This window comes from Paenibacillus xylanivorans (assembly GCF_001280595.1).
GTDB classification, from domain to species: domain Bacteria; phylum Bacillota; class Bacilli; order Paenibacillales; family Paenibacillaceae; genus Paenibacillus; species Paenibacillus xylanivorans.
Genome location: NZ_LITU01000059.1, coordinates 100,321 through 157,991, shown reverse-complemented (window position 1 = coordinate 157,991; position 57,671 = coordinate 100,321). Strand labels below are relative to the sequence as shown.

Genomic DNA, 57,671 nt, shown 5'->3' with positions numbered 1-57,671 from the left:
AGGAATAATAGATGCCCAGCAGGGCGGGAGCGACAATGAACAGCACATACAGCACAATCGCTCCGGAGGAGAAATACCAGGGATATATCTTATTTACATTCATAAACTGTTACACCTGTCCTTCCTGCCAAAATGCATGAGTGCATGGTGCCTCACCTCGCTGCATGTAATGGTGGTCAGCCACATGCCTCATGTGTTCATCCAGAATATGCGTTGTTATTGCCACGCCTCATCCTTCAGCACTTTGGCTTGTTCAGCCCGGCGTTTATCAATATTTTGCAGAATCTGATCCGGGGTCATCGCTCCGGCGAACATGCCGGAAAGATCCTTGCCGATATCCATCCATTGCGGATCAATGTACTTCACAGCAGCCTGCATGACCGTGCCTTTCTCATGATTTTTCTCATAATCGATATAGTCCTGTGTCAGCTTCGGTTCGATTTCGGGCCAGCAGATGGTCAGATTGCCTTCACCACCATCGAATACACGCTGCAGATGATCATGCTCCGTAATCCACCGAAAAAACTTCAGTACCTCTTCCGTGTGCTTGCTGTTTTTGTTGCCAAACATCGCAGCCGAACCACCGGGATTCACACCAATCGTCTGATTATCGCCCCATGGCATCACGAAAAATCCCATATTGTCCTTCATGTCTGGATAAGCCTCAGACACTTCCTTTTCGGTGCCCGGGACCCGAAGCAGCATTGCTGCCTTCTCCTGACCAAAGGCTTCAATTCCAGCCTCGACCGTGTTAGACAGAAAATCTTTGCCGAAGTAACCAAGATCCGCAAATTCCTTTAACTGCTCAATGACCGTTTTGAGCTGCGTCAAATCCGCGACTTTCATCTCATTGGTGTTCAGCTTCTCGTACGTTCCCGGCGTAGATTGCTCATAGTTCGGACCGGTTTCGAACAAAGGCAGCACCTGATACCATCCGCTGGCAGGCGCCTGATAGAACGGAATGATGTCCTTGTCCTTGATTTTCTGGCTGATCGCCTTGAATTCGGCGTAGGATGTTGGCGGCTGGATGCCGAGCTCATCAAAGATGCGTTTGTTATAGTACACATACCATATTTTCGATGGTGCAAAAGAAACCCCGTACACCTTGTCGTTATGGCTAACCGTTGGTAAAATCTCTTCGGACATGCGTCCTGTAAATTCCTCATTGGTCAAATCAATTGCATTTTCCTCAGGTCTGACGTTGGCAGGCATGCTCAGAGGGTCCACATCAACATTGAAAATATCGGGTGCTTCGCCGGAAGCAAGCTTTACCTTAATCAGGTCACGCCACTGGGCGTCAGGGACCACCTGAAAGTCAATTTTCACACCCGTTTCCTGCTCATACTCCTTCGCCATCGTCTGCATGATTCCCGTACGTGGAATGCCGCTCTGGCTTGTTCCGAACGTTAGCGTTACTTTGCCTGAACTTTCGGAAGAGTCACCGGAATTGCACCCGGCAAGAAGCAGGCTGGACAGCAACAGCGCACCTACAAGGGATAATAGAAATCGTTTTCTCATCAATGAACCTCCCAAGGAATAAAGAATAATAGCTCTTGCCGAAACGCTTCATGTAAGCGTATTCTTATGTGGATAACTTTACGCGGAACGAAGAATGCGCTCAATAGACAAAAGCGTCCTATTGGGTGGACATTTTCGAGTAAGTTGCAAGACATCATCCGATAATGAGGTGTGAGATGGTTAAGTACCGATTCAGGACGCTTCAGCAAAGTCTGTTCGCCTACTACTCTGCGGTATTCATTGTTTTTTCATTGATTGTGGCCAGCCTCTTGTATGTCTTTCTTGCCAATGATATTCGTAATCGCAGTGCCGAACAGCAAAAACAGTTGGGGAACTCGATGGTGGGCAATCTGGATCAGGAGATCGTCAAAATGAACAATTTCTCCATGAACATCGTATATTCTAACCTCGTTAAGGAGCACTTCAGTCACTATTTATCTCCAGCGGAAGACAATGAACAGACGCTGGCCAATGACCCGGCATTTTACAAGGATACAACGACACTGATTGACGTCATTCTAGCGATCATTAGCAGTTCCAACACAGCGAAACAAGCCAATATCTATGATGTGAACGGTAACATGCTGGGTGCTGGCTCGTTCAATGGACAGCTGTCCGTAGATCTAACCCAAAGACCGTGGTATAAGGAAACGTGGGGGCGCAATGGCTGGCGTGTCATTAGCTTACTGGATGGTGGGGCTTTACCGATGCCAACAGGGCAGGGGGAATCAGGCAAACAATATCTCTCCCTTACCCGTGTGTATAAGGATGGAAATTATGTCTCGCAAGGAGTAGTTGAAATTTTGCAGGATGCCGAAACCCTGTTCCAGCACTTGAATGATGTGCAAGTGGGGAACAAAGAACTGAGCGTTTATGTATTGAATGAACGAAATGAGCTTTTATATCCTTTTTTGTCCCATGAACATCCGTTAACATTAATCAATTCCGACATGGTTAACTTGATTCGAAACGATCAATATCCCCCAGGAAAGATGCAAGAAGTGGTAGATTCCAATGGGAATTCGAAGCAAATGATGACCTACACCACCTCGCAGGAGACCGGATGGACGGTTATCGTGATGCAGTCCGAACAATCCCTGTTTGCGAATCTGAATCGCATGGCTCTTCTGTTCATGGGGGCTACTTTAGCTACCTTGATTCTTATTTTGCTCCTCTCATACCTGATCTCCAAACGTGTCACTTTACCGCTCCATCGTTTGCAGCGCATAATTCAGAAAACAGGCGTCCACGATCTGACCACGGGTCAGGACTCTGGTCAGTTGTTCAAGTTGGAATATCCAGGGTCCATCCGTGAGATGGATGAGCTGAATGATACGTTTATTCAATTGAATAAACAGCTTGTGCAGTCCTTTCAGGACATGCTGGCGATCAAATCCCAAGAAACGGATGCCAGGTTGCTGGCGTTGCAGTCTCAGATGAATCCTCACTTTCTGTATAACAACATTACGAACATCAGCATCATGGCGGAGGAGGGCATGAATGAACAGATCGTTGCGTTCTGTGGTCACATCGCATCCATGCTGCGTTACATCTCGGCTCCGAACAAAAGCGGTGTTCCATTGGAAAAAGAAATCGACTACTGTGAGCGATATTTGGAGTGTATGAAAATCCGGTTCGAAGATGATCTGCTTTATGAATTCCATGTTCCTGACTCGATGAAAAATCTTCAGGTCCCCATGTTACTGATTCAGCCTTTGCTGGAAAATGTTATGAAATATGGACTACGTGATACACCACCCTGGAAGCTGCATATCATTGGAGAGCTGGACACCGAGCAGGAGACCTGGCTAATCACAGTCGAAGATAACGGACCTGGCATGGAACCCGAGGCGCTTACGCTCATCCAGCAGTACATACAACAATCACAGGAATGGGAGCGTATGCCTGAACTTGAGATCAACGGGATGGGATTGAAAAACATCTGGATCAGACTCAAATTATGGTATGGTTCAGCGGCACATATGCATATTTCGAATAAACCATCTGGCGGCGTCAGCATTACGATTGGCGGTTCCATTCGAAAGGAGCACAGTTAAACTCATGGCGATGACATATAGGACCATTATTGTGGAGGATGAGGCGTTAATTCGCCGCAACGTATCCCGGAAATTCAGCGAGCTGGGCACACGGTTTGAGGTTATAGGTGAGGCTAGGAATGGACAGGAAGCATTGGAGTTGATTGAACATACGGTGCCTGATCTAGTCGTTACCGATATCCAGATGCCCGTCATGAATGGGTTGGAACTGGCGAAACATCTGTATTTTGCCTATCCGCATGTCAAGATCGTGATCCTAAGCGGGCATCATGAGTTTGAGTATGCACGTCAGGCGATCAGTTACAAGGTGGAGGATTATCTGCTTAAACCCCTCACGGAAGAACAGCTTCGATCGCTGCTGGATGCGATGGAATTAAAGCTCGGCAGTGCAGGGGATTCGCTGGCACATGTCAGTGCAATGCTGGATGAACAGGTGAAGCCGGAGGATATTGCAGAGGCAGTCAAGCTCTATCTGAAACAGAACTATATGCATGAGATTACTTTGCAAGACATGGCAGGACAGATGCATTTTAGCGTGGATTACCTGGGGAAGTGTTTCAAAAAGGTGATGGGCGAAACCCCGCTCAAATACATGACAGGGCTTCGAATCAACGAAGCAAAGCGCATGCTTGCGGTATTTGAAGATATGGATATCAAGACAGTAGGTAAGGCAGTGGGATATAATGATTCCCATTATTTTAGCCGTATTTTTAAAAACAAGACAGGATTGTATCCCAGCGAGTATCGCCAAAGGTTACAATAACGAAAAAAAGCCCTGTCCATGGCTCTGGAAGAACCACGATGACTGGAGCTAATTATTGTGACAAAGCATCTTCCGTAATTTGGCGAATATCAAATGGGGAGCGGTTGCCTTCCTCAATGATGTCGGGGAGAATATGTTCAAGGAAATAGTGTACACAGTGGAGGTCAATATTTTTGATTTTGATCAGGGCATAACGGTACATCACGATAAATTCCTTTTCAGTATTACCACGTTGCAGTTCAGCAAACGCTTCGTACACCTGATCCATTTTATCGGCAACTTCCAAGATGAGTCCTTCAACCGAGTTGTCTTTGCCTTCACGCAGCTGTCTGCGGAAAATGGGCTGGAATTCTTCAGGAATATTTTCATTAATAAAATGCTCAACCATGCCTTCTTCCACCTGTTGCAGCATTGAACGAAGTTCTAGTGAATAATGTTTGACTGGTGTTTTGATATCACCGATGAAGATTTCGCCATAATCATGACTGCTGGTGATTTCGTATAGTTTCTTCCAATCAATAGTGACCCCATGTTGTTCCTCAATATCGGCAAGTGTTTTGGCATATTGCACGACTTTCCAGGAGTGGGCGGACACGCTGTGTTCCTCGAACTTGAATTTTCCCGGGGTACGAATAATGCGTTCGAGATCGTTGAGTGATCTAAAGTACGTATGAATTCCCATGTGTGCGATCATCCTTTTTAGTTAAGTATGCACTAATTATAACTTAGTTATGTCAACTCCGGATTAACCCTGATGAAGTCTGAGGTAAAGTAGAATTCGAATCGCTAGACAGCAAAAAAACCATCCTGTCCTCCTAATTGTAGAATCAGAGAGCGGATGGTCTTTTGCGTTTATTCACTTCCGTTTATTTAAGATCTTGCGGGTGTGACAAGGATGGGAATTAGGCTAGCCTTTCTTCCTCACGGGCGAAACAAACCAGTATGCCATACCTACAAACAGCGCACCGCCGATAATATTACCGAGCGTGACCGGAATCATGTTATGCATCCAGCCTGCCAGAGTAATTGTATCCGGGTGGTTTGGCAACAACCAGGACAAGGATAGCAAGGTCATATTGGCGACGCTGTGCTCATATCCACTCGCGATAAAGGCGTACAGACACCACCAGATGAGGACGAGTTTGGCAATATCTTCTTTTGAACGGGCCGCCATCCAGATCGCCAGACAGACCAACCAGTTACAAAGAATGCCTCGAAAGAACAGTTCGCTAACGGGAGCGGCCATCTTTTTGGCAGAGACGACAAACAGCAGATGTTCCGGTGTAGCCGTTTTGAGGAGGCCGCTGCCCACAATGAGCAGGCTGAGCAGAACGGCACCGATCAGATTGCCTAGGAAGACGAGCCCCCAGTTTTTGAGGGTATCCCGAACAGTAGTCCGACCTGCCAAGGTGCTCATTGTGAAGAACATGTTGTTACCTGTAAACAGCTCCGATCCGGCAAAGATGACGAGTGTGAGGGCAAGTCCAAAAGACATGCCCATCAGCATCATTTGCAGTGGGGACTGAGCAGCAAGCAGTGGGGCACCGATACTGAATATCAGAATGATGCCAAGGCCTACATATGCGCCAGCCATCAAAGCTGCAACCATGTAACGTGGCAGGCTTGCGTTCATTTGATCTCGTTTTTTAACCGCAGCTTCAATAATTCCTTCAACATTTGACGTATACATGACGATTTCCCCCATTATGGTGCATCTTTAGTTGACAGTGAAAATCTTACAAACTATAAAGCGATCCAGATCTGCCCGTTCTCGATCTTCACGGGATACATCTGCACTTGTCCCTGATCGGGGGCCTGAACAAGACCTGTGTTTAAGTCGATTTTCCAATCATACAGCGGATCGTACAGATAATACCCGGAGACAATCCCTTCCGCCAGTGGTCCGCCCTTGGGATGAGGATTTTTATTTTCTGCAGCGAAGATGCTATCATCCGAGGTGCGAAATACAGCCAGTTGATGGCCTTCAATATCAACCACTCTGCCAATCTGCGGCAGGAATTCTTCGATCTCTCCGGCAGGATAGTAGATGGCAGATTGCTGTGTTGTCATATGAACATCTCCTTCATTTTCAGATTACGTTAGAGGCTCAATATCTATTATAATGGCCGAGACAGGGTACTATGGTCGAGCAGAAACTTCTATGCCATGGAATAATTTGTTCTGGCCTTCCTCATTACGCAGTGCTTTTTTCCAAGGATCTTCCACTTGCTCAAGAGCGAATTCGATTCGTTCCATAAGCGCCTTACGCTCTTTTACGTCATCGACAACAACGGCTCGAATCTGCTCCAGACCTATGCGTTCCACCCATTCGGAAGTCCGCTCCAGGTAGTTGGCTGTCTCCCGATAGTGCTGCATAATCGCTCCACAAAGCTCAACTAATTCTTCATCGGTCTTCACCTTGCACAAGGAGTCGGCCAGTCTGGCCTTGATGCCGCCGTTGCCTCCAATAAATATTTCCCAGCCGCCGTCGTTGCCCACGATACCAATATCTTTCGTACACGACTCCGCACAGTTACGAGGGCAACCGTTTACGGCATATTTAAACTTGGCAGGCAAATCCAGACGTTCAAACTTGCGCTCTAGCAGAGCGCCCATCGCCATGGAATCCTGCGTGCCAAAGCGGCAAAATTGTGAGCCGACACATGTTTTGACTGTACGCAGCGATTTGGCGTATGCATACCCAGAAGGCATATCCAATTCAGCCCAGACTTTGGGCAGATCTTCTTTTTTGACTCCAATCAGATCCAGCCGCTGACCTCCAGTTACTTTGACAGCTTTTACATCGTATTTGACCGAAATGTCGGCAATGCGTTTCAGGTCTTCCGGAGTTGTGACTCCGCCATACATGCGCGGTACAACCGTATACGTGCCGTCTTTTTGAATATTGGCATTCATGCGTTCGTTGACAAAACGGGATTCCTTTTCATCCACATGGGTATCTGGTGCAATCATGCCAAGGTAATAGTTAATGGCCGGGCGGCATTTGGAACACCCTTCGGGTTGACTCCATCCCAGAACTTGCATGACCTCTTTGGTCGTTTGCAGTCCTTTCTGTCTGATCTTGGCTACGATCTCATCCCGGCTGAGGGAGGTACAGCCACAGATTCCCTGTTTGGTACCCGCTGTAAAGTTGTCTCCAAGCACATATTGCAAAATCTGTTCAACAACCGGTTTGCAGCCACCGCAGGAGCGGGTTGCACCCGTACAGGCTTTGATTTCGTCTACGCTGGTCAATCCCTCATTCGTAATGGCATCGACAATGGTTCCTTTGGTTACCCCGTTACATCCACAGACGATTTCGTCTTCTGCCATGGTTTCCACGGATGCGGCTTTTTTGTGCCCACCGCAGCCTGTGCTCATCACTGAAGCATACAGTTCATCTGTCATCTCAGCCTGTTGTTTGATCAATTTCTGTAATTCGGCAGAATCCGTAATATCACCAAAGAGTACAGCGCCAACCATGATATTATCCCGAAGCAGAATTTTTTTGTATGTGCGTTTCCAGTCGTCCTTATGTGCAATGACCGTATGTTCGGGACTGTCAATAAATTCACCGGTCGAAAAGACGTCTACGCCCGAAATTTTCAATTTCGTGGATACCACAGAACCTTCATAATGGGCTGTCTCAACGCCGCATATATGTTTGGCCAGAATCATGCCCTGTTCAAATAGTGGGGCAACAAGGCCGTAGCATACACCACGATGTTCGGTACATTCTCCGACGGAATACACATTATCCAGTGACGTCTGCATATAGTCATCCACTACAATGCCCCGGTTAACTTCTATGCCACTATCCCGAGCTACACCCGTATTGGGTTTGATGCCTACGGCCATGACAACAAAATCGATGTTCAGCACGGAATCGTCGGCAAAACGAATACCTTCTACCCGTTCACCCCCGAGAAGCTCTGCGGTTTGTGCACCCATCTTGAATCGGATGCCCTGTCGCTCAAGTTCGGCCTTTAACATCGTGGACGCCTGAGGGTCAAGCTGGCGTTCCATCAGATCCTCCATCAGATGCACGACAGTGACTTCCATGCCGAGTTGTACCAAGCCTTTGGCAGCTTCGAGGCCGAGAAGACCTCCTCCAATGACAGCGGCTTTTTTATATTGTTTCGCGGCTTCCAGCATGACGTTACAATCCGCGATATCCCTGAAGCCGACGACTCCTTGTTTGTCATGACCCGGTACGGGAAGAATGAAGGAGCTGGAGCCGGTTGCGATGATGGCTTTGTCGTAAGGGAAACGTGCGCCTTCCGCAGTTACGACTTCATGGCTCTTGGAATCAATCCGTGTTACAGTTGTACCCGTATGGAGGGTGATACCATAATCTTCATACCAATGCAGATCATTGAGCACAATATCATCAACTGTTTTGCTGCCTTCCAATACATAGGACAGCATAATCCGGTTGTAATTGGGATAGGGCTCTGTGCCAAAGACGGTAATGTCGAACCGGGAACTCAATTTTAAAATTTGTTCAACTGTACTGATGCCTGCCATGCCGTTTCCGACGATAACCAGTTTTTCCTTATTTCCGTTCATGTGTGTATGCCTCCTTTAATGGACACTTTACATTACAATCATTTTTAGTGGTTTATATTTGAATCATAACGTTCAATGCTGACATTAAATGTGATTAATTTCACTAATAACTCATAGAGGCATCACAAATTCAAAGTGTGATGCCTGTGACGGAAGCTTTTTTCTAATTTTTTTATGAGTATCAATGCATATAAGAATGGATACAGGGTAAAAGTTAAATGAAATGAGAAATGCGAACTATTGTTCTTATATTGTTTTCGTTGTAATATCTGGAGTGGGCCGTTTATGTTCCCTATTTCTTCGAAAGGAAGTTTTTGCACCATGATGGGAAGATCCCACCTGATTATTGGGACGACTGTATCCCTCTCTGTTTTGCAATTGGCCGGCATGCCCGTGACTGCACCGGCGGTTACTGTGGCCCTGATCGGTTCGCTGCTGCCGGACATCGATGAACCGAATTCGCTTTTGGTATCCAAAGCATTGCCGAACAGCCTAATTCGGCTGTTACAGACCATCCTGCTGCCTGTTGCCGTATTTGTGTACTTCTATGTTAAGGCGAAACCATGGAATCTGCTGCTCGCCATTCTGATTGCGATGGTATCTTTCCTGCCGTCCCGTTCGCTGCGCAAAGTGTTGATGTTTGCCATAGGATTGGGGCTCGTATTTTATGGCCATGCATTTGCACCATGGAATCTGATCGCGGGCAGTCTGTTAATGCTGTGCACGACGCTAACTCACAGGGGGTTGACGCATACTCTGTATGGAACCGCCGTATGGGCTGGATTGCTCTACAGTACGACTCATTTGCAAGGTCCAGAGATCTGGGTAGCTGGAGGTACGGCATATGCCATGCATCTGTTGGCTGATTCGTTGACGAACCGCGGTATTCGTCCATTGCCACCACTCAAGTGGCGTATACGGGTCAATCTCATGAGTACAGGAACGAAACATGGGGCCGTTGTGGAAAATGTCTGCATTGTGCTGGCTCTTATTTTGGCCTGGATTGCATTCTCCCCTTTATTTCTGTAAACCAAAACATGCCAGTTTCTGCTGATGCAGAGGCTGGCATTTTACAATCCATTTCTATCTCTCAACATTACCTTACCATTGAGCCGAATTTACGTGTTCTGAACATATAACATAAAAAAAGATGCCCTGAAAATCAGGACATCTCTTAATAGTAGTTACGCGTTTTCGATAATCGTGTTCAGTGTTGTCTGATCCAGACCCTTCACCAGCTTCACGAGCAATTCTTTTGCAGCATCATAGTCATCTGTATGAATGATGGAAGAAGAGGTATGAATGTAACGGGCGCAGATGCCAATTACCGTTGAAGGTACACCAATACCACTCAAATGAACCGCTCCGGCATCCGTACCACCAGGGGAGATGAAATATTGCATTTTGATCTGATTAGATGATGCTGTGTCCTGAACATATTCAACAATACCACGATGGGTGAACATGCCCGGGTCGAAGATGCGCAGCAGGGCGCCCTGTCCAATATGTCCGAATGACTGTTTGTCTCCCGTCATATCATTCGCGGCACTGCAGTCTAGTGCAAAGAAAATATCCGGCTCAATCAGATTGGCAGCTGTGCGTGCACCACGGAGTCCCAATTCTTCTTGAACTGTTGCACCGCAGTAGAGTGTGTTTGGCAATTTTTCCTTATGCAATGCTTCAATCAGTTCAAGTGCAAGCCCTACCCCGTAACGGTTATCCCAGGCTTTCGCCATAATTTTCTTCGGATTGGCCATTGGTGTGAACTCACAGATCGGCACGATCTGCATGCCCGGATGAATGCCCCAAGACTCTGCTTCTGCGCGGTTATCCGCACCAATATCCAAGTACATATGGTTAAGGTCAACCGGTTTATTGCGTTGGGATTCATCCAGCAAGTGCGTAGGTGTTGAACCGACAACCCCTGTAATCCGGCGATCCGGAGTGATGAGTTCCAGACGTTGGGACAGCACAGCCTGACTCCACCATCCACCGAGTGGACGGAACTTGATCATGCCTGTTTCCGTAATTCCTGTGGTCATGAAGCCAACTTCGTCGAAGTGACCTGCAACCATGACTTTGGGTCCGGACTCCTCTCCGCGCAATACGCCAAAAAGGCTGCCCAGGCGATCCTGGACAAATTCATCCGTATAAGGAGACATTTGTTCCTTCATCCAACCGCGAAGCTCGCGTTCAAACCCGGAAACGGAAGGGAATTCCGTTAACGTGCGAAACATTTCCATCGTTTTTTGATTCATGTGTCGACAACTCCTCTGCTTGTATGTATACCTGGTCTCAGCAGAACGGCTGCTGGACTGTTGTCCTTCGGAAGAGAAGAACGTTTTATTTAACCACTGGTCACAGTACAGTATGAACCTTGCGCAAGTAATTGTCCATGGTTATGTCACGTATCTCAGGCATGAATGGTTGCTCGTTTGATGATTCATCAGGCCATTAAATCCGCACCAAACACAGTCGCCAAGCGGCTGCATTGAATATGCATATAGTGAGGAACTGTTTGCGTACCCTGACTCTGGATTCCATAAGCTTCTCATTTCAATTGCTTGACAACAGGAAGGAGCTGGGACAATAGATGATTCCACCCGATGAAGGCAATGAAACCATCCTTTGTATCGTCCTTTTTATTTTGCTCGTGATCATTCTGCTTTATTTATAAATTTCATCAGATCTCTGATCCGGCGCTGAGCGACTCATCTAATTCGGCTGTTTCATCGTGCTGGAAACAAATGCTGTCTTTCGCCGGATACATAACTTTCCCAACCTTAACAAACAATGAATACAGGATTACACACAGTACATGCAGTCACATCTGTTGACTCATTTTCATTAAGGGAGGTTCTGTATCTTGCCAGCTCAAACTAAGGGTAGTGGACCAAAATCATCATCATCCCTGTCCATCAGTGAACAGGAATATAAAAAAGTCGCCAAAAAACATGAGCCCGCCCGTCCAATCTGGACGAACTGTATTAAAGCATTCTTCGTCGGCGGCTTCATCTGCGTCATTGGACAGGCTATCCAGGAAGCTTTTATGGCCGGGTTTGACATGACATCGAAGGAAGCTGCAAGTCCTACCGTTGCGGTCATGATTCTCATTTCAGTCATCCTGACTTGTCTCGGTGTCTACGATAAAATGGCGCAATGGGCAGGTGCCGGGACGGCTGTCCCTGTCACCGGGTTTGCCAACTCCATGTGCTCGGCAGCACTGGAGCATCGTGCCGAAGGGCTGGTGCTTGGTGTCGGTGCCAACATGTTCAAGCTGGCCGGATCGGTCATTGTGTTTGGTGTCGTTGCTGCCTTCATCGTAGGGATCGTATACGCCATTCTCGGCTTTGGAGGTGGACATTTATGAAACGCTTGGGCCAACAAACCTGGCAATTTGAGAACCGTCCACGCATTATCGGCAGGTCGGCAGTCGTAGGGCCGGATGAAGGCCAAGGGCCTCTGGCATCTGATTTTGATTATGTATATGACAATTTGGAGATTGGGGAGAAAACCTGGGAAAAGGCAGAACGCAAGCTCCTTGAACAGGCCTCCCAAATGGCGTTGATCAATGCCAATATCACGAAGGAAGAGCTTCAATTCTTTGTTGGCGGGGATCTGATGAACCAGATTATCAGCAGTTCTTTTTCTGCCCGCAAGTTGGGTGTACCTTATCTGGGGGTATTCGGTGCCTGTTCAACCTCAATGGAGACGTTGGCTCTTGCCTCGCTCATTGTGGATTCAGGTGCAGGGGATTACGTATTAGCGGGTACGGTGAGTCACAACTGTACGGTAGAAAAGCAATTTCGTTATCCAACAGAGTATGGTTCCCAGAAGCCGCCATATGCGCAGTATACCGTTACGGGTTCGGGGTGTAGTGTGATATCCCGTACGGGTCAGGGCCCGGTAGTCACCAAAGCGACAATTGGCCGAATTATGGATATGGGCATTAAAGATCCGTTTAACATGGGGGCTGCAATGGCTCCTGCGGCAGCAGATACCATTGTTTCGCATTTCCGGGATACAGGCCTTGAACCCGGTTATTATGATCTGATCGTTACAGGTGATCTTGCTTCGGTTGGATTGCCCATCGTTAAGGAGCTTTTGCATAAAGAGGGTGTTCCGATGGAACAAACGGTTTTCAATGATTGTGGACTGATGATATATAACCTGGAAAAGCAGCCTCAGGTTGTGGCTGGGGGAAGCGGCTGCGGATGTTCAGCGACCGTGACCTACGGTCACATTTTGAACCGGATGCAAAAGGGTGAACTCAATAAGGTATTGGTGGTCGCTACCGGTGCATTGTTGTCTCCACTTTCATACCAGCAGGGCGAGAGTATTCCTTGTATTGCGCATGCCGTAGCCATAGAAAAGGAGGGATAAAGGATGCAGTTTTTATGGGCATTTATTGTTGGTGGGTTGATCTGTGTTGTGGGACAGCTTCTGATGGATGGTGTCAAGCTGACTCCTGCACATACGATGAGTACACTTGTTGTGGCCGGTGCGGTTGCGGATGCGTTTGGACTATATGATCCACTCGTCAAATTCGCAGGGGCGGGAGCCTCCATTCCCATTACCAGTTTTGGTAACTCCCTCGTGCACGGCGCTTTGACGGAGCTGGAGAAAGAGGGATGGATTGGTGTCATTACGGGGATATTCGATTTGACCGCGGCGGGTATTTCCTCAGCGATTATCTTTTCTTTTCTCGCGGCATTGGTGGTTCGACCCAAAGGATAACAAACAAAGCAACAAAGCTAGACACTATATATGAATTCAGCAGAGGCTTCGGATAACTTCTATCCGAGCCTCTTTTTGTCGTAATCATGCGATAACTGCGGTGAATCTGACGGCTGGAAACAAATTATGAGTTCCTTCGAGTGTACTCGCGCCCTAGGATCATGTACAATAAAAGGAAATCTGTATGCTTTTTTAGGAGGTTAGACCACATGCCTGTGCGCAAAGAGTCGATCCAAATCATATCAGCAGTTCGTTCTAATCTGGAATCATGCATAATGGGGAAATCCTTTGAAATTCAACTTTTGCTCACAGCTTTGCTTGCAGGCGGACACGTTCTAATTGAAGATGTACCGGGAACAGGCAAAACGCAGTTGGTTAAAGCGTTATCGAAATCCATGCGCGGAGAGTACCGCCGCATTCAATGTAATCCTGATATTTTGCCAAGTGACATCACGGGGGTATCCGTTTTCCATCCGCGGGATGAGCGCTTTTACTTCCGCCCGGGTCCGGTCATGACCAACATCTTGCTGGCAGATGAGATTAACCGGGCAACAACGAAAACACAGTCCGCTCTGCTGGAAGTCATGGAGGAGCGCAGTGTAACGGTAGATGGCGATACATATGATCTGCCGCATCCATTTATGCTCTGTGCAACCCAGAATCCAATCGATTTTGAAGGAACGTACACATTGCCGGAAGCGCAACTTGACCGGTTTATGTTGAAAATAAGTCTGGGTTATCCCGACAAGGATATCGAGAAAACGTTACTGAAACAGCATCAGTCGGGTCAGCCTGTTGATCGGCTTGAATCCGTAACCCATATGGATCAGATATCTGCCATTCAACAGGAAATCAAGGAAGTATTCATCGGTGATCCGGTCATGGATTATCTGCTTGATGTGGTTCGTAAAACTCGCTCCCACCCATCTGTATTGCTGGGCGCAAGCCCGAGGGCAGCCATTTCATTTATGATGGCCGTGAAGGCTTTTGCCTTTTTGCAGGAACGTGACTATGTGCTTCCGGATGACGTGAAAACGATGGCACCATACGTGATTTCCCATCGGATCGTGCTGCGTCCCGAATCGAGACTGGATAGCATGAGCTCCGAAGCTGTATTAAATTCCGTACTTCAGCAGGTTCGTGTGCCCGTCTCCATGGGGCAATAATTGATGAAGCCGCTTTTGAGTACAGTCAGAAGGGGAATGCGCCACCCCCGCGTATGGAGCATCGCGGCGGTGTGGATGTGCTGTTTGGCTTATGTTTTGTTCCAGGGCGGGAAGACCTCTCTGATGTTGCTGTCGATGGTAACTCTGCTTTGTCTTTACCTTGCGGTTGCTGGTTTTAGCGGTGTTAAGCGTACTCAAGGCGTGCGTAAGCTCTCTTCCGGCCAGGATCATGAAGAGCTGCTGCATGCCGGTGACCAGGTACAGGTGCAGTTAAGTCTGAATATCCCGGGATTTTTGCCACTTCCTTATGTTGTTGTGCGTGAAATGCTGCATCGGCATAACGGCGAATCCTGGTCTTTCAAAGAAAGTCTCATTCCGAGCATGCGGGGGTATGGTGAATTGTCATTTCAGACCCCACCGCTGGAACGAGGAAAGTATGGCTTTTCAGAAACGGAATGTGCCAGCGAGGACATCTTTGGGTTGATTGAGCATCGTGGGACGTTCAAAGCCAAAGGAGAATTCCGGGTGTTGCCGCGGACGGTATTTATTCCGTACTGGCAGCTGTATGACCGCAAATCACGGTTATCGGGGCCACAGACGGCTTTGACCCGTTCACGCAGGGAAACCACTCAGATTAACGGCGTGCGTGACTACGTTTATGGAGACCGTCTTTCCCGTATTCACTGGAATGCAACGGCTAAGACGGGCGCGTGGAAATCCAAGGAATTTGAACATGAGTCGGTACCGAAAACGATTCTGGTGCTCGATGCGCTGTCAGTCAGCTATGAACATGGTGAGGCCTTTGAACTGGCTGTGTCCACGGCGGCCTCTTTGCTGGAGTATGGTACAAGAGAACGGATGGGTATGGGACTGCTGACACTGTCGGAGAAGACAGCATTTTTTGCTCCCAGTGAAAGTCCGCTGGAACGGCAGAAGATGATTCATCATTTGGTGGATATCCAATATAACGGCCAGGATAATCGGCTGCTGCCTGGTGTCGAGAAGATGGCGCGTCAGTTTCCTCAAGGTGCTTATTTTGTAGTGATTTCTCCCCAGAAAGATGAAAAAGTTCTGGAACTGCTCCGATGGGCAGACACACGGGGTATGACTCCTTGTCATATTCTAATTGAACCCATCGATTCCCGCCGGAGTTCCGAGTGGAATGCGATGCTGCGTGGAAGAGGCACAAGATCCTTCACCGTTTCCCATCTGCAGGAGCTTCCAACGGTTATGGGGGGAGGTAGTGTATGAGTACTAAAGGCAAAGAGCTGGCAGCGGGAAGAAGATCCTGGTATCATGCAGCTTCGTTGCTCTGGATTTTCCTGATTGGGATGCAGTGGATATCATTTACACAGGAATCCTGGTATACCGAGACAACTTCATTGGTGCTGTGGACGCTCGCAGCGGTCAGTATCCTGGAAGTGATTTTGCCTTTCAAAATCATGGTTCGAACTATAATCAAGGCAGCAGTCCTTGTATATATTTTGCATAAGACATTAATTGATTATACGGTTTATATACCTTACGGCACGTTAACGGAGCGTACAGAGCAATTTATACTGCACCTGACGCCTTACATCTGGTTTTCACTGTGCGCATGGGTGATGCTTGAAGCTGCTCTTCGCCTAGTGAACACCACACGACGAATTCTCGTTTTTCTGGGCATCAACATTATCTCGATGGGGATTCTTGACTCCTTCACCCAGATTCCACTCTGGATTGAGATCGCCTGGGTGATGTTTGCGGGCATGGGATGGCTAGTGTGCCAGCACTTCCGTAATTTTCAACTGCAATATCCTCAAGGCTGGAAACGAATCATCCGGTATCCCTATAAAATTTTGGCGAACATTGCAATCATATTTTCTTTAATTATCGTAGCCAGTGTGAACATGCCGGAAGTACCTCCTACCTTAACGGACCCGTATACCGCGTGGCGTAACTATACCGGAAGTTCGGCGAGTCAGACAGGGAACGGAACACTGGACATTCCGGCAGCAACTGAGTCGGGATACAGCAGAGAAGACAACCAGCTCGGCGGAGGATTTAACTTCGACTATACACCTGTCATGTCCGTCACCACCAATGAGCGCAGTTACTGGCGTGGGGAGACACGTGCTGAGTATACGGGAACAGGCTGGGATGATCGCGGACGAAGTGCGACAGAGGATGTTGAGGCGGGACAGGCTCTGGAGAATGACGAACCTGGAAATGTGAGCACCAAACAAGTCACTCAGAAAGTGACGATGTTGAATGACAACGTGTATCCGATCCTCTTCGGGGCCTATTCTATTTCGGAAGTAACATCTGTCAATGGGGAGGCTAATTCGGATCGTATGTTATGGAATCCGGAGCAGGCAGAACTGCATGTCGTTACAGACCGCCAGCAACCGCAATATCCGAAGACGTATACGATTGTATCCGAAGCGCCAGTTATTGTGGAAGATGAACTTCGCACCAAATCGTTTGATGATCTGTATACGAGCAATCCGACAGATGATATGTACCTGCAGCTACCATCCCGATTCCCGGATCGGGTGACGGATCTGGCTGCTGAAATTACAGCATCGGCAAATACGCCGTATGAAAAAGTGGCATTACTGCAAAACTATTTACAACAAAATTTTGATTACACAAACAATCCGGATTTATCCCGAAAAGTAAGCAGTGACTTTGTTGAAGGATTTTTGTTTGACATTCGTGAAGGGTATTGTGATTACTTTTCGACTGCGCTGGTCATGATGGCGCGCTCCGAGGGCATTCCCGCTCGTTGGGTGAAAGGGTACGCGCCTGGACAGCTGTCGCTGAATTCAGACATGCAGGCTCCGCGACAACCTGGGGCTGAGATCGAGACGACCTACACTGTAACGAATGCAGATGCGCATTCTTGGGCTGAAGTTTATTTTGGTGAGTATGGCTGGATTCCGGTTGAAGCAACGCCGGGCTTTGACATGCCGTTACTCACTGAACAACCGAATGTACAGCCTGTAGATGAGCCTGAAGAACAACCTGAAGAGGAACCTGTAAAAGAGGAAGAGAAGACCCCTGCACCTGAACAGGCTTCATCCAGCATCCCGGCTTTTGTAATCTGGGCTGCGGGGGCCATCATCGTATTATGGGTGGCTTATATGTTCTGGCGAAATCGCCTCTCACTTCGATTCTTCGTGCTTCGTTTGCGAACAGGTGGACCGCTTACGCCTGAACAAAAGGTAGTGGCAGAGACCGAACGCTGGATTCGTTATGCGAAGCGCAAAGGATTGACCCGGAGCGGGGACGAGACACTTCGTGAATCGGTAACCCGCTGGAGTCAGGCGAAACCAGCTGCAGCAGCGACATTGCATGAACTTCTAGCGAAGTTTGAACAGACTCGCTATAGTCCAGCGTCTGTAACTGCAGACGACTGGAAGGCCGTCTATCAGACCGCCTCGAAGCTGCGTAAGGAACTTAAAGCGGAACGGGCGTAATGTCGCCCGTCCCGTTTTTCCTTTTTCCTATGTCATCAGGCTCTGTATGCATTTTCAGGAAAGACGGATTTGTGATATAGTGTGTCGTATGAAACTGAGGTGACTTCTTTGTTTGAAATGTTAATGCCCAAGCTGCGTGTAGACACGGTTTTTGACATTAATCTGGAAGAGCTATACGCTCAAGGCTACCGTGGAATTATAACTGATCTGGACAATACACTCGTTGGGGCCAAAGCTCCTGACGCCACGCCCGAACTGATCGAGTGGTTTGCACGTGTGAAAGAGGCTGGTTTCCAGCTCATGATTGTGTCCAATAACAATTTGAATCGTGTATCCCTGTTTGCGACACCACTGGATATCCAGTTTGTGCATAGTGCACGCAAACCATCGAATGTTCCGTTTCGTAGAGCAATGAAGATGATGGAGTTAACTCCAGAAAAAACGATTGTGGTAGGAGATCAGATGCTTACGGATGTCTATGGAGGTAATCGACTGGGACTCCATACGGTTCTGGTGTTGCCGATCTCCATTGGAGATGAAGGCTTTATGACCCGCTTCAATCGGCGCGTGGAACGGATTGCTCTAACGAGTTTGCGCAAGAAAGGCTTATGGCTTGAGGAGGAAAAGAAGAAATGACAGAACCGCATAACGGCAATATTGCCGTAAGGTGCAGCGGATGCGGAGTGCATCTGCAAACGGAAAACCCGGAATTACCAGGATTTATCCCCGAAAAAGCGTTGGATCGTGAACCAGTTATTTGCCAGCGTTGTTTCCGCATAAAAAATTACAACGAATCATCATCCGTTACAGTGGATCAGGACGAGTTTCTGGCCCTGCTGAGCAAAATCGGGGATAAGGATGCACTTGTCATCCATATCGTTGATCTGTTTGACTTTGATGGAAGTATCATCTCTGGTTTACAGCGTTTTGTAGGCAACAATCCGGTATTGCTTGCCGTGAACAAAACGGACTTGCTTCCAAAAGTAACCAACTGGAACAAGGTACGCAACTGGGTGCAGAAGCAGGCCAAAGAACAAGGTTTGCGTACCGTGGATGTTGTTCTGTGCAGTGCGAAACAAAATCAGGGCTTCGACCGACTGCTTGAGCTCGTCGGAACGTATCGCGAAGATCGTGACGTATATGTGGTTGGTGGTACCAATGTGGGCAAATCCACACTGATTAACCGTCTGATTCGTGACTACAGTGATCTCGAGCAGGAACTCACAACGTCCCGCTATCCGGGAACGACGCTGGACATGGTTAATATTCCACTGGACGATGGAAAAGCTATTATTGATACGCCGGGAATTGTGTACCCTTGGCGTTTCAGTGAGATTGTATCCCGTAAGGATCTGGCTGCCATTATGCCTGAAAAACCGCTTAAACCTGCTGTTTATCAATTAAATTCTGGTCAAACGCTGTTCTTTGGCGGCATGGCTCGTTTTGACTTTGTGGAGGGGGATCGTCAGTCCTTCACTTGTTTTATCAGCACTGCGCTTGATATTCACCGGACGAAGCTGGAACGTGCAGACGACTTGTACCGTGACCATCTGGGTGAATTGCTGTCTCCACCGACGCGTGAAGATGCAGCTGATATGCCTGAGTGGACCAGACATGAATTCCGTATCAAACGTGGCAGTCAGTCGGATGTATTCATTTCCGGCTTGGGCTGGATTAAGGTTAACGGTGAGAATGGGGCGCTTGTTGCGGTTCATGCTCCAAAAGGTATTCGTGTACTGATCCGTCCATCCTTGATCTAATGTAATAGCAGCAGGATTTTCATCAGATCGGAGGCGGATGTATGTCAGAACAAAAGAATTCCACTCCCTCACTCCCTGTCTTGTTAGGTGTAATGGGCGATCCCATTGCTCATTCCAAATCGCCTGCCATGCATAATGCGGCTCTTCAGGCTGCAGGAGCGAACGGAATATATATGCCATTGCATGTTCGTCCCGAGCAGCTGGAATCAGCCATTCGTGGTATAGTGGCGCTGGGGTACCGTGGTGTGAATGTAACCATTCCCCACAAAGAACAGGTGATGCAGTATCTGGATGTGATTGATGAAAGTGCACGTCTGATTGGTGCGGTGAACACCATTGTCAATGAAGAAGGCAAGCTGATCGGGTATAATACGGATGGCATCGGTTATGTGCGTTCATTGAAGGAAGAAGCGGTTCCGGAACTGGCAGGTAAACGTATCGTTGTTCTGGGGGCTGGAGGAGCAGCAAGGGGTGTGATCTATGCCCTCGCTTTGGAGAAGCCTGAACGGATTAGTATTCTTAACCGTACAGCCGATAGAGCCGTTGCCCTTGCTTCCGATCTGCGGGCTCATGGACTGGGTGATATCACAGGTGGCGGAATGGAAGAGGCCGCTGCGGTGCTGGCTTCGGCCGATATTGTGATCAACACAACAGCCGCAGGCATGCATCCGCATGTAGATGACGTGCCTGTTGATCCTGCACTCATTCGAGCAGGCGCAGCAGTAAGTGACCTCATCTACAATCCGCTGGAAACTCGCCTGCTTCGCGAGGCAAAGCAGCGTGGATGTATCGTGCACGGTGGTCTTGGCATGTTTATATATCAGGGCGCGGTAGCATTCGAGCATTGGCTTGGCATCCCGGCTCCTGTGGAGACGATGCGACGAGCTGTGTTAGATAGTTTTTGATATGCAAAAAATATAATTGAACGGTCAAGCCTCGGACAGACATTGTACTGTTACTGAGGTTTGCTCACCATAAGGAGTATGGAGTATTTATGTTAAACGGTAAACAAAAGCGCTTTTTGCGTTCACAAGCACATCATCTGACCCCTGTGTTTCAAATTGGTAAAGGGGGAACGAATGAGCACTTGTTCCGTCATATCGCAGATGCGATTGAGAAGCGCGAATTGATGAAAGTACAAGTACTGAACAATAATCTGGATGACAAAAATGAAATTGCGGAAGAAGTTGCCCGTGAAACGGGAAGCGAACTGGTGCAAATCATCGGTAGTACCATCATTCTGTACAAAGAATCACGTGACAACAAACAAATCGAACTACCTAGGTAAGGGAGAGTGAAGCGGGTGAAGATCGGCATCATGGGTGGTACGTTTGATCCGATCCACATGGGGCACCTGCTGGCAGCCGAAGCGGCCATGGATTCACATGAACTGGACGAGATCTGGTTCATGCCTTCTCATGTTCCTCCTCACAAACGCGAAGCCGGAGCGTCGGGACAGCAACGTCTCGAAATGACGGAAGCGGCTGTGAAAGAAGTACAGCATTATGAGGTGCTGGGCATCGAGATGGAGCTTGGCGGCGTGTCTTATACCATCGATACGATGAAGGAACTTTGGCGCCGCTACCCGCAGCATGAATTCTACTTCATTGTTGGAGCGGATATGGTGAACTATCTTCCCAAATGGGAACAGATCGAAGAACTCGCCGAACGATTAACTTTTATCGGTGTGGGACGGCCGGGATTCCAGTTACATCTGGATGACCTGCCAGAGGCGCTACAGGATCGGGTACTGTTGGCTGAGATGCCCTTGGTGGACATATCATCCACAGCAGTACGCAGACGTTTTGCCAAAGGGCATTCCGTACGCTTTATGATTCCTGATGCGGTCCATCAATACATTGTAAGGAGCGGTTTATATGGAACTAAGCCGTGACGAACTGATCCGCGCTGTTTCCAGTCAAATGCCGGAGAAGCGTTGGAAGCACACGCTGGGTGTCATGGAGTCGGCAGTCTTGTTGGCTGGAAAATATGGCGCTGATCCTGTAAAAGCGGATTTGGCGGCTATATTGCATGATGTGGCCAAATATTGGCCTGTATCGGAGATGGAAGCGGTCATCCGTGACAATGGATTGAACGAAGAACTTTTGCAGCATGACAAGCAGCTCTGGCACTCCGAAGTGGGCGCCTTGGTTGCAGAGCGTGACTACGGCATTGATGATGCCGAAATTATCAATGCCATCCGCTGGCATACCTCGGGCCGGGTGGGCATGAGTCTGCTGGATAAAGTGGTATGTCTGGCGGATTATATTGAACCTGGGAGAGACTTCCCGGGAGTGGATCATATTCGCGAACAGGCTGAGCATAGTCTGGAAGAAGGTTTAATTGCCGGTTTTGACTCGACGATCAGCTTGCTGATCTCTCAGCGCCGTGTTATTTATCCTTTGACCATGTTGTCGCGAAATGACTTGATTGCACATTTATAGATTAGATTATGGAGGTTGGTTCATGACAGTATCATCGAAAGAACTTATGAATATGGCGGTTGCTGCCGCTGACGATAAAAAGGCATCCAACATTGTAGCGCTGGATCTGATTAACATCTCGCTGGTAGCGGATTATTTTGTTATCTGTCACGGGAATTCGGATACACAGGTACAGGCGATTGCAACAGAGATTCGCAAACAGGCGCATGCAGCCGGAGTGAACATCAAAGGCATCGAAGGCATGGATTCTGCGCGTTGGGTACTGATGGACATGGGCGATGTGGTTGTTCATATCTTCCATCGCGACGAGCGTGAGTATTACAACATTGAACGACTGTGGTCTGATGCCAAAGTGGTGGAAACGGTATGAGTTTGATCGCAGGAACAGTCGTCAATTTGCCGGTTTCACGTGAAGTGTCTCCGTTTGGCTACTTTTTGACGACAGGATCGGAAGATGTATTGCTTCACTATACGGAGCTCACACGGGACGTTAAAATTGGAGAAACGCTGGAGGTCTTTCTGTTCTTTGATACGGAAGATCGTCTGGCGGCAACCATGAAAAAACCATATCTCACACTCGGTGAAATGGGACGACTGGTTGTGGCAGACATTCATCCACGCCTCGGCTGTTTCCTCGAAATGGGGCTTGGGCGGCAATTGCTGCTTCCGATTCGTGAATTGCCTGAATTGGAAGAATTACGTCCTCATGTGGGTGATGAAGTTTTTGTTCTTATGGAGCATGACAAGCAAGGACGTTTGCGGGGGAAATTGGCTGGGGAACGTGAGCTTGCGCCATTGTCTTTCCATGCGCCAACATCTTGGGTGAACGAATGGGTTGAAGCAACAGTGTACAAGCCACTTCAGATGGGTACTTTTGTACTTGTTGACGGTGGTGTGCTGGGCTTTGGTGCGATCGGCATGATTCATTCCTCGGAACGAAACCGTATGCTGCGCCTTGGTGAAAAGGTGAAATGCCGGGTAACCATGGTACGTGAAGACGGACGTGTCAATCTGGCGATGTCTCCTCTCAAAGAGGTTGGTCGTAATGAAGATGCAGACAAACTGCTCGCTTTCTTGAAAGAGCGCCCTACGGGCGGCATGCCGTATTCGGATGCAACCCCCCCGGACATCATCAAGGAGCGTTTTGGTATCAGTAAATCCGCCTTCAAGCGTGCCTTGGGCAAACTGATGAAGGACGGTCTGGTAACACAAAAGGAAAACTGGACCTATCTGACAGAGTCTGTACCTCAGGATCAGAGCGAGGACAAGTAAGCAAACGGCTATCACGGATCAAGAATGTACTTGAATCCACAAGTAAAGGCAGGGCAAGGCTGGGTGAACTCCGGATGCCCCTGCTTTTTCTTTTGTTCAAATGAGCTTCGAAAATGAAATTGAAAGTGCGGTGCCTGACATGTCTTACCGGAAATTTGCCTATGTGTACGATGAATTAATGGAGGATATGCCTTATCCGGACTGGATAAGGTTTGCGAGAACGGCTTGGGAACGGCATGGCATGCCGAAAAGTGTGGCTGAACTAGGCTGCGGAACGGGCTCAATTACGATCCCACTGGTTAACTCCGGCTTCGAAGTTACAGGCATTGACCTGTCAGCGGACATGTTGTCTGTTGCACGCAGTAAAATGGAGGCCACTCCTCAAGGTCACCGCTTATATCGGGAAGGCAGCGTCCGCTGGGTGCAGCAGGATATGCGGGACTGGAGAGTTCCGGAGCCTGTGGACTCGGTGATATCGTTCTGTGATTGCGTGAATTATTTGCTTGAAAAAGAGGATGTTGTTCGTACCTTTCAGCGTACTTACGAGATGCTGAAGCCGGAGGGAACGTTCCTGTTCGATGTACATCATCCAAATACCCTTATTCGGTATGAAGAGGAGCAGCCTTTTGTGTTGGACGAACGCTCCGTTTCGTATATTTGGACCTGTGATATGGATCATGATCGGTGTGAGATTGAGCATCATCTGAGTATCTTTTCGCGTGCGGCTGAAAGCGGCAAGGATATGTACCAGCGGTTTGAAGAGGTTCATGTTCAGCGTGCGTACGATCCGGACTGGATGAAGCTGGAGCTGACAAAGGCTGGTTTCAGAGATGTCCGTGTATATGCTGATTTTGAGTGGAAAGAAGCGGGAGAAGACGCACAGCGTCTGTTCTATGTAGCCGTGAAATAAGATTAACTAAAGAACTGTCCTTATGTTGATAAGGGCAGTTCTTATATTTTATGGACGTTTGTTATATGTAATAAAAGCTATTGCCAGTTGGTTTAAAGAAAGCCATAATGGTTGGATAGAAAACGTTTTCCAGCAAGATTAACCCGAAAATCCAAAAGTCCAGGCGAGGTGCAAAATGGAAAGTACATACAAAACAAGATTAACTTCCGAACAGTTAGATAGCATTGTGCAGCAGCATTTTAACACAGGTATCCAAGAATACAAGGAGATGACCGACGGCTGGGCAAACCATGCTTACTTTATCACTAAAAACGACGGACAGATGGTTGTACTCAAAATAGCTCCTTCTAATGGGATTAAGTTGATGCGTTGTGAACAGCATGTCATGGTTGCTGAGGTTGAGGCATTACGACTCGCGGCAGAGCTTCAGGGTGTACCTGTTCCCCGGGTATTGGCTTATGATCCATCGCTCACCCAGGTTCCGGCAGAATATTTTATTATGGAATACATGCCTGGAGCGCCTTATAACAAAGTTAAGGATCAATACAGTGTGGAAGAGCAGCAATCCATTGAGCAACAATTGGGTGTGTACAATCGCCGGATTAATGAGATTAAAGGAGAGAGATTTGGTTATTTTTCAGAAAAGAAACCAAAGTATACCACATGGAAAGAAGCTTTCCTGAGCCTGATGGATGATATGCTTGCAGATAGCAAAGCAGCGGGTGTGGAATTTTCAATCCGTTATGAGGAACTGGAGCGTTTAATTCAGCAGAAATCAGATGTACTGGATGATGTCAAAGAGCCTGTGCTTGTGCATTGGGATTTGTGGGATGGGAATGTATTTGTGGAGGCAGGTAAAATCACGGCTATTATCGATTTCGAACGGTCCCTCTGGGCAGATCCGTTAATGGAGCACTATTTCAGTCATTTTAATAATACATCAGGATTTCTCAAAGGATATGGAAGAGCAGTTACAACAGAAAGCGAACGGAAAAGAAGAAGTTTATATGATCTGTACTTTGATCTGGCGCTGAGAATCGAGTGTCCATATCGTCAATACGATAACAAGGAACACATTCAGTGGACGATTGATAATCTGGAAGAAGGAATCAAGCGATTCCAGTCGTCTTGATGTGTATACTCATGAATAGCATTGTTTATAGTCAACAGACAGTGTAATATTGACTTTAATGCTTCTTTTTTATATAATGTTCCCGATCATATCGTATACATATTTCGATGATAAGGATCAGTAGTGAGTCCTGTACATGACAGAGAGCCGGCGGTTGGTGCAAGTCGGTTGACAGTATTTCACGAACTCGCCTTGGAGAAATGCGGTGATTACACCATCTTACAACCGAGTGAAGTAACACTCGGGTTCAGGAATGGAAATCCGCATCGGTTAACCGCCGTTACAGGTCCAAAGGGAGTGGATGACGAAGCACGATCATCCGCTAACTAGGGTGGTACCACGGGAATTCAACCTCTCGTCCCTAGCGCTGCAAACGCTACGGGATGCTGAGGTTTTTTTGTTGCAATAAATGCGAATAACCAGAGGAGGAACAATAGATGAGCGAGAATCAACAGCCGAAACACGGCTATAAGCCACAGGTTATGGAGAAAAGTTGGCAGCAATACTGGGATGACAATAAAACGTTTAAAACGGGTGAGGACCCGGCTAAACCGAAGTTTTATGCACTGGATATGTTTCCGTATCCATCCGGTTCAGGCCTGCACGTAGGTCACCCGGAAGGATACACGGCAACGGATATCGTGTCCCGTTTCAAACGTATGCGCGGTTTCAATGTATTGCATCCAATGGGTTGGGACGCTTTCGGCCTGCCTGCCGAGCAGCATGCATTGGATACCGGTGAGCATCCGCGGCATATTACATTTCGTAATATCGACAATTTCCGTCGCCAGATCAAATCACTTGGTTTCTCCTATGACTGGGATCGGGAGATCAGCACAACAGACCCTGACTACTACAAATGGACGCAATGGATCTTCATCCAGTTGTACAACAAAGGCCTGGCTTATGTAGACGAAGTACCTGTGAACTGGTGCGAAGCTTTGGGTACGGTACTGGCGAACGAAGAGGTTATTGACGGCAAGAGTGAGCGTGGTGGACATCCGGTCGTTCGTAAACCGATGCGCCAATGGGTATTGAGAATTACGGAATATGCTGAGCGCTTGCTGGAAGACCTGGAAGAGCTGGACTGGTCGGAGAGCATCAAGGATATGCAGCGCAACTGGATCGGCAAATCGACCGGAGCGGAAGTTACTTTTGCCATTGAGGGTCATGAAGAAGTTATCAAGGTGTTTACCACACGTGCAGATACGTTGTTTGGTGCAAGTTATGCTGTACTGGCACCTGAGCATGAGCTGGTGGAAGTCATTACAACGGCAGAACAGCGTGAAGCAATCAAGGCATATCAGGAACAGGCTGCACGCAAGAGCGATTTGGAACGCACCGATTTGGCTAAAGACAAATCAGGTGTGTTCACAGGAACTTATGCAATCAACCCGGTAAACGGAGCGAAGGTGCCAATCTGGATTGCCGATTATGTTCTGGCGGGATACGGAACAGGGGCGATTATGGCCGTTCCGGGTCATGACACTCGTGACTGGGAGTTTGCGAAGCAGTTTGGTCTGGACATCATCGAGGTTGTACAGGGTGGCGACGTGACACAAGAAGCGTATTCCGGAGACGGACCGCATGTGAACTCCGAATTCCTGAACGGATTGAACAACGAAGAAGCGATTGCGAAGATGATTGCCTGGTTGGAAGAGAACGGTAAAGGACAAGGCAAAACGACCTATCGTCTGCGTGACTGGTTGTTCAGCCGTCAGCGTTACTGGGGTGAGCCAATCCCGATTCTGCATCTGGAAGACGGAACGATGAAGACGGTACCGGAAGATCAACTGCCTTTGCTGCTGCCGGATATTGACCAGATCAAACCTTCGGGCACTGGAGAATCACCACTGGCGAATGTTACGGAATGGGTTAACACCGTAGATCCGGAAACGGGAATGAAAGCGCGTCGCGAGACGAACACGATGCCACAATGGGCGGGCAGCTGCTGGTATTATCTGCGCTTTATCGATCCGCACAATGACAAGGAACTGATCTCTCAGGAGAAGCAGCAGCAGTGGCTGCCGGTTGATCTGTACATCGGGGGAGCCGAGCACGCGGTGCTTCACTTGCTGTACGCTCGTTTCTGGCATAAAGTGCTGTATGATCTGGGCGTGGTGCATACCAAAGAGCCATTCCACAAACTGGTCAACCAAGGCATGATCCTGGGAACCAACAATGAGAAAATGAGTAAATCCCGTGGTAATGTCATTAACCCGGATGTAATCGTCAATGAATTCGGTGCAGATACATTGCGTCTGTATGAAATGTTCATGGGGCCTTTGGAAGCGACGAAACCGTGGAACGCTAACGGGGTTGAGGGCATGCACCGCTTCCTGTCACGTGTATGGCGTCTGTTCATCAATGAAGATACAGGTGCAATCAATGACAAGATTACAGCAGATGGTGGTACGGATGAGTTCAAACGGATGGCTCACAAAACCATCAAAAAGGTTACAGAGGATATGGAACATCTGCGTTTCAACACAGCGATCAGCCAGTTGATGATTTTCATCAACGATGCATACAAAGCAGATACGCTGTCACGTGAAGCGATGGAGAACTTTGTACAGTTGCTGTCACCACTGGCACCACATATGGCAGAGGAGCTGTGGAGCCGTCTCGGTCATGAAGGTGGTATCTCTTACGTAGCTTGGCCTGAGTATGATGAGTCCATGACAGTTGATGCTGAAGTGGAGATTGTCGTTCAGGTGAATGGCAAAATTGTAACCCGTGCTACTGTCGCTAAGGATCTGGACGCACAGGGCATGCAGGACTTTACAATGGAACTGGCACCTGTGAAACAGGCACTGGAAGGCAAGACCATTCGCAAGGTCATTGCCGTTCCAGGCAAACTCGTTAATATTGTTGCCGGTTAATCTCACCGGCTTTGAATAGTTCATCCAGCTTCAATAAATCTTCATCATATTTGTCATGAGTCGTCTGGATCAGGCTGTCAAAAACACCATTCAGACTCACTTTCAGCAGGGCAAGAGCCTGTGCGGTGATGCCGCCAGGCACAGCCACGCGAGCCTGAAGTTCTTGCGGGGTGTATCCTCCTTCGGTGAGCAGCTTGCCTGTTCCCAGGAGCATCTCGCCGGCAAGAGCGCAGGCATCGGCTCGTTTGATATCTGTAAGCTTGACAGCACTCTCGATCCATTGCTCCAGAAAGAACGATATGAATGCAGGTCCGCAGCTGGAGAAGTCGGATGTGATCCGGGTACAGGCCTCATCCACTTGATAGGGTCTGCCGATATGACTGAGCAGCCCTTCCAGCACAGCGCGGTCTTCGGTAGTCATTCGCTCACCGTGTATACACAGGGACGCTCCGCTGCCGACCTGGTGCGTAACGCTGGGGATAACTTTGGAGACTTTGCAAGGAAGTGAAGATTCCAGATGGCGCAGCTGCACGGGACTGGTGATCGAGACGATTATATGATTGGGATTCACGACAGGCAGGATGTCGTCAATGACATGTTTGAATTCAAGTGGCTTCACGCACAAAAAGATGATATTGCTGCGGATGACGGTTTCCCGGTTGCTCTGTGATTCATGCAGACCAGGGTAACGGAGGGATAGCTGCCGTACTTTGGAAGGGGTTCGATTGCTGGCGGCGATCTGCCGTGGCTCAAGTGCACCGGATTGAATCAAGGCATAGATCAGCAGGCTACCCATGCTGCCGGTTCCGATAAATCCAACCTTCATTGTTCAGGCCTCCTTTCATGCTTTGCGGTAATGGCGCAGTTCTTTCCCTCTAGTGTATGCGTCAGGGCCTGCTTGACATGACATGAAAAAAGTACAGCTTGGTTTACGAGGCAAGTCCAACGGTTCGGAAGCACCGCCCGTGTTCAGAATAGATTATTTTGAATCCAGGGAGAGGTGTGGAAGAAATGAGATGGAACAAGGGGATGACCATTGCTGCTGCGGTGGTCGGATGTATACTGATATTATGGTCGGGCAAAAGTGAACAGCCACCTTCTGGCTGGGAACCTATGCAGCTCGCCACCGAGAAGCCGACGATAGAGCAGGAAACCGCTGCTGTACAGTCGGCTACTTTGGTTCAGGAACAAACGAAGGCTTCCGATGCAGATCAGAAACCTTCAACAACAGAGGCCTCTGCAGAGACTAACCAGGTTAATGCCACGACGGGAAACGTAGCTAATCAGACCGTTGCAGGCAACAACCAAACGGATGTTTCTACAGGTGGAACTCAAACGAAATCGGAGACAACGGTTGTCCCACGAGACAATAACCAAGCTTTGGTGAGCAATGAAGCTGTCGACAATGGCAAAATTGATGTCAATACAGCTCCTGCTGCCAAGCTTATGGAACTTCCCGGAATTGGGGAGAAAAAGGCACAAGCCATTATTGATTATCGTAATTCTCATGGGCCTTTTACCAAAGTCAGCGATCTGACCAAAGTGAAAGGAATCGGAATGAAGATGCTGGAGAAAATGGCTCCTTATGTGCAGATCAGATAGTCATGCAATATTAAATATTATGATATAAGTTGAATTTGAAATGACATAACAGCAATCGGAAGGTTCTCTGTACGCTGAGTGTCTGAATGACATTTATATGAAATTAACTTGTATCGGACGGGAGGGAAACGGTTATGAGTACAACAGACGTACGCAAAGACTGGGATACGTATTTCATGGACATCGCATATATGGTCTCAACCCGTTCCCGCTGTTCACGCCGTCATGTTGGCGCCGTACTTGTTCAGGGGAAGAAACTGCTTGGAACAGCCTATAACGGCGCGCCCATGGGAGTTCCGGACTGCTCTGAAGCAGGGTGCATGATCTCGGAAGAATATGAGCTGGTTGTAACCGACGGTCAGGAGGAAATGGTCAAAAAGCAACGCTGTATTCGTACTATTCATGCGGAGCAGAATTTACTTTTGTTCACCGATTGGATTGACCGGGAAGGTTCTTCTGTATATGTCACGGATGAACCTTGCTGGACGTGCTCCAATATGCTCGCGAATAGCGGTATTACAGAAATCGTATTTCATCGCCCATATCCCAAGGATACAGGCAAGGTTACGGACATGATGAAGCAAAAAGGGATTACGTTTCGCCGACTGGAAAATTACCAGCCTCCGCGTGAGACGATGATGACGGTAAGTGACTAGAACCAATATAATATTCCAATTTGCGGGGAAGAACCTCCGGTATGCTGTATCAGCTGCCGGGGGTTTTTCTGCGTTCTACGGGGGAAAGAAGGAGGGTGAGAAAATGAAAGGCAGACCTTTACTGATATTTACCGTCTGCTGGTTATGCGGTAGCGGGATGGCATGTGCGTTATCAGGTTGGTCCCTGATCGTAGGAATGATCGGCGCGCTCGTTTGTCTGCCGTTGTTGCTGCGAATGATTGATATACGCGGCTGGTCCATCTTGTTACTGATCGGGGCACTCGTTGGCGGTGTTGTGCACTGGGAATGGAATGATGCGGGGAATCGGAGCAGTCTGCCCGAGATCACACATAAGGCTGTCGAGGATTTGGATGGTTATGCAGCTACATTTGAAGGAATCCTTATGTCGGATGTACGGATAGATGGGGATCGGGCCGATTTTGAAATGCAGATCACGTCGATGCTTCCACTATCCGATGCATCATCGGCATCAGCGTTGGAAGCGGGAACTGTGTCTAACGTGAGAGAACGTCTAATGGTCCAAGTTCGTCTGGCTGAGGAAGAAGAACAGCAAGTAGCAGCAGGTTGGGAGCGAGGGGATTCAATAACGTTGACCGGTTCGCTTGCGCTTCCTGGCGAAGCCAGAAACTTTGGTGGTTTTGATTATCGAAATTACTTAAGGAATCTTCAGATCCATTGGTTGTTTAAAGTGAAGGGTGCCAGCTCGGTAACCACCGTTCCGCCTGAAGGGTTGGGGAAACTCAATATTCTCCGATGGAATGACATGATCAGGCATAAACTTGGCTCAGCGGTAGAAGCGTTATTTCCCGAGACTCATGCGGGCTATATGAAGGGTCTGATTATCGGCATGGCAAGTGATATCGATCCGGATACCTATGGTCAGTTTTCACAGCTTGGGTTAACTCATATTTTGGCGATCTCCGGAACGCATGTCGCGGTATATGTAGCATCGCTGCTGCTCCTTTTATCCTGGCTTAGGTTAACCCGGGAAACATCGCTCACCATTGTGTTGCTGTTAATACCTGCATATGTACTGTTGTCTGGCGGTTCGCCATCGGTGATTCGTGCGGGTATCATGTCCATGATTGGTTTGTATATGGCGCGGCGCGGGCTTGCCAGGGATGGCTTACAGATGATCAGTGCAGCAGCATTGTTGATGATATGGTGGAACCCGTATTTTTTACTAAGCGTGAGCTTCCAGTTATCTTTTCTGGTAACAGCCGGACTGATGATCTATATGCCACTGATTAATCGGATATTTAGCAGTTGGCCCAAAGGACTTGCAGCAACAGCTTCGGTGACGGTAACAGCACAGCTTATTTCTTTTCCGGTAACGATTCTGTATTTCAACCAGTTTTCACTTCTTTCATTTGTTGCAAACTTCCTGCTAGTATCCTTGATCAGTGCCATTGTGCTTCCGCTTGGAACGGTTGCCCTGATTTTATCGTTTCTCTGGCTGCCTCTGGCTAAACCGTTGGCGTGGATTGCTATTCTGTTGAACAAACTGACCTTTGCAAGTGTGGAGTGGATGAACAGTTTGCCTGGCTTTGTGCTGATCTGGGCTACACCATCGCTACTGTGGATAGCAGCATATTATGCTGTTCTCTATACGCTTTTGCGAATCTTTCATCGCAGGGGAGGTGAGCAGTCCGTTCTACAGGGCAACGAAGAGGACACAGCTCCACTGGATCGTCGAAATGTTGGGGGGAAGCCTAGAGCAGCTCTGGGGCTGTCTGCTCTATCATCTCAAGCACCAAACGAAGGTGGACGTGAAGCTAATCATGGTTCAATGACCACATTAAGTGCAAGCATTGCCTGGCCGGAATATACCAGTGTATTTGTAGCGCGTGGGGCTGGTTTTTACTCCGGTGAACGGATGAACGTCCTTCACAAATGGATGTGTGCGCTATTGGCTCTCAGCTTTGTGGTGGGATTATGGTGGGCATACCAGACGCCGCAGCCTGCGGGAACAGGAGTGGTGCAATTTTTGGATATCGGACAAGGGGACAGTACACTAATTACAACACCTGAAGGTAAACATATTTTGGTCGACGGTGGAGGGACCGTCCAGTTCGGGAAGCCCGAACAATCCTGGAAGACACGGCGTGATCCGTATGAAGTAGGGGCCAAGGTGGTAGTTCCCTTATTGAAAAAACGGGGCATTCATCGGCTGGACGCCGTAATCGTAACCCATGCCGATCAGGATCATGCTGGAGGATTACAGGCAGTGCTTGAACAGATTCCGGTGGAACGATTCATGTTCAATGGGACAACCAGCGGTACAGCCAATTTTGAGAAATTGCTGGATACCGTTATAGAGAAGAAGATTCCGTTATATGCAATTCGGCAAGGAATGTCCTACGCTCCGGATGGAGGAACCAGTTTGCATTTTATATACCCGGATCTGGATACAGCAATGGATACAGGAGAAAGATTGCCCTTCTCGGAACACCAGAATCATGATTCGGTTGTCTTCTTGCTGGAAATGGCAGGCGCCTCCTTATTGTTCACGGGAGATATGGATGCTGCAGCCGAGCAGGATCTGCTCTATATGATTCAGGATGGATCACTCGCAGCCTCGTTTGGAAAGTACGATGCAGATGCTACATTAGCAGATGTTTCCGTTCAGGAGATGTTTACGAGTCATTCGGGGGAGAATCATGAGGATGTGCCTGTCACCATTGATGTATTAAAGGTTGCTCATCATGGAAGTAAAACATCTTCAACCGAAGCTTGGTTACAGTACTGGAATGCATCAGCATCCGTGATATCTGCGGGGGTCAACAATACATATGGACATCCCAACCCTGGAGTACTCGAACGTCTTATGGATTCGGGTACAAACATCTATAGAACAGATCAAATGGGGGAGATTCAGATGAAGATCAAAGACGGGGAGATTGATGTGCGTTACAAACTAGATGGTGATGAATCGTAGATTTTTTGTGGTTTTTTCATTGGCCAGAAGGTGGCATTCGGTGCCAGGAACAGTAACGATTTACAAGTGATTTTGATTAGTTTGTATTTGCGATATCGAGATAGTTCTTAAAACAGTTCATAAATCATTTCATTTATAAATATAGAAGACGTTACCTCTATAACTAGAGAAATAACGTCTTCTTAAGTATTCTTATAGTAGAGGAAAGATCTAAAACGAATGGTGCCGACCGCTACATAATCACTTAGGGGAGTTGACTAAAATGTATTACTTTCTTACCTTTCTTGCCTTTAAAATACCAACTGTTAAGCTAATTATAGTAACACTGAATATGTTTAGCATATAATCGATTTCATCCCATGTTTTATGCTGTATTACAATATTGAATACAATTAGTAATAAAACTATAGAGAACAAAAAATCCTAGAAAGTATTTTAGAAAGATTTTTAATTTCATTTAATCTGCCACATTTCCGCTTAAAGTATTGTTACCGTTGTACATTCTAATTCACTTGTACGGGCTTAGATTGTTGTACCTAAGGATTCACTCTAAGTTCCTATATTTTCTATTTTATAATTGAATTGTATTCAACTTGCTAGTTTTATGTAAATTGTGGTTTATATTACAGGAACAGATGCCTGTGCTGTATGAAGTGGTAATCATATATGCTCCCCGAAGAGTATTACAAAAAGCCCGCCTTCCGTTATACTCTTCGGGGAGCATATCAGAAAGCGGGCCATTTTTTAAACTTTTGGAATAATAAAAGAATTATTCAACGCCATCTTTAAAGTGTTTACTCCAATGTTTGTCGCCTTTGTGCAACAGATCTTCTACGGTTTTCTCAAGCGTAAGCAAGAGCTGTGCTCGTACATCAAGCACGGTTTCTCTGTACAAGCGTTCTTCCGATCCGACGATTTTGTCGCCGTATAATGCTTGTGCAGCGGTGTACTTCCGATGTTCCTCAACCAGGGTATCAATAGACTGCAACGCATGTTCCACAAAATGGGATATGCTTTGATATTCTTTGGGCATTTGTTCTTTTAACGCTTGAATTTTTGCAAGAGCTGGCATGCTCATCACCTCGTGTTATGAATGTAAATTTACAATACACTGTTTTCATGAAAATTACATTAAAATGAGCTTAAATTTGTACGAAATTTGAACTTTTTTATTTTCAATGCTATAAGTGTGGTTAGCTATAATGTATGCCATTGTAATTAAATTGAGTCGTGTAAGTAATGGAATGACTTTTGAGCTGGCTTGATGACTCGTTATGCAATTTCTGTTATTCTAAGAGAAGATTTCAGCGGCCCCAATACATAAGCCGTTATTTTGTTATGGCAATATAAAAAAAATACTTAACTTTGCAACAATTTTATTGATGGTCACGTCTGTAAGGTTGCAGGGAGAGGGGGATCCTTTGTGGTAGAGCCGGAACTCATCAGAGCCGCTCAATCGGGCGATCGCGACGCTCTAATTACCCTATTGCGGGACATTGAACAGCATGTTTATCGGACCGCATATTACATTCTAAATAATGAACAGGACGCTTTGGATGCTGCTCAGGAAGCGTTGATCCGAATTTACACCAAGATTAACTCATATGAGGAAAAGGCCCAGTTTAAGACATGGGTACAGCGCATCGTCACGAATATCTGTATTGATAAATTCAGAAGAACCAAGCCTTCCGTCTCCATTGACGAGCATGATATGGTTTTTCAGGACAATCAGGACGTGGAATTCGAAGTGATGTCCACGTATGTGGCAAAGGATATACAGGATGCTATTAATATGCTACCTGAGCATCACCGTACCGTTATTGTTCTAAGATATTTGCAGGACTTATCCTATAACGAAATTGCGGATTGCCTCGATCTTCCGTTGAATACGGTTAAATCTTATTTATTTAGAGCCAGACAGCAATTACAGAATCTACTACAGGAGTATCAGAAAGGTGGTGTGACAGGATGAAATGCGAAGAGGTGGTGGAATGGATGCACCGGTATCTGGATCATGATCTGGGCGAGGCCGAAACCGCGCAGATGCTACAGCATGTGGCCCAATGCGCGGAGTGCGCCGAAAATTTTAGTTTGCTCAGAGCTCTCTCCAGAGAACTGGAAGATTTGCCGCAGGTAACCCCGAGATTCAGTCTGGTTGATGCCATTATGCCGCAATTGGATGCAATCGACGAAGCGAAGAGGGAACAAAGCAGTACAATACAGGAAATGAGTCCTGTCCCTGCTGCATTTGAGAATTTACAGCGTTCAAGTGAGCGGAAACCGAAGCAAAAATGGTTGAATTCCATGGCAGGCCGGATGTCCATGGGCGCAGCAGCAGCTGTTGTACTGGGCGTTGCAATTTTCGGATATCAACCAGAGAAGATTGAGAATGCTGAAGTGATGATGAGCACTGGAAGTACTCAAGAAGGCGGGAATGCCGATCAAAATCCAGTGAGCAGAGAGATTAACAACGATGAACCGTCCGCTGCAAATAGTGATAGCAGTTCATTGATTGATGATTTTAACCAGCCATTTGTTGAAGATAAACAACCGAAAGAGGCTGCTCCGGAGGAAGGTGGTCCTGAGAAGGTACAGGAACCTGAAATAAAGGAAAATCAAACGCCTAAACAGCCAGACTCTGGATCCGAAGCGAACAAGAGTGATACGAAGGACACTCCTTCCCGTTCCAGTTCTGCTGATAATACCAAGAGTGGGGATCAGGAGAAAAGTCAGGATACAGGAACTGCTACCGTACCACCAGCAGGATCTGATGGAAGTGGAACAACGGAGCCTGAAAATGGGGATGCGCAATCATTCACTTCTCAGGATATGCCTGACGTTAAGGTAGAGGAGCCGACAGAGAGTACGACGACCCCTGATTCCGAGACAGGCATGGATGCAGGAGGAGGAAATAAAGGATTGGCTGCCACAGATTCAGGAGCCCTTTCCACCACGACTCCAAAAGAATGGAAGTCACCAGATGGTTCCTATCTGGTCATGCTGCTCGGTGATCAGATCAGCATATACTCTAAACCTGCCGCTGACCAAGATGTGCTTAATCTGGTTGAGCAACGTAATGTGGAAGGTGCACTAAAATCTGCGAGCTGGTCCAAGGATAGCACCATATTCAATTACGAGACAGATCAAGATGGGACAACAGTGAAAAAATCGTTTAACGTGTCCACTGCCTCAAGCGGAACTTCTGCCAAATAGGCTGTAAATTACACGTTTGACCTCAAGACTTGCTGAACATTTCTGTTGTGTCAAGAATATACTGGAATTAACAACAACGTCCTATCTCAGTTACAACAACTGACGTCGTATGACCGTTACACCAGCCTTTTCTAGAATTGTTGGTGTCAGCGTTTATATAGATGTAGGACAGGGGCCTTCATCCGTTATCTGGATGGAAGGCCCCTTTGTTGTCTGTCACGTTTTCTGGTAGGATAAGAGGGATAAGGGGGCACCGTGATGGATGTAAAGAGTGCGACAAAGGCAATACGTAGTGGAGAAACGGCTCCGGTATATGTGCTGTACGGAACGGAGAAATACCAGATACAGCAATTTACGGATATGTTAAAAGAACAAGTTATTGAAGAAGAGCACCGAGAATTTGCGATCATTCCATATGATCTCACTGAAACAGCTGTGGAGGTGGTCATTGAAGAGGCGGAGACGGTTCCTTTTCTTGTTCCACGTAAACTCATTATTGTTCGCGATGCTAATTTATTTACAGCGGGCAAGGATTCCAAAATTGATCACCAGGTTGACCGACTGCTTACATATATGGACAATCCGGCAGACTATAGTACTATTGTTTTTCTGGCACAAGGGGATAAGCTGGATGAACGTAAAAAACTGGTGAAGGCAGCCAAGAAACAAGCCATTGTCCTTGCATTTGCTCCGCTGAGCGGCGAGGAGCTGCTGGGTTGGATTGTAAAGCTGGCGAAGCAACGGGATGTATCTTTTGAGGCTGGAGCGGCTGACACGCTTGTGAGTTTTGCAGGAACAGGCTTGCAGACGTTATCTGCAGAAGTGGACAAGTTGTGTTTGTTCGCTGGTAACGGAGGCACGATCAAACGCGTGGATATCGAATCACTGGTGGCGCGAAGTACTGAGCAGAATGTGTTCGCAATGGTGGAAGAGCTTGCTAACTTGAGGCTGGAGAAGGCTTTGGGTCTTTTTTATGAGCTGCTGAAGCAGCGTGAAGAACCGATCAAAATAGCAGCGTTAATAGCTCGTCAATTCCGAATCATGATCCAGGTAAAAGAGTTAGGGCAGCAGAGTTACTCCCAACAGCAAATTGCCAGCCAGCTTGGTTTGCATCCGTATGCTGTCAAAATTGCTGGTGAACAGGCTCGTAAATTCCAGGCCGAACGTTTGAGGCTGATTTTGAGTCATCTCAGCGAACTGGATTATCAGATGAAGACGGGGGCAGTGGATAAAGTGTTGGGTTTAGAGCTGTTCTTGTTAAGGCTTGGTGCATAAACATAGATATAACTGTAAGACAAAGCGGCCTCTATTCCGTTGATGGTGAGATCATCGGAATAGAGGCCGCTTTGTTTTGAATAAATGCTTATAGAATCAGATACTAAAAAATCCTGAAAGCTCATGCTGTTCAGGATTTTTCCATTAGATCGTATAAGTAACGCTTCTTACGCTTGTGCGGAAAGAGCGTTCAGTTTTTTCGCCAAGCGAGACTTTTTGCGTGCTGCAGCATTTTTATGAACCAGACCTTTAGTTACAGCCTTGTCCAGCTTTTTGGAAGCAGCTTGAATCGCAGCTTTTGCAGTATCAACTTCGTTACTTACCAGAGCAGCATCAGCAGCTTTAACAGCTGTACGGAGTGCAGATTTCTGGGAAGCGTTGAGTGCGCGGCGCTTGTCGCTCGTTTTTACGCGTTTAACAGCGGATTTGATGTTTGGCATTACATTCACCTCCTGTAAGGCATTTGCATGAATACAAACGTTTCACAACTTAAAATATTCTAGCACGCTGGCATGCAAATTGCAACAGATTTTCCTATGATGTTCGATAGTGCTGCATAAAGCACACCATTTTCCCACACAATATGCTCAAATGCGGTAAGGGAGGCAGGGACAGATGACACTGGATTTGCAAAATTATGCAGTTCGCACCGACTTGGCAATTGACTCCAAGGAAATGGCTCAAGGTGGGCAGAAACAGACGATTCCCGGGCTACGGGAAGATGTGGAAAAGAAAGACGGTATCACGATCACACGTATTGATGTGCTGGATGATGCAGCTGCTACAGCTATTGGGCGTGTGAAGGGGCACTACGTCACATTGGAGGTCCCCTCGCTTCGTAACGGGGATACCGATCTTCAGGAGCGGGTGGCGGCAGAATTCACGCGTGAGATGGAAGATTTTTTGGCGAAGGCGGGCATCAACAAGACGTCCAAGGTTCTGATTGTGGGTCTGGGCAACCTGAACGTCACGCCTGATTCACTTGGTCCACTGGTGGTGGAGAATCTAATGGTTACCCGCCAGTATTTTGAACTGGTGCCGGATCAGGTTGCACCAGGTTATCGTGAAGTCAGTGCCATTGCGCCGGGTGTGTTGGGCACAACAGGTATTGAATCCAGTGACATCGTGCAAGCGATTGTGGATCGGACGAAGCCGGATGCGATCATTGCGATTGATGCGCTGGCTTCACGCTCCCTGGAACGTGTCAATACAACGATTCAGGTGGCAGATATCGGCATCCATCCTGGCTCGGGCATTGGCAACAAGCGACGTGGATTGACACGTGAAATATTGGGTGTTCCCTGCATTGCCATCGGTGTGCCTACCGTGTGTTATGCGTCCACTATCGTGAATAACGTCATTGAAATGATGCGTACTCATTTTAGGCAAGAGACCGACCAGACGAAACAAATCATGGGCATGCTGGACGACATCGGTGAAAATGACCGCCTCAGTTTGGTAAAAGAAGTATTGGAGCCGCTGGGTCATGATCTCATCGTTACTCCCAAGGAAATCGATGAATTTGTCGAAGATATTGCCAATATTATTGCAACAGGTCTAAATGCGGCTCTCCATGATGCGGTAAATGCTGAGAATGTGGCTGCCTACACCCATTGATTGAAATTTAAAATTTAAATGCATGAGACTCCTGAGAAGAAGGTCCGAATCTATCGGACTTTCTTTTTTTGTGCAATCTTCTTTTTCCTGTTCTATCAAATCTGGCAGGCTCATAGAGTTGAAGTATAAGCGTTGTCCAGCAGGGAAGGAGACAGAAGCAATGAATAAAATATTGGCCTGGAATATTGGTAAATGGAAAAAAAGATGTTTGCACGTGCTGGCCATGGGTCGTACGTTGTTGTTGCTTATGATCATATCTGCCTTGTTTTTTGTAGTACTCGGTCTGGGGGGCATGGCAGAGAAGCATTTGAATAACTCACCAGTTTCTTCTATGAAAGGATTTGCCGGAGCCGTATCAAGCAGCTTTTTTGTGGACATGCTCGGCATGGAAATGCCGCATCTAACTCAAAAGGAACAGGCTTCTGCATTTTCTGGTGAGAATCTCACTTCGTTTGTATTCCAACTGCTCACGAATGTGAATCCGCAAGATCCCAAAAGCCTGATCGCTAGAGAAATGCCGGGCATGGGTTCCAATCAACCCGTACTGCTGCGACCGGGGTCGGGTAATGCAAAGGCTGAAGCTCCAGAAGATTATCAGCCGGGTCCTGGACTGATTGATACCGCCTCAGCAGGCGGAGGAAAGTCAGGTGGCGAACAGCATATTCCACCAGGCCAGGATAATACCGATCCATCCGATCCCCAGGATTCAGGTGATGGCGAAGTGAAGGGAGATCCACCACCGAAGAGTGGCGGGAAGGAAGAACCGAGCACACCAACGGCAGGGAAAAAAGCGGTTCTTGTCTACCATTCCCATCCACGTGAAGGATACAATCCACTCTTGGGCACGAAAAGTGACAATCCTTCCTCTGGTAAATCTACGGGCAATGTTTTTCAAGTGGGAACCTACTTGTCCGACAGTCTGGAGAAGCTGGGCATTGGCGTGGAACACGCGCAGGAAGATTACCCGACCAAGGTCAAGGATTATAACTGGAATTATTCCTATAAATACTCCCGCCAGACGGTGAAGGCTGCACTCGCTCAGAATGACGATCTTACGTATCTCATCGATATTCACCGTGACTCACAGCGTCATAACAAAACAACGACGACCATTAATAATCTGGGCTATGCCAAAGTATATTTTATTATTGGACATGAGAATCCAAACTGGCAGCAGAATGAAGCCTTTGCGGCGAAAATCCATAAGAAGCTGGAAGCGAAATATCCAGGGGTATCTCGCGGCGTCTGGGGCAAGGACGGCGGTGGAGCCAACAATGGCGAGTATAATCAGACGCTCTCACCCAACAGCATATTAATTGAGATTGGCGGCATAGACAATACGGCTGCTGAACTGGAGCGGACATCCAAAGTACTCGCCGACATGATTGCAGAGGTGTACTGGGATGATCAGAAGGTGGACAAAGCGAGTGCGGAAAAAACGTCACAAGGTGGCTAGTATTCCTTGGATGGAAGAATAGAAGAATCGAAGATATAACAGGAGGCGAGGAATGTGTCCAGATTCGGCAAAAGATTGTTTTCCATCTGTGTGTTAATGTTGCTGGGTGTTCTGTTTGGAATGCAGCTGGCAGGCAGCAACTTTAATAAGGGCGATGATTCGGCTGGCAACCCTGCAGTTGTGAAAACTGAGCCGGTGTCACCGGCTGCCGAATCTGTTCCGACCGCGCCCGTACAGCAGGAGGTCAAGGAACCTCCAGTTGTACCTGTTCTGTCACCGAGTCAGGTGCTTGGCGCAGAACAGAGTAAAGCACCGGTCGACGTGCTGGCAGATAAAACGGCAGGTCTTCTTCAAAATCTATCCCATAACGGAATGAAGTGGGTTGTATCCTTATTTAGCGGAGTCGCTGAATAAAAGACTATGAAATACAGGCAAAATAAACCCTTGGGAGTTCGCGATTGTGACGATTATTATAAAGTTGAGGCAACGCGGGATTGATGCACCATGCATCAACTGTTATAATGAAGTGATTGACACTAGGCTGTTTCTGGGGGTAAGGAATGACTGACATTCGGGCAAGACAACGTAAAATTCGTAACTTTTCAATTATTGCACATATAGATCACGGCAAATCAACACTTGCGGACCGGATCTTGGAGTACACAGGTGCGCTAACTACACGTGAAATGCAAGAACAAGTATTGGACCAAATGGATCTTGAGCGGGAACGTGGAATTACGATCAAGCTTCAGGCGGTAGCACTGACTTACAAAGCGGATGATGGCGAAGAGTATTTGTTGAATCTGATTGATACGCCGGGACACGTAGACTTCACGTACGAAGTTTCACGCAGCCTTGCTGCATGTGAAGGTGCTCTGCTGGTAGTGGATGCGGCACAGGGAATTGAAGCCCAGACGCTGGCTAACGTATATCTGGCTTTGGATAATGATCTTGAAATTTTACCGGTAATCAACAAAATTGACCTTCCAAGCGCTGACCCTGAACGGGTGAAACAGGAAGTGGAAGATGTTATTGGATTGGATACAAGCAATGCCGTTTTGGCTTCTGCCAAAGCGGGAATCGGAATCAAAGAGATTTTGGAGCAAGTGGTGCTAAGTGTTCCAGCACCTCAAGGTGATCCTGAACAGCCTTTGAAAGCGCTGATTTTTGACTCCCACTATGACCCGTACAAAGGCGTAATTGTATACGTGCGTGTTATAGACGGCAAGATCAAATCAGGTTCCAAAATCAAAATGATGGCGACAGGTAAAACATTTGAAGTTATTGAGGTTGGAGCGTTCAAACCACGCATGACGATCGTGGACGAGCTGAACGTCGGTGATGTTGGTTTTATCGTTGCAGGTATCCGGCATGTAGGAGATACACAAGTCGGGGATACAGTAACGGACGCCAAAAATCCAACGCCTGAACCTTTGCCGGGTTATCGCAAAATTAATCCAATGGTATACTGCGGTCTATATCCGATCGAAACATCGGATTATATTGATTTGCGTGAAGCATTGGAGAAATTGCAATTGAACGATGCATCGCTCAGCTTTGAGCCGGAGACTTCCAGTGCACTTGGTTTTGGATTCCGTTGCGGATTCCTTGGACTTCTTCACATGGACGTTATCCAGGAGCGGATTGAGCGTGAGTTCAATATTCCATTGATCACGACTGCACCAAGTGTAATTTACCACGTGACGTTGACGAATGGTGAAGTGATGAAAATCGATAATCCATCCAACTATCCTGAGGTTGGAAGAATCGATTTTGTCGAGGAACCGTATGTTAAGGCTTCGATTATCGTACCGAATGATTATGTGGGTACGATTATGGAGCTTTGCCAGAATAAACGCGGTGAATATGTGAATATGGAATATTTGGATACAACTCGGGTTACCATTACGTATGAGATCCCATTGTCCGAAATTGTATATGACTTCTTCGACCAGCTGAAATCCAGCACCAAAGGGTATGCGTCGTTGGACTATGAGCTGTCTGGTTACCGTCAGTCCAATCTGGCGAAAATGGACATTGTCCTCAATGGCGAACAGGTCGATGCCTTGTCCTTCATCGTTCACCGTGACCGTGCATATAACCGCGGACGCATTATCTGTGAGAAGCTGCGCGAGCTGATTCCACGGCAAATGTTCGAGGTGCCGATTCAGGCATCTGTGGGTACCAAGGTTGTAGCTCGTGAAACGGTAAAAGCAATGCGTAAAAACGTACTTGCCAAGTGTTATGGCGGTGACATCTCGCGGAAACGGAAACTGCTTGAGAAGCAGAAGGAAGGTAAGAAGCGGATGAAGCAGGTTGGTAACGTAGAGGTGCCGCAGGAAGCATTCATGGCGGTGCTGAAAAATGATGAATAAGAACGCAATCTCCTAGTACATCAAATTTTGTGTATCGGAGAATGCGTTTAATCAAATCTATTTTGAGGTACAACACAGAATGTGTGTATTCAAATTTAGATTAAAGACGTTTGCTCGCAAACGTCATGTGAATCCTTTCGGTACATCAATAATTTGTGTATGAAAGGATGAACGAAATTTTTGAGGTACAACACGAATAACCAATAAACCAAGCTGAAAGGGAAGCCGGATGGCTTTCCTTTTTTCAAATAGAGGGGGACTTGCCATGACATTGGCAGCACACAGCCGGAAAACAGGTGCACCCCAAGCGGTGTACCTTCACATTCCCTTTTGCACGAATAAATGTTTCTATTGCGATTTTAACTCCTATGTATTGAAGGATCAGCCTGTTATGCAATACCTTGATGCGCTGGAGCGGGAGATGGAACACACGGTTAAAGCAAATCCGCCGGGAGAAATCAAAACCATATTTGTAGGCGGCGGTACGCCGACGGCACTGAAACCGGATGAAATGGCCGTATTCCTGAAGTCAGTTAAGACCTATTTCCCGAACTGGGCAGACGATATCGAGTTTTCGATGGAAGCCAACCCGGGCACGACCGATGCTGAGAAGCTCGCAGTCATGAAAGAAGGCGGAGTTAACCGCGTCAGCTTTGGGGTACAGGCTTTTCAAAATGACCTGCTGACAGGTATTGGCCGGATTCATAATACGGATGATGTATACCGCAGTTTGGAGAATGCCCGTGCAGCTGGTTTGCATAACCTCTCCATTGATCTGATGTTTGGTTTGCCAAACCAGACCGTCGAGATGCTAAACGAGAGTATTGATAAAGCACTGGAACTGGATCTGCCGCATTACTCCATATACAGCCTGAAGGTGGAAGAGAATACTCTTTTCCATACGTTGTATCAGAAGAACCAGCTACCGCTTCCTCATGAAGATGACGAGTTGCAAATGTACCTTCTATTAATGAAGCGCATGAAAGAAGCGGGTTACGGACAATACGAGATCAGTAATTTTGCCAAACCAGGCTTCGAGAGCCGTCATAATATCACGTACTGGCGCAATGAGGACTATTACGGTCTGGGTGCAGGTGCACATGGATATGTAGGTCGCGAACGCCATATGAATATAAAAGGTATAAACCCGTATGTTGAAGCTTCCAAAGGAGGTCTGCCGCGTCTCGATCATTTTGAGATCAGCCGCGCCGAGGCAATGGAAGATTATCTGATGGTTGGGTTGAGAATGCTGGAAGGTGCTTCATCCTCACGGTTTAGCGATCAGTTCGGGGAGCCTATGGAGGAAGTGTTTGCGAAGCCTCTGGGCAAAATGTTGAATGCAGGACTGCTGGAGAAGACGCCAGACGGCTTCCGCTTAAGTGAGCAGGGTATCCTGTTCGGAAATGACGTTTTTGCCGAGTTTATCGGGTCCATATCGCTGAATTCGTAGCTTGAAATTCTATACGCTCTGTTGTATATTTATTCATATTGATTTTACAGAGCGTGTAATTTATACAACTACGAAGTCGGCTTTCCTCTGGAAAGCTTCTTATAGGAGGAGAGCTGGATGTCGGCCATATGCAGAAAAGCCGTACCGGAAGATGTTGAACCATTATTTGAAATGATTAAGGGCTATGCAGAGCGTGGGATCATGCTTCCGCGTTCACGGGAAGTACTGCAACGGCAGCTGGAGCACTTTGTTGTAGCTGAAGTGAATGGTGAGGTTGTAGGTTGTGGATCTCTCTGCCGTTTGGGCAATGATCTGGTGGAAGTCAGATCGCTCGGCATCTCCGAAGGTCACAAAGGCATGGGCATTGGCTCACTGCTGCTGGATCGGCTGGTAGAGGAAGCAGAGAAACAACAGATTCCCAAGGTCATGGCGTTGACATATGAGGTATCCTTTTTTCTCAAAAACGGTTTTGCCGTTGTGAACAAGGAGATTTTCCCGGAAAAAGTATGGACCGACTGTGTTCATTGCAGCAAACAGGATTGCTGTGATGAGATTGCCGTATTAAAAGAGTTGAACATTTCAGCCTGATAAACGAATGAACCGTATGGATTGAGCCGAGTAACACTCTATCTCACCTGCGGTTCTTTTTAATTCATGAGATGTACGGTAAAGTTGTTATGTCTTGAAGACATTGGTCTATACTATAAATAGATGAGCGTACTCATCAAACTGACTTGACAATGCTCACGTCATTTTGGTATTTTTGTATTACCGCTTAGCACTCATCTAACCGGAGTGCTAACGACATGGGACAGTACAGTCAGAAGGAGGGAATACTCACCATGTTAACAGAGCGTCAACGAATGATTCTGAACGCTATAGTGGATGACTATATCCGTTCAGCTGAGCCCGTAGGGTCCCGGAGCATTTCCAAAAGGGGAGATGTTGGATACAGTCCGGCGACGATCCGTAATGAAATGGCGGACCTTGAAGATATGGGCTTTCTGGAACAGCCGCATACATCGGCTGGACGCATTCCTTCGCACAAAGGCTATCGATATTATGTCGATCATTTGGTTCCGTGGAATCAGGTGGAGCCGCAAGAGTTGGACGATCTGAAGTCTTTTTTCGCAGAAAAGCTGAACGTGATGGAACAAGTGATTCAGCATGCCTCGGTCATTTTGTCACATATGACGAATTATACTTCGATCCTGCTGGGACCGGAAGTTTTTCACACGTCACTTCGTCATTTTCAACTGCTTCCGCTTAATGAAAGCGAGGCTGTGGCCATCATCGTAACGAATACGGGACAGGTGGAGAACAAGACAGTTCAGATTCCACCCGAAATTTCGGTAGCGGAGATGGAGAATGTAGTTCGTTTATTAAACAGCAAGCTGGTCGGCGTGCCGATTTACAAATTAAAGTCTCGTCTCTACACCGAGCTTGGGCAAGAGATGGAAAGGCATATTACACGTTATGAGGAAGTTATGCAGGTGCTGAACAGTGCCTTTGACAACGAGCATGACAATCGTCTGTTCCTTAGTGGTGCCACCAATATGTTGACCCAGCCAGAGTTTAGAGATATTGAAAAGGTAAAAGATATTCTTGACCTGCTGGATGAGACACCAACACTCATGAAATTGATGATGCCCGTGCAAGGTGGATCTGGTATTCAGGTGCGAATAGGCACCGAGAATGATCATGAAGCCTTCGCCAATTGCAGCCTGATAACGGCATCCTATTCATTGGATGGAGAGGCCTTGGGCTCCATCGGAATTTTGGGACCTACGCGAATGGATTACGCACGTGTCATTCATATTTTAAATACATTATCCCGTGATTTGACGGCCATGCTAACGCATCGCTTCAAATAAGGGAATGAACCATTTCATTCTTATAAGGAGGTGAACATCTTGAAAGAGGAGCAATCATTCGCAGCAGAAGAACAGGAAGCAACTACAGCAGCAGAGCAGGAACCTGTCAATGAAGCCGGAGCTGCAGAAGCACAGGCTGAAGAGATGACAGATCAGGAGCAAGATGAGATCGCACGTTTGAAGGCGGAAGCTGAGGAACATCAACAACGTTTTGTTCGTGCGCAAGCTGATTTTGATAACTTCCGTCGTCGTACACAAAAGGAAAAAGAAGAACTGGCGAAATACGCTTCGATGAAGCTGGTCACCGAACTGGTGCCGGTCATTGATAACTTCGAGCGTGCCATGGCTACTGTACCGGAGGGTACTGAAGTCGAGTCCTTCTCCAAAGGCATCGAAATGATCTTCCGTCAGCTGGAGACTGTGCTGAACAATGAAGGTCTGACGTCAATGGATACGGTAGGACAACCGTTTAACCCCGAATTCCACCAAGCGATCATGTCAGTGGAGAGCGACGAGTATGAAGAAGGTACCGTTGTTGAGGAAGTCCAAAAAGGCTATATGCTGAAGGATAAAGTACTTCGTCCGGCTATGGTTAAAGTTAGCTCATAATTTCTATTAAAGAATGAAATGAGTTTACTCTTGATTGTACGATGCCACCGAAGTTTAATATAAAGGTTAGTACACACATAGAGCACGATTAGGAACAACAAATACAAATAAGGATCAATCTGATCCATTTAAATTGTCGAGGGAGGAAATTTTCCGATGAGCAAAGTAATCGGTATTGACTTAGGAACAACAAACTCATGCGTAGCGGTTATGGAAGGCGGCGAGGCTGTCGTTATTCCAAATCCGGAGGGCGCACGTACAACCCCATCCGTAGTGGGTTTCAAAAAAGATGGAGAGCGCGTTGTCGGTGAAACAGCGAAACGTCAAGCGATCACGAATCCGGATCGTACCATCATGTCGATCAAACGTCACATGGGTACTTCCCACAAAGAAACAATCGATAGCAAAGACTACTCTCCACAAGAGATCTCTGCAATTATCCTGCAAAAACTAAAAACCGATGCTGAAGCTTATCTGGGTCAAACGGTAACTCAAGCAGTTATCACTGTACCAGCTTACTTCAATGACAGTCAGCGTCAAGCGACTAAAGATGCGGGTAAAATTGCAGGTCTGGAAGTTCTGCGTATCGTCAACGAGCCAACAGCAGCAGCTTTGGCATACGGTATGGAGAAATCCGAAGACCAAACGATTCTCGTATATGACCTGGGTGGCGGTACGTTCGACGTATCCATTCTTGAACTGGGTGATGGCTTCTTCGAAGTTAAAGCAACTAGCGGGGACAACCAACTGGGTGGCGATGACTTTGACCAAGTGATCATTGATTATCTCGTAAGTGAATTCAAAAAAGATCAAGGCATTGACTTGAGTAAAGATAAAGCAGCGGTTCAACGTTTGAAAGATGCAGCGGAAAAAGCGAAAAAAGAACTTTCCGGCGTATTGACTACAACGATCTCCTTGCCGTTCATCACGGTAGCTGATGGGGTTCCTCAGCATTTGGAGTTGAACCTGAGCCGTGCGAAATTCGAAGAAATCTCTGCAGGTCTGGTTGAGCGTACGCTTGAACCAACTCGTCGTGCACTGAGCGATGCTGGAATGACGGCTAACGATATCGACAAAATCGTATTGGTTGGTGGTTCCACACGTATTCCTGCAGTACAGGAAGCAATTAAAAAGTTGACAGGTAAAGAGCCTCACAAAGGCGTTAACCCGGATGAAGTTGTAGCTTTGGGTGCTGCTGTACAAGCCGGCGTACTGACAGGTGACGTGAAAGACGTTGTATTGCTTGACGTAACTCCATTGTCCCTGGGTATTGAAACTGCAGGTGGCGTATTCACTAAGATGATCGAGCGTAATACAACGATCCCTACAAGCAAATCTCAAGTGTTCTCCACTTATGCAGATAATCAACCAAGCGTTGAGATCCATGTCCTGCAAGGTGAGCGTGAGATGGCAGCGGGTAACAAATCCCTTGGTCGCTTCATGCTGGGAGATATTCCTCCAGCTCCACGTGGCGTTCCACAAATCGAAGTTAGCTTCGATATTGATGCCAATGGTATCGTTAACGTATCTGCAACAGACAAAGGTACAAACAAAACTCAAAAAATCACCATCACTTCTTCCAGCGGTCTGAGCGATGCTGAAGTTGAACAAATGATGAAAGATGCTGAGTTGCATGCAGAAGAAGATAAAAAGCGCAAAGAACTTGTTGAGGCGAAAAACAGTGCAGATCAACTGATTTACTCTGTTGACAAAACGATCAAAGATCTTGGCGAAAAAGCAGATGCTGGTGAAGTTGAAAAAGCTAATGCTGCAAAAGAAAAACTGCAAGGCGTTCTGGCTTCCGACAATCTGGAGGACATCAAAGCCGCTACAGAAGAACTGACAGAGATCGTTCAACAACTGTCCGTAAAACTGTATGAGCAAGCACAAGCTCAAGAGCAAGCAGCTCAAGGCGCTGAAGAGCAACAAGGTTCTGCAAAACGTGACAACGTCGTAGACGCTGATTACGAAGTTGTGGACGAAGATAAAAAACAAAACTAATTCACGTTTCTTGGTGAATTAATCATCGGTGACGTTCGGATCGAGGGGAAAGTCATAGCCGGGGCTCCCGTGCTTTGGCTTTCCTTTTGTCACGATGTGCGATATGGTGAATGATATGGGGGTGGAAGAGTGGCTGAAAAACGTGATTATTATGAGGTACTCGGCGTCGGCAAAAATGCCAGCGACGAGGAAATCAAAAAGGCATACCGCAAGCTTGCCCGTCAGTATCACCCTGACGTAAACAAGGCTGCTGACGCGGAAGCCAAGTTTAAAGAAGTTAAAGAAGCTTATGATGTGGTCAGTGACGACCAGAAGCGGGCACAGTATGACCAATACGGTCATATTGATCCAAATCAGGGCGGATTCGGCGGCGGTGGCGATTTTGGCGGCGGTGGCTTTGGCGACATCTTCGATATGTTCTTTGGCGGTGGCGGTGGACGACGTGATCCGAATGCTCCGCAACGGGGGAATGATCTGCAATACACCATGACGATTGAGTTCAAGGAAGCGGTATTTGGCAAGGAAACCGACATTACCATTCCTCGTACAGAAGGCTGTGATACTTGTCATGGCTCAGGTGCGAAACCGGGAACCAAACCGGAAACCTGTTCCGTCTGCCAAGGTAGTGGTCAACAGGAAGTTGTCCAAAATACACCGTTTGGCCGCATGGTCAACCGTCGTGCTTGTTCGAACTGTAACGGTTCGGGACAAATTATCAAAGAAAAATGTACAACATGCAGCGGCAGCGGTAAAGTACGCAAACAACGCAAAATTCATGTTCGCATTCCAGCGGGTGTAGATGACGGCGCTCAACTGCGTATGACTGGTGAAGGTGAAGGTGGTCTGCGCGGAGGACCAGCAGGAGATCTGTATATTGTCATCCGTGTAAAATCACATGATTTCTTCGAGCGTGAAGGCGATGATATCTATTGCGAAATTCCGCTCACCTTTGCTCAGGCCGCATTGGGAGATGAGATTGAAATTCCAACGCTGTCCGAGAAAGTGAAGTTGAAGGTCCCTGCTGGTACACAAACAGGAACGTATTTCCGTCTCAAAGGCAAAGGCGTACCACGCCTGCGCGGCATGGGGCAAGGGGATCAGCATGTGAAAGTCGTTGTAGTTACGCCTAGCAAGCTGAATGACGAGCAGAAGGACCTGCTTCGCCAAATTGCTGCGCTAGATGGAGAACAAACTCATGAGCATGAGCAATCCTTCTTTGACCGGGTGAAACGGGCCTTCCGTGGAGACTGAGTCGTAATCATTAATGTAAAAAGGACACCACAGCGGTTTTTCCGCAGGGTGTCCTTTTTTTGCATAATATGGACTCGGCTGCGGAAAGATACCAGACATGAGCATTCAGTGGTTTACTGATGTGCCGAAATTAGGGAAGCAGGTGAACCGGATGACCGAAAAAAATATTTTGGCTTATTTCCATAGCCCGGAGCAGGCGGAAGGGGCAGCCAAAAAACTGGAGGCAATACGAGTGGAAGACCTGTCTATCAATCGATTCAGTCGTTATGCGGGTGTCGGGCCAAGCGGAGCATCCTATACGCCAGGTGTATCAGGCAGTTTTTCTTCCTGGGTACCAGGTGCTTTAGGTACGAATGCCAGCGCTGGAATCATGGCCGCAGCAGATCCTTCTGCGAGCGGTATGAGCGATGGCGGACAAGAGGGCCCGACGGGTAGAGATGTATTGCTGACCGTCGTCGTTGACGAGGCAGTACATCACCGCGCCCTATCCATTATCGAACAAGCCGGCGGTATGATCTAGTTTCACCAAATCTATATAAGATGGACAAAGAAATTACACTTTAACGGAGGGTGTAGAACCAATCTGAAGAAGCGAAGCGTTCGCCTGAAAGCTTTCATAAGAAAGCTACTTCGGAAGCATATGCTATCACCGGATTTCTCCCTTTAAGAAGGGAGATGAAGAAATCTGGGGATAACAGCGATCGGAGGATGGTACTACAATCGGAGTGGCACAGTGTAACAAGTATTAGTTCATTTTATATAGATACCTAATTTGAAGGAGGAGCATAACGATGGCAGAACATGAACGTCCAGGCAAAATTTTGACGAAAACGGAAAAGATGAAGCGAATGCAGTCCGCCAAAAATGAGGATGTAGAATTCAGTGCCGAAGCTGCAGATCATGAAGATATAGAGGCTTTGCGTCGCAGTGAAGCGGCCGATCGTCGTCAGGGTCGGGAGATTCATGACTGAAGAACGCTCTGTAGTGATTATTGAAGCGGTGTTTACGAGTTGGTCCGAGGCTGAATCTGCACGCAGAGCTCTGGAATTGCTGCACCCGAACCAGCTGAGTATCGAGAGTCTGAATGACTCGTCGCCTTCACTGGATTCGAGAACGCCTGAGGGCACGGATAACTCCACCATGGCTCTGATTGGGGGATTCAGTGGTGAGCTGAATGTACTTTCCCTTATTAGCGACGAGACCGAGATGTTGTCGGGTGGACAAGTGTATGACGATTCGGATGCTGGTTCTGAAGGCAGGTCCAAGCAAGAAATCTTACTGACCGTATCCGTATCCAGTGACTCTCTCCCACAAGCTGCAGAAATGATTACTCAGAACGGTGGACGCTTTTGCTAACAAGTTAATCGAGTTATGTCAGAATTAAAACAGGGTATTCAAGCAGTGAAGGCTGCGGGTATCCTGTTTTTGTTGTTTTTTTTACTGTCGCGGTTTTGTACTCCTGCTTGCTTGTGTAGTACAATGGTTGGGATGTTTGAAAAATGAGGAGGAAAAACGAAGTATGTTATGGCATGAACTAACAATACATACCACAGAAGAAGCTGTGGAGATGATTTCGAATTTTTTACATGAAGCGGGTGCTGGAGGGGTTTCGATCGAAGAGTCCGGTACTTTAAATAAAAAACGGGATACGACGTATGGCGAGTTGTACGAGTCTCCTCTGAATGATATTCCTGAAGGCTTTGCCGTCATAAAAGGATACTTCTCCGAAGGTACGGACATGGAGGCATTGCAATCTGAAGTAAGTCCACGAATTGAGCAACTTTCCGAATTCGATATCCAAACGGGTGAGGTTCGTTTTGAGACTCGAACAGTGGATGAAAATGATTGGGCAAACGCCTGGAAACAATACTTCAAGCCGGTACGTGTCTCGGAACGTCTAACCATTAAACCGACATGGGAAGAGTATACGCCGGAAAGTGCGAATGAGAAAATTATTGAGCTTGATCCAGGCATGGCGTTTGGTACTGGTACACATCCAACCACTTCGCTTTGTCTGCGTACACTGGAATCGGTAATTCAAGGTGGCGAGGAAGTCATTGACGTAGGCACAGGCTCTGGCATTTTGGCCATCGGAGCTATCCACCTTGGTGCAAAACATGTATTGGCACTGGACCTCGACCCCGTTGCCGTAATCAGTGCCAAGGAAAATGTGGAACTGAATGGGCTGGAACAACAAATTACGGTTAAAGAGAGTGATCTACTGTCTGTTCTGGGCAGTCAGGACCCTGCGCTGGGCGTGAAACTCCCGGTGAAAGTTATCGTTGCTAATATTTTGGCCGAGGTTATTATGATGTTTGTGGATGATGTCTATCATGCGCTTGAGTCTGGCGGCGTTTATATTACCTCAGGTATTTGGAAAAATAAAGAGCAGCTTGTCCATGATGCGCTCGTTGCTTCCGGCTTCGAAATCAGTTCGGTTCATCGCGATGAGGACTGGATCGCGTTTGTGGCCAGAAAGAGGTAACCGATGGATTTGAACTCGTTCTTTCGTTATCCGCTGGATCAACTACCGTTTTTCTTGTTGACCATCCTGATTGCTTTTACGGTGCATGAATTTTCTCATGCCTATTTTGCCAACAAATTCGGCGATCCGACAGCTAAGTTGTTGGGCAGGGTTACGCTGAATCCGGTCGTACATTTTGACTTATTTGGTGTGTTGCTGCTCCTTATTGCCGGTTTCGGTTGGGCACGTCCTGTCCCAGTGAATCGGGCCAATTTCGACAAACCGAGATTAATGGGTGTCATTGTATCGGTAGCGGGTCCTCTGAGCAATTTGCTGCTTGCGATCATCGGTACGATCATCTATGCTTCCCTGGTTGGTTCGGGAGCATTGGGTGGCATTGAAAATGAGCGTTTGCTAACAGCGATATCCACCTTCTTTTACATGTTCAACCTGACGAACTTTTTCCTATTTCTGTTTAACCTCATTCCATTGCCGCCGCTGGACGGTTATCGAATTCTTGAGGACTTACTGCCCCCTTCAATTAGCCGCAAGCTGCAGGGAGTAGAGCAATGGTCCGTATTTATTTTCCTGCTGATTCTTGTAATCCCACCGTTGCAAAGAGCAACGATTCAGCCGTTATACCAATTGGCATATGATATGTATGTTGATTTTTCCTATTTGATTTTGAAGCTGTTTTAAGAGGAACAATTAGGAGTGTTTTTGGACTGAAATACTGGTCAGAAGCACATAAAAGTTGTATGATCATCTGTGGCGATTGGATTCACGCCTGCCTTTAGGCGGGGTGAATTCCAGTCATAACAGGATAGAATGGGTGGACAGACTTATGCAGCGTTATTTTGTATCTGCAGAACAGTTTAATGAACATTCCGTGGTGATCACGGGTGATGATGCGCGCCATATCGGCAAAGTAATGCGTGGTAAACCTGGAGATAAACTAATTGTCAGTGACGGAAACTCCAAAGAAGCTTTGGTGGAGATTGAAAGCATCGAAGCCCAGCAAGTAACAGCGAATATTGTGGAATCGCTCGAAATGGACCATGAAGCGCGTATACGTGTAACCGTGGCTCAAAGCTTGCCAAAAGGCGATAAGATGGAGACAGTCATTCAAAGATGTACAGAGATCGGAGCGGTTTCCTTTGTTCCTTTCCTGTCTGAGCGTACGATTGTGCAATATGATGCCAAGAAAGAAGGCAAACGGTTGGAGCGGTGGCGGAAAATCGCCAAGGAAGCCGCTGAACAAAGCCATCGGAACCGCATTCCATCCGTCGAGCAGCCACTTTCCTGGAAAGGGCTGCTATCTTCTTTTGAGGGCTACAGTCTGGTATGTTATTGTTATGAAAAGGAAAACGGCAAGCAGTTAAGAGACGCATTGAAGCCGTTTGTAGAGAAACTTGCACCTGATGCGAGTGCTGAAGTGTTGATCGTTGTTGGACCTGAGGGCGGATTTTCGGAGAGGGAAACGATTGAAGCCGATCAGGCAGGTGCTGTATCCGTTGGACTGGGCAAACGCATCTTGCGGGCCGAGACGGCTGGAATGGCGGCGCTAACTTGTGTCTTATATGAATCCGGAGAAATGGGGGGAATGTAATTATGCCATCCGTGGCGTTTTACACCTTAGGCTGCAAAGTTAATTTTTATGATACAGAGGCGATTTGGCAATTGTTCAAAAACGAAGGATACGATCAGGTAGACTTCGACGAACAGACAGCGGATGTATACTTGATTAATACTTGTACAGTAACCAATACCGGCGACAAAAAGAGCCGCCAGATTATCCGTCGTGCCATTCGGCGCAACCCGGACGCGATTGTAGCCGTTACAGGCTGCTATGCGCAAACTTCTCCGGCAGAGATTCTGGACATCCCAGGTGTGGATCTCGTCATCGGTACACAGGATCGGGACAAAATTTTGCCATATGTCAATGAAATTCAGGAATCCCGTCAGCCCGTCAATGCTGTGCGCAACATCATGAAAACGCGGGTATTTGAAGAGATGGACGTACCGGATTTTGCCGATCGTACCCGTGCTTTTCTGAAGATTCAGGATGGTTGCAATAACTTTTGCACGTTCTGCATTATTCCGTGGTCGCGTGGGCTTTCACGTAGCCGGGAAGCAAACAGCATCATCCAACAGGCTCATCAACTCGTACACGCCGGATACAAAGAAATTGTTCTGACAGGCATTCATACCGGTGGATACGGGGATGACATGGAGAACTATGATCTGACAGATCTGCTATGGGATCTGGACAAAGTGGAAGGTCTGGAGCGTATTCGTATCAGCTCGATTGAAGCTAGCCAGATTGACGACCGTATGCTGGATGTGATCAAACGTTCAGACAAACTGGTGCGGCACTTCCACATTCCGCTTCAAGCAGGCGATGATACTGTACTGAAACGCATGCGTCGTAAATATACGACCGAAGAGTTTTACAATAAAATGCTTCGTATTCGGGAAGCAATGCCGGATGTAGCGATTACGACCGACGTCATTGTTGGGTTCCCGGGTGAGACGGATGAGATGTTCCGTAACGGCTATGAGCTGATGAGGAAAATCGGTTTTTCCGAAATGCATGTATTTCCATATTCTAAACGGACCGGTACACCGGCAGCACGTATGGATGATCAGGTGGATGAGGAAGTCAAAAATGCACGTGTGCATGAATTGATTGATCTGTCTGAGCAAATGCAACTGGCATACGCCAAGCAGTTTGTGGGGCAAGTACTGGATGTCATTCCTGAAGGTGAAGCGAAGGGCCGCGAGGGCAGTGGTAAACTGCACGGTTACAGCGACAACTACATTCAGCTGGTCTTTGATGGTTCCATGGATATGGTTGGCAAAGTATGTCGTGTCAAAGTGACCGAGGCGGGTGTGAATGAAAGCCAGGCTACGCTGGTCCGTGTGTTGGAAGAAAATCTCAAGTCCGCAGCGATGTAATCGAGGCGTCAGAAACAAGGATTTCATTTCCTTGGGGAGCGTACCCGTGGAGATGAGGTCCTTCTTTTTCCAAAAAAAGATGAAGACAATTCCGTAATGGGGGAGAGCAACATGAACAGAAAAGAAATTTCGGCAGGCGGAGTCGTGTACCGCACGGGAGAAGACGGAAAGCTTCAAATTCAACTGATTGTAGATCGCTACGGCAAAACAACTCTCGCCAAGGGCAAGATGGAAGATGGAGAAACGGTGGAACAGACCGCACTGCGTGAGATTTTGGAAGAGACGGGCATGGTCGGCCGCATTATAGAACCCGTCAATATCATCGCCTATACGTATCAGCATGCTGAGTTTGGTCCGGTGGACAAGGAAGTTCATTATTATCTCGTTGAAGCGGAAAGCGGCGATCTGCAGCCTCAGATTGAAGAAATCAAAGGTGTGGATTGGTACACTCCGGAAGAAACTTGGTCCAGACAGCAGCATAGCGGATACGATAATAACGATGACATTTTACGTGTAGCGCTGAACAAATTAGGCATTACCGTTTAGCTGTTTTCGTTTGAGTAATGAAGAATTGCTACTGTTTGTCGAGAGAGTTCTAAACATCAGGCCACGGGTGACTTCGCCACTGGGGTGGAGACCGGTGGTTTTTTGTGCCAAATCGGCAAGTAACAGAACGGCAAGGCAAGCAGTGAACTGGTGACGTTAAAAAGGGTCTGGGCATGCGCAATCTGTGCCCCGTTATCCGCTGACAACCAGGCCGAAGCTGCATGCAGCTGGCCGATCAGCGGCATAAATAGCAGCGCCCCCGCTATGTTTAAAACGACATGGGAGGCTGCGACAAATTTGCCTGCGGATGCTCCTCCAGCGGCAGCAATCACGGCGGTGATACAGGTCCCTACGTTCGACCCGATCACAATGGCGATGCCGATCTCCACAGGTAGTACACCTGTGGCTGCCAGCGTAATCGCCATGCTGATGACGGCTGCGCTGCTATGAATGAGCGCCGTCAGACAGGCACCTGCCAGAAAACCCCACCACAAACTGTCGGCTGAGCGGTCCAGGAACCACTGGAATACGCCCATACTTCGCAGGGGTACGGCAATGGATTGCATCACTTGTATGCCTGTCATGACGAGGGCAAATCCGGCGGACGCAAGAAAGCTGTATTGCATAGTAAACAGCGTCCGGCGTGTGTGCTCAGGAGCGGCCTGATTGCGTTCGCCAAGCACTACGAAGACGG

The 57,671-nt window shown here is 47.5% G+C and carries 55 protein-coding genes and 1 other annotated feature (2 of these 56 only partly in view); of the genes, 44 read left to right on the top strand and 11 right to left on the bottom strand.

Translation table 11 applies throughout. From position 1 onward, the window contains the following. Both AMS66_RS13700 and AMS66_RS13695 read right to left on the bottom strand, forming a co-directional pair. Positions 1-103 carry the start of a carbohydrate ABC transporter permease gene (locus AMS66_RS13700; protein WP_053781327.1) on the bottom strand. Its footprint begins 770 nt before the window's first position, so the window shows 103 of its 873 coding nt (coding positions 1-103); it begins with the start codon at positions 101-103; the stop codon falls past the left edge of the window. Positions 104-216: 113 nt separating this feature from the next. Then, a complete protein-coding gene (locus AMS66_RS13695; RefSeq protein WP_053781326.1) occupies positions 217-1,518 on the bottom strand; it encodes an ABC transporter substrate-binding protein in 1,302 nt (433 codons plus the stop codon). A 176-nt stretch (positions 1,519-1,694) separates the two neighbouring features. On the opposite strand from AMS66_RS13695, the gene AMS66_RS13690 reads away from it, so the two are divergent. After that, the gene (locus AMS66_RS13690; protein ID WP_053781325.1) at positions 1,695-3,575 is read left to right on the top strand and encodes a cache domain-containing sensor histidine kinase; all 1,881 of its coding nucleotides are present in this window, start codon (positions 1,695-1,697) and stop codon (positions 3,573-3,575) included. 4 nt (positions 3,576-3,579) lie between these two features. Then, entirely contained in the window at positions 3,580-4,338 is a 759-nt protein-coding gene (locus AMS66_RS13685; RefSeq protein ID WP_053781324.1) for a response regulator transcription factor, read from the top strand. 52 nt (positions 4,339-4,390) lie between these two features. On the opposite strand, the gene AMS66_RS13680 is transcribed toward AMS66_RS13685, so the two are convergent. The 4 genes from AMS66_RS13680 to nirB form a co-directional block, all read right to left on the bottom strand. After that, a complete protein-coding gene (locus AMS66_RS13680) occupies positions 4,391-5,020 on the bottom strand; it encodes a YfbR-like 5'-deoxynucleotidase (protein WP_053781323.1) in 630 nt (209 codons plus the stop codon). A 225-nt stretch (positions 5,021-5,245) separates the two neighbouring features. Then, positions 5,246-6,028: a formate/nitrite transporter family protein gene (locus AMS66_RS13675; protein WP_053781322.1), complete on the bottom strand. Its 783-nt coding sequence runs from the start codon at positions 6,026-6,028 to the stop codon at positions 5,246-5,248. A gap of 53 nt (positions 6,029-6,081) precedes the next feature. Continuing rightward, complete coding sequence (nirD, locus tag AMS66_RS13670; protein ID WP_053781321.1) at positions 6,082-6,408, bottom strand: nitrite reductase small subunit NirD; 327 nt, start codon at positions 6,406-6,408, stop codon at positions 6,082-6,084. Between the two features lie 69 nt (positions 6,409-6,477). After that, the gene (gene nirB, locus AMS66_RS13665; RefSeq protein ID WP_053781320.1) at positions 6,478-8,907 is read right to left on the bottom strand and encodes a nitrite reductase large subunit NirB; all 2,430 of its coding nucleotides are present in this window, start codon (positions 8,905-8,907) and stop codon (positions 6,478-6,480) included. A gap of 321 nt (positions 8,908-9,228) precedes the next feature. On the opposite strand from nirB, the gene AMS66_RS13655 reads away from it, so the two are divergent. Then, positions 9,229-9,936, top strand: coding sequence for a metal-dependent hydrolase (locus AMS66_RS13655; RefSeq protein ID WP_053781318.1), 708 nt, complete (start codon positions 9,229-9,231; stop codon positions 9,934-9,936). Positions 9,937-10,091: 155 nt separating this feature from the next. Here AMS66_RS13655 and AMS66_RS13650 read toward each other — a convergent pair whose 3' ends face one another. After that, positions 10,092-11,165: a M42 family metallopeptidase gene (locus AMS66_RS13650; RefSeq protein WP_053781317.1), complete on the bottom strand. Its 1,074-nt coding sequence runs from the start codon at positions 11,163-11,165 to the stop codon at positions 10,092-10,094. 608 nt (positions 11,166-11,773) lie between these two features. On the opposite strand from AMS66_RS13650, the gene spoVAC reads away from it, so the two are divergent. From spoVAC to leuS, 17 genes are all read left to right on the top strand, one after another. Next, positions 11,774-12,277 carry a stage V sporulation protein AC gene (gene spoVAC / locus AMS66_RS13645; RefSeq protein WP_053781316.1) on the top strand — a complete coding sequence of 168 codons (504 nt, stop codon included), beginning with the start codon at positions 11,774-11,776 and terminating at the stop codon, positions 12,275-12,277. Then, positions 12,274-13,290: a stage V sporulation protein AD gene (gene spoVAD, locus AMS66_RS13640; protein ID WP_053781315.1), complete on the top strand. Its 1,017-nt coding sequence runs from the start codon at positions 12,274-12,276 to the stop codon at positions 13,288-13,290. Before spoVAC ends, spoVAD begins: the two co-directional genes overlap by 4 nt. Before the next feature lie 3 nt (positions 13,291-13,293). Then, a complete protein-coding gene (spoVAE, locus tag AMS66_RS13635; protein ID WP_053781314.1) occupies positions 13,294-13,644 on the top strand; it encodes a stage V sporulation protein AE in 351 nt (116 codons plus the stop codon). Positions 13,645-13,853: 209 nt separating this feature from the next. Continuing rightward, on the top strand, positions 13,854-14,810 hold the full coding sequence (locus AMS66_RS13630) for an AAA family ATPase (RefSeq protein WP_053781313.1): 957 nt from the start codon (positions 13,854-13,856) through the stop codon (positions 14,808-14,810). 15 nt (positions 14,811-14,825) lie between these two features. Beyond that, positions 14,826-16,061 (top strand): DUF58 domain-containing protein, encoded by a 1,236-nt coding sequence (locus AMS66_RS13625; protein ID WP_053781611.1) that lies wholly within the window; start codon positions 14,826-14,828, stop codon positions 16,059-16,061. Next, positions 16,058-18,271: a DUF4129 domain-containing transglutaminase family protein gene (locus tag AMS66_RS13620; RefSeq protein WP_053781312.1), complete on the top strand. Its 2,214-nt coding sequence runs from the start codon at positions 16,058-16,060 to the stop codon at positions 18,269-18,271. Before AMS66_RS13625 ends, AMS66_RS13620 begins: the two co-directional genes overlap by 4 nt. Positions 18,272-18,379: 108 nt before the next feature. Then, the gene (locus AMS66_RS13615; RefSeq protein ID WP_053781311.1) at positions 18,380-18,907 is read left to right on the top strand and encodes a YqeG family HAD IIIA-type phosphatase; all 528 of its coding nucleotides are present in this window, start codon (positions 18,380-18,382) and stop codon (positions 18,905-18,907) included. Further along, positions 18,904-20,031, top strand: coding sequence for a ribosome biogenesis GTPase YqeH (gene yqeH, locus AMS66_RS13610; protein ID WP_053781310.1), 1,128 nt, complete (start codon positions 18,904-18,906; stop codon positions 20,029-20,031). The genes AMS66_RS13615 and yqeH overlap by 4 nt, the downstream gene beginning before the upstream one ends. 41 nt (positions 20,032-20,072) lie before the next feature. Next, the gene (aroE, locus tag AMS66_RS13605) at positions 20,073-20,936 is read left to right on the top strand and encodes a shikimate dehydrogenase (RefSeq protein ID WP_053781309.1); all 864 of its coding nucleotides are present in this window, start codon (positions 20,073-20,075) and stop codon (positions 20,934-20,936) included. Positions 20,937-21,025: 89 nt separating this feature from the next. Then, entirely contained in the window at positions 21,026-21,319 is a 294-nt protein-coding gene (yhbY, locus tag AMS66_RS13600; protein ID WP_053781308.1) for a ribosome assembly RNA-binding protein YhbY, read from the top strand. A 15-nt stretch (positions 21,320-21,334) separates the two neighbouring features. After that, a complete protein-coding gene (locus tag AMS66_RS13595) occupies positions 21,335-21,925 on the top strand; it encodes a nicotinate-nucleotide adenylyltransferase (protein ID WP_053781307.1) in 591 nt (196 codons plus the stop codon). After that, positions 21,909-22,475, top strand: coding sequence for a bis(5'-nucleosyl)-tetraphosphatase (symmetrical) YqeK (gene yqeK / locus AMS66_RS13590; RefSeq protein WP_053781306.1), 567 nt, complete (start codon positions 21,909-21,911; stop codon positions 22,473-22,475). The genes AMS66_RS13595 and yqeK overlap by 17 nt, the downstream gene beginning before the upstream one ends. A gap of 22 nt (positions 22,476-22,497) precedes the next feature. Further along, on the top strand, positions 22,498-22,845 hold the full coding sequence (gene rsfS / locus AMS66_RS13585; RefSeq protein ID WP_024628517.1) for a ribosome silencing factor: 348 nt from the start codon (positions 22,498-22,500) through the stop codon (positions 22,843-22,845). Next, positions 22,842-23,747, top strand: a complete 906-nt coding sequence (locus AMS66_RS13580) for a CvfB family protein (protein ID WP_053781305.1) — start codon at positions 22,842-22,844, stop codon at positions 23,745-23,747. Before rsfS ends, AMS66_RS13580 begins: the two co-directional genes overlap by 4 nt. 100 nt (positions 23,748-23,847) lie before the next feature. Beyond that, positions 23,848-24,657, top strand: coding sequence for a class I SAM-dependent DNA methyltransferase (locus AMS66_RS13575; RefSeq protein WP_236703378.1), 810 nt, complete (start codon positions 23,848-23,850; stop codon positions 24,655-24,657). Positions 24,658-24,832: 175 nt separating this feature from the next. Then, complete coding sequence (locus tag AMS66_RS13570) at positions 24,833-25,789, top strand: phosphotransferase family protein (RefSeq protein ID WP_053781304.1); 957 nt, start codon at positions 24,833-24,835, stop codon at positions 25,787-25,789. Between the two features lie 98 nt (positions 25,790-25,887). Beyond that, positions 25,888-26,155 (top strand) — a binding site (T-box leader). Between the two features lie 71 nt (positions 26,156-26,226). Then, entirely contained in the window at positions 26,227-28,671 is a 2,445-nt protein-coding gene (gene leuS, locus AMS66_RS13565; protein ID WP_053781303.1) for a leucine--tRNA ligase, read from the top strand. Here the strand turns inward: leuS and comER are convergent. After that, positions 28,652-29,497, bottom strand: coding sequence for a late competence protein ComER (gene comER, locus AMS66_RS13560; protein ID WP_053781302.1), 846 nt, complete (start codon positions 29,495-29,497; stop codon positions 28,652-28,654). The two genes, leuS and comER, sit on opposite strands and share 20 nt — an antisense overlap. Positions 29,498-29,682: 185 nt before the next feature. On the opposite strand from comER, the gene AMS66_RS13555 reads away from it, so the two are divergent. The 3 genes from AMS66_RS13555 (at position 29,683) to AMS66_RS13545 (ending at position 33,888) form a co-directional block, all read left to right on the top strand. Next, positions 29,683-30,273, top strand: coding sequence for a ComEA family DNA-binding protein (locus AMS66_RS13555; protein WP_053781301.1), 591 nt, complete (start codon positions 29,683-29,685; stop codon positions 30,271-30,273). A gap of 134 nt (positions 30,274-30,407) precedes the next feature. Continuing rightward, entirely contained in the window at positions 30,408-30,929 is a 522-nt protein-coding gene (locus AMS66_RS13550; protein ID WP_053781300.1) for a deoxycytidylate deaminase, read from the top strand. 103 nt (positions 30,930-31,032) lie between these two features. Beyond that, entirely contained in the window at positions 31,033-33,888 is a 2,856-nt protein-coding gene (locus AMS66_RS13545) for a ComEC/Rec2 family competence protein (protein ID WP_053781299.1), read from the top strand. Between the two features lie 769 nt (positions 33,889-34,657). Here AMS66_RS13545 and AMS66_RS13540 read toward each other — a convergent pair. Beyond that, the gene (locus AMS66_RS13540; RefSeq protein WP_053781298.1) at positions 34,658-34,960 is read right to left on the bottom strand and encodes a hypothetical protein; all 303 of its coding nucleotides are present in this window, start codon (positions 34,958-34,960) and stop codon (positions 34,658-34,660) included. Between the two features lie 351 nt (positions 34,961-35,311). On the opposite strand from AMS66_RS13540, the gene AMS66_RS13535 reads away from it, so the two are divergent. The 3 genes from AMS66_RS13535 to holA all read left to right on the top strand — a co-directional run bounded on the left by AMS66_RS13535 (position 35,312) and on the right by holA (position 38,376). After that, positions 35,312-35,860, top strand: coding sequence for an RNA polymerase sigma factor (locus AMS66_RS13535; protein WP_053781297.1), 549 nt, complete (start codon positions 35,312-35,314; stop codon positions 35,858-35,860). Then, positions 35,857-37,101, top strand: a complete 1,245-nt coding sequence (locus AMS66_RS13530; protein ID WP_053781296.1) for an anti-sigma factor family protein — start codon at positions 35,857-35,859, stop codon at positions 37,099-37,101. The genes AMS66_RS13535 and AMS66_RS13530 overlap by 4 nt, the downstream gene beginning before the upstream one ends. Positions 37,102-37,359: 258 nt before the next feature. Continuing rightward, on the top strand, positions 37,360-38,376 hold the full coding sequence (gene holA, locus AMS66_RS13525) for a DNA polymerase III subunit delta (RefSeq protein ID WP_053781295.1): 1,017 nt from the start codon (positions 37,360-37,362) through the stop codon (positions 38,374-38,376). A 167-nt stretch (positions 38,377-38,543) separates the two neighbouring features. Here the strand turns inward: holA and rpsT are convergent, their stop codons facing one another. Continuing rightward, complete coding sequence (gene rpsT, locus AMS66_RS13520; protein ID WP_024628504.1) at positions 38,544-38,816, bottom strand: 30S ribosomal protein S20; 273 nt, start codon at positions 38,814-38,816, stop codon at positions 38,544-38,546. A gap of 175 nt (positions 38,817-38,991) precedes the next feature. Between rpsT and gpr the strand changes: the two genes are divergently transcribed. The 18 genes from gpr to AMS66_RS13430 all read left to right on the top strand — a co-directional run bounded on the left by gpr (position 38,992) and on the right by AMS66_RS13430 (position 56,977). Continuing rightward, a complete protein-coding gene (gene gpr / locus AMS66_RS13515; RefSeq protein ID WP_053781294.1) occupies positions 38,992-39,993 on the top strand; it encodes a GPR endopeptidase in 1,002 nt (333 codons plus the stop codon). Between the two features lie 160 nt (positions 39,994-40,153). Further along, the gene (locus tag AMS66_RS13510; RefSeq protein ID WP_053781293.1) at positions 40,154-41,449 is read left to right on the top strand and encodes a stage II sporulation protein P; all 1,296 of its coding nucleotides are present in this window, start codon (positions 40,154-40,156) and stop codon (positions 41,447-41,449) included. Positions 41,450-41,503: 54 nt separating this feature from the next. Then, complete coding sequence (locus tag AMS66_RS13505; RefSeq protein ID WP_053781292.1) at positions 41,504-41,863, top strand: hypothetical protein; 360 nt, start codon at positions 41,504-41,506, stop codon at positions 41,861-41,863. 146 nt (positions 41,864-42,009) lie between these two features. Then, the gene (lepA, locus tag AMS66_RS13500; RefSeq protein WP_053781291.1) at positions 42,010-43,824 is read left to right on the top strand and encodes a translation elongation factor 4; all 1,815 of its coding nucleotides are present in this window, start codon (positions 42,010-42,012) and stop codon (positions 43,822-43,824) included. 265 nt (positions 43,825-44,089) lie between these two features. Next, positions 44,090-45,274, top strand: coding sequence for a radical SAM family heme chaperone HemW (hemW, locus tag AMS66_RS13495; protein ID WP_053781290.1), 1,185 nt, complete (start codon positions 44,090-44,092; stop codon positions 45,272-45,274). 117 nt (positions 45,275-45,391) lie between these two features. Further along, positions 45,392-45,862 (top strand): N-acetyltransferase, encoded by a 471-nt coding sequence (locus tag AMS66_RS13490; RefSeq protein ID WP_053781289.1) that lies wholly within the window; start codon positions 45,392-45,394, stop codon positions 45,860-45,862. A gap of 254 nt (positions 45,863-46,116) precedes the next feature. Beyond that, complete coding sequence (hrcA, locus tag AMS66_RS13485; protein ID WP_053781288.1) at positions 46,117-47,148, top strand: heat-inducible transcriptional repressor HrcA; 1,032 nt, start codon at positions 46,117-46,119, stop codon at positions 47,146-47,148. Positions 47,149-47,187: 39 nt separating this feature from the next. Continuing rightward, complete coding sequence (grpE, locus tag AMS66_RS13480) at positions 47,188-47,757, top strand: nucleotide exchange factor GrpE (protein WP_024628496.1); 570 nt, start codon at positions 47,188-47,190, stop codon at positions 47,755-47,757. Positions 47,758-47,913: 156 nt separating this feature from the next. Further along, complete coding sequence (dnaK, locus tag AMS66_RS13475) at positions 47,914-49,758, top strand: molecular chaperone DnaK (protein ID WP_053781287.1); 1,845 nt, start codon at positions 47,914-47,916, stop codon at positions 49,756-49,758. A gap of 129 nt (positions 49,759-49,887) precedes the next feature. Next, positions 49,888-51,009 (top strand): molecular chaperone DnaJ, encoded by a 1,122-nt coding sequence (gene dnaJ, locus AMS66_RS13470; RefSeq protein WP_053781286.1) that lies wholly within the window; start codon positions 49,888-49,890, stop codon positions 51,007-51,009. A 151-nt stretch (positions 51,010-51,160) separates the two neighbouring features. Continuing rightward, positions 51,161-51,529: a hypothetical protein gene (locus tag AMS66_RS13465; protein WP_053781609.1), complete on the top strand. Its 369-nt coding sequence runs from the start codon at positions 51,161-51,163 to the stop codon at positions 51,527-51,529. A 271-nt stretch (positions 51,530-51,800) separates the two neighbouring features. Then, positions 51,801-51,980, top strand: a complete 180-nt coding sequence (locus AMS66_RS13460) for a YfhD family protein (protein ID WP_024628492.1) — start codon at positions 51,801-51,803, stop codon at positions 51,978-51,980. Further along, on the top strand, positions 51,973-52,365 hold the full coding sequence (locus tag AMS66_RS13455; protein ID WP_053781285.1) for a hypothetical protein: 393 nt from the start codon (positions 51,973-51,975) through the stop codon (positions 52,363-52,365). The genes AMS66_RS13460 and AMS66_RS13455 overlap by 8 nt, the downstream gene beginning before the upstream one ends. A gap of 163 nt (positions 52,366-52,528) precedes the next feature. Continuing rightward, entirely contained in the window at positions 52,529-53,494 is a 966-nt protein-coding gene (gene prmA, locus AMS66_RS13450; protein ID WP_053781284.1) for a 50S ribosomal protein L11 methyltransferase, read from the top strand. 3 nt (positions 53,495-53,497) lie between these two features. After that, the gene (locus tag AMS66_RS13445; RefSeq protein ID WP_053781283.1) at positions 53,498-54,172 is read left to right on the top strand and encodes a site-2 protease family protein; all 675 of its coding nucleotides are present in this window, start codon (positions 53,498-53,500) and stop codon (positions 54,170-54,172) included. A 145-nt stretch (positions 54,173-54,317) separates the two neighbouring features. Further along, entirely contained in the window at positions 54,318-55,082 is a 765-nt protein-coding gene (locus AMS66_RS13440; RefSeq protein WP_053781282.1) for a 16S rRNA (uracil(1498)-N(3))-methyltransferase, read from the top strand. Positions 55,083-55,084: 2 nt separating this feature from the next. Then, positions 55,085-56,431, top strand: coding sequence for a tRNA (N(6)-L-threonylcarbamoyladenosine(37)-C(2))-methylthiotransferase MtaB (gene mtaB / locus AMS66_RS13435; RefSeq protein ID WP_053781281.1), 1,347 nt, complete (start codon positions 55,085-55,087; stop codon positions 56,429-56,431). 111 nt (positions 56,432-56,542) lie between these two features. Continuing rightward, a complete protein-coding gene (locus AMS66_RS13430) occupies positions 56,543-56,977 on the top strand; it encodes an NUDIX hydrolase (RefSeq protein ID WP_053781280.1) in 435 nt (144 codons plus the stop codon). Between the two features lie 56 nt (positions 56,978-57,033). On the opposite strand, the gene AMS66_RS34850 is transcribed toward AMS66_RS13430, so the two are convergent. After that, on the bottom strand, positions 57,034-57,671 hold the 3' portion of the coding sequence (locus AMS66_RS34850; protein WP_053781279.1) for a Na/Pi cotransporter family protein. It continues 364 nt past the right edge of the window; only the last 638 of its 1,002 coding nucleotides appear in the window; its start codon lies off the right edge, out of view; its stop codon occupies positions 57,034-57,036.

Bases quoted from the DNA above. Each gene is read 5' to 3' on its own strand.
- AMS66_RS13695 (WP_053781326.1), bottom strand. From the start codon at position 1,518: ATGAGAAAACGATTTCTATTATCCCTTGTAGGTGCGCTGTTGCTGTCC.
- AMS66_RS13690 (WP_053781325.1), top strand. From the start codon at position 1,695: ATGGTTAAGTACCGATTCAGGACGCTTCAGCAAAGTCTGTTCGCCTAC.
- AMS66_RS13685 (WP_053781324.1), top strand. From the start codon at position 3,580: ATGGCGATGACATATAGGACCATTATTGTGGAGGATGAGGCGTTAATT.
- AMS66_RS13680 (WP_053781323.1), bottom strand. From the start codon at position 5,020: ATGGGAATTCATACGTACTTTAGATCACTCAACGATCTCGAACGCATT.
- AMS66_RS13675 (WP_053781322.1), bottom strand. From the start codon at position 6,028: ATGTATACGTCAAATGTTGAAGGAATTATTGAAGCTGCGGTTAAAAAA.
- nirD (WP_053781321.1), bottom strand. From the start codon at position 6,408: ATGACAACACAGCAATCTGCCATCTACTATCCTGCCGGAGAGATCGAA.
- nirB (WP_053781320.1), bottom strand. From the start codon at position 8,907: ATGAACGGAAATAAGGAAAAACTGGTTATCGTCGGAAACGGCATGGCA.
- AMS66_RS13655 (WP_053781318.1), top strand. From the start codon at position 9,229: ATGATGGGAAGATCCCACCTGATTATTGGGACGACTGTATCCCTCTCT.
- AMS66_RS13650 (WP_053781317.1), bottom strand. From the start codon at position 11,165: ATGAATCAAAAAACGATGGAAATGTTTCGCACGTTAACGGAATTCCCT.
- spoVAD (WP_053781315.1), top strand. From the start codon at position 12,274: ATGAAACGCTTGGGCCAACAAACCTGGCAATTTGAGAACCGTCCACGC.
- spoVAE (WP_053781314.1), top strand. From the start codon at position 13,294: ATGCAGTTTTTATGGGCATTTATTGTTGGTGGGTTGATCTGTGTTGTG.
- AMS66_RS13630 (WP_053781313.1), top strand. From the start codon at position 13,854: ATGCCTGTGCGCAAAGAGTCGATCCAAATCATATCAGCAGTTCGTTCT.
- AMS66_RS13620 (WP_053781312.1), top strand. From the start codon at position 16,058: ATGAGTACTAAAGGCAAAGAGCTGGCAGCGGGAAGAAGATCCTGGTAT.
- yqeH (WP_053781310.1), top strand. From the start codon at position 18,904: ATGACAGAACCGCATAACGGCAATATTGCCGTAAGGTGCAGCGGATGC.
- aroE (WP_053781309.1), top strand. From the start codon at position 20,073: ATGTCAGAACAAAAGAATTCCACTCCCTCACTCCCTGTCTTGTTAGGT.
- yhbY (WP_053781308.1), top strand. From the start codon at position 21,026: ATGTTAAACGGTAAACAAAAGCGCTTTTTGCGTTCACAAGCACATCAT.
- yqeK (WP_053781306.1), top strand. From the start codon at position 21,909: ATGGAACTAAGCCGTGACGAACTGATCCGCGCTGTTTCCAGTCAAATG.
- rsfS (WP_024628517.1), top strand. From the start codon at position 22,498: ATGACAGTATCATCGAAAGAACTTATGAATATGGCGGTTGCTGCCGCT.
- AMS66_RS13580 (WP_053781305.1), top strand. From the start codon at position 22,842: ATGAGTTTGATCGCAGGAACAGTCGTCAATTTGCCGGTTTCACGTGAA.
- AMS66_RS13575 (WP_236703378.1), top strand. From the start codon at position 23,848: ATGAGCTTCGAAAATGAAATTGAAAGTGCGGTGCCTGACATGTCTTAC.
- AMS66_RS13570 (WP_053781304.1), top strand. From the start codon at position 24,833: ATGGAAAGTACATACAAAACAAGATTAACTTCCGAACAGTTAGATAGC.
- leuS (WP_053781303.1), top strand. From the start codon at position 26,227: ATGAGCGAGAATCAACAGCCGAAACACGGCTATAAGCCACAGGTTATG.
- comER (WP_053781302.1), bottom strand. From the start codon at position 29,497: ATGAAGGTTGGATTTATCGGAACCGGCAGCATGGGTAGCCTGCTGATC.
- AMS66_RS13555 (WP_053781301.1), top strand. From the start codon at position 29,683: ATGAGATGGAACAAGGGGATGACCATTGCTGCTGCGGTGGTCGGATGT.
- AMS66_RS13550 (WP_053781300.1), top strand. From the start codon at position 30,408: ATGAGTACAACAGACGTACGCAAAGACTGGGATACGTATTTCATGGAC.
- AMS66_RS13545 (WP_053781299.1), top strand. From the start codon at position 31,033: ATGAAAGGCAGACCTTTACTGATATTTACCGTCTGCTGGTTATGCGGT.
- AMS66_RS13540 (WP_053781298.1), bottom strand. From the start codon at position 34,960: ATGCCAGCTCTTGCAAAAATTCAAGCGTTAAAAGAACAAATGCCCAAA.
- AMS66_RS13530 (WP_053781296.1), top strand. From the start codon at position 35,857: ATGAAATGCGAAGAGGTGGTGGAATGGATGCACCGGTATCTGGATCAT.
- holA (WP_053781295.1), top strand. From the start codon at position 37,360: ATGGATGTAAAGAGTGCGACAAAGGCAATACGTAGTGGAGAAACGGCT.
- rpsT (WP_024628504.1), bottom strand. From the start codon at position 38,816: ATGCCAAACATCAAATCCGCTGTTAAACGCGTAAAAACGAGCGACAAG.
- gpr (WP_053781294.1), top strand. From the start codon at position 38,992: ATGACACTGGATTTGCAAAATTATGCAGTTCGCACCGACTTGGCAATT.
- AMS66_RS13510 (WP_053781293.1), top strand. From the start codon at position 40,154: ATGAATAAAATATTGGCCTGGAATATTGGTAAATGGAAAAAAAGATGT.
- lepA (WP_053781291.1), top strand. From the start codon at position 42,010: ATGACTGACATTCGGGCAAGACAACGTAAAATTCGTAACTTTTCAATT.
- hemW (WP_053781290.1), top strand. From the start codon at position 44,090: ATGACATTGGCAGCACACAGCCGGAAAACAGGTGCACCCCAAGCGGTG.
- AMS66_RS13490 (WP_053781289.1), top strand. From the start codon at position 45,392: ATGTCGGCCATATGCAGAAAAGCCGTACCGGAAGATGTTGAACCATTA.
- hrcA (WP_053781288.1), top strand. From the start codon at position 46,117: ATGTTAACAGAGCGTCAACGAATGATTCTGAACGCTATAGTGGATGAC.
- dnaK (WP_053781287.1), top strand. From the start codon at position 47,914: ATGAGCAAAGTAATCGGTATTGACTTAGGAACAACAAACTCATGCGTA.
- AMS66_RS13465 (WP_053781609.1), top strand. From the start codon at position 51,161: ATGACCGAAAAAAATATTTTGGCTTATTTCCATAGCCCGGAGCAGGCG.
- AMS66_RS13460 (WP_024628492.1), top strand. From the start codon at position 51,801: ATGGCAGAACATGAACGTCCAGGCAAAATTTTGACGAAAACGGAAAAG.
- AMS66_RS13455 (WP_053781285.1), top strand. From the start codon at position 51,973: ATGACTGAAGAACGCTCTGTAGTGATTATTGAAGCGGTGTTTACGAGT.
- prmA (WP_053781284.1), top strand. From the start codon at position 52,529: ATGTTATGGCATGAACTAACAATACATACCACAGAAGAAGCTGTGGAG.
- AMS66_RS13445 (WP_053781283.1), top strand. From the start codon at position 53,498: ATGGATTTGAACTCGTTCTTTCGTTATCCGCTGGATCAACTACCGTTT.
- AMS66_RS13440 (WP_053781282.1), top strand. From the start codon at position 54,318: ATGCAGCGTTATTTTGTATCTGCAGAACAGTTTAATGAACATTCCGTG.
- mtaB (WP_053781281.1), top strand. From the start codon at position 55,085: ATGCCATCCGTGGCGTTTTACACCTTAGGCTGCAAAGTTAATTTTTAT.
- AMS66_RS13430 (WP_053781280.1), top strand. From the start codon at position 56,543: ATGAACAGAAAAGAAATTTCGGCAGGCGGAGTCGTGTACCGCACGGGA.